Source organism: Glycomyces albidus (genome assembly GCF_009451885.1).
GTDB classification, from domain to species: Bacteria; Actinomycetota; Actinomycetes; order Mycobacteriales; family Micromonosporaceae; genus Glycomyces; species Glycomyces albidus.
Genome location: NZ_WIAO01000012.1, coordinates 1 through 57,070 on the forward strand (window position 1 = coordinate 1; position 57,070 = coordinate 57,070).

At 72.8% G+C, this 57,070-nt stretch carries 49 protein-coding genes and 4 pseudogenes (1 of these 53 cut by a window edge); 31 read left to right on the forward strand and 22 right to left on the reverse strand.

Features of this window, described 5'->3' with window-relative positions:
• The 4 genes and pseudogenes from GFD30_RS11550 to GFD30_RS11565 form a co-directional block, all read right to left on the reverse strand.
• Positions 1-378 (reverse strand): annotated as a pseudogene (locus GFD30_RS11550) (molybdopterin-binding oxidoreductase); the annotation flags it as partial.
• Between the two features lie 266 nt (positions 379-644).
• Positions 645-1,757: a trans-sulfuration enzyme family protein gene (locus tag GFD30_RS11555; protein WP_153025370.1), complete on the reverse strand. Its 1,113-nt coding sequence runs from the start codon at positions 1,755-1,757 to the stop codon at positions 645-647.
• On the reverse strand, positions 1,754-2,527 hold the full coding sequence (locus tag GFD30_RS11560; protein ID WP_153025371.1) for an S-methyl-5'-thioadenosine phosphorylase: 774 nt from the start codon (positions 2,525-2,527) through the stop codon (positions 1,754-1,756). Before GFD30_RS11560 ends, GFD30_RS11555 begins: the two co-directional genes overlap by 4 nt.
• 10 nt (positions 2,528-2,537) lie before the next feature.
• Entirely contained in the window at positions 2,538-3,824 is a 1,287-nt protein-coding gene (locus tag GFD30_RS11565; RefSeq protein ID WP_194201935.1) for a glycosyltransferase family 2 protein, read from the reverse strand.
• Positions 3,825-3,937: 113 nt separating this feature from the next.
• On the opposite strand from GFD30_RS11565, the gene GFD30_RS11570 reads away from it, so the two are divergent.
• From GFD30_RS11570 to GFD30_RS11590, 5 genes are all read left to right on the forward strand, one after another.
• Complete coding sequence (locus tag GFD30_RS11570; RefSeq protein ID WP_153025372.1) at positions 3,938-4,627, forward strand: response regulator transcription factor; 690 nt, start codon at positions 3,938-3,940, stop codon at positions 4,625-4,627.
• A complete protein-coding gene (locus tag GFD30_RS11575) occupies positions 4,627-5,862 on the forward strand; it encodes a sensor histidine kinase (RefSeq protein WP_153025373.1) in 1,236 nt (411 codons plus the stop codon). The genes GFD30_RS11570 and GFD30_RS11575 overlap by 1 nt, the downstream gene beginning before the upstream one ends.
• On the forward strand, positions 5,859-7,136 hold the full coding sequence (locus GFD30_RS11580; RefSeq protein WP_153025374.1) for a hypothetical protein: 1,278 nt from the start codon (positions 5,859-5,861) through the stop codon (positions 7,134-7,136). The genes GFD30_RS11575 and GFD30_RS11580 overlap by 4 nt, the downstream gene beginning before the upstream one ends.
• Positions 7,137-7,156: 20 nt before the next feature.
• Positions 7,157-8,200, forward strand: a complete 1,044-nt coding sequence (locus GFD30_RS11585) for an NAD-dependent epimerase/dehydratase family protein (RefSeq protein ID WP_153025375.1) — start codon at positions 7,157-7,159, stop codon at positions 8,198-8,200.
• Between the two features lie 136 nt (positions 8,201-8,336).
• On the forward strand, positions 8,337-8,564 hold the full coding sequence (locus tag GFD30_RS11590) for a hypothetical protein (protein ID WP_153025376.1): 228 nt from the start codon (positions 8,337-8,339) through the stop codon (positions 8,562-8,564).
• A 111-nt stretch (positions 8,565-8,675) separates the two neighbouring features.
• On the opposite strand, the gene GFD30_RS11595 is transcribed toward GFD30_RS11590, so the two are convergent.
• The gene (locus tag GFD30_RS11595; protein ID WP_322633164.1) at positions 8,676-9,680 is read right to left on the reverse strand and encodes a CobW family GTP-binding protein; all 1,005 of its coding nucleotides are present in this window, start codon (positions 9,678-9,680) and stop codon (positions 8,676-8,678) included.
• A 273-nt stretch (positions 9,681-9,953) separates the two neighbouring features.
• Between GFD30_RS11595 and GFD30_RS11600 the strand changes: the two genes are divergently transcribed.
• The 8 genes from GFD30_RS11600 (at position 9,954) to GFD30_RS11635 (ending at position 18,873) form a co-directional block, all read left to right on the forward strand.
• Positions 9,954-11,783 carry a choice-of-anchor M domain-containing protein gene (locus tag GFD30_RS11600; protein ID WP_153025378.1) on the forward strand — a complete coding sequence of 610 codons (1,830 nt, stop codon included), beginning with the start codon at positions 9,954-9,956 and terminating at the stop codon, positions 11,781-11,783.
• 20 nt (positions 11,784-11,803) lie between these two features.
• Positions 11,804-12,442 carry a choice-of-anchor M domain-containing protein gene (locus GFD30_RS11605; RefSeq protein WP_153025379.1) on the forward strand — a complete coding sequence of 213 codons (639 nt, stop codon included), beginning with the start codon at positions 11,804-11,806 and terminating at the stop codon, positions 12,440-12,442.
• 8 nt (positions 12,443-12,450) lie between these two features.
• A complete protein-coding gene (locus GFD30_RS11610; RefSeq protein WP_153025380.1) occupies positions 12,451-13,071 on the forward strand; it encodes a choice-of-anchor M domain-containing protein in 621 nt (206 codons plus the stop codon).
• Between the two features lie 162 nt (positions 13,072-13,233).
• Positions 13,234-14,319 (forward strand): WxL protein peptidoglycan domain-containing protein, encoded by a 1,086-nt coding sequence (locus GFD30_RS11615; RefSeq protein WP_153025381.1) that lies wholly within the window; start codon positions 13,234-13,236, stop codon positions 14,317-14,319.
• A gap of 46 nt (positions 14,320-14,365) precedes the next feature.
• Positions 14,366-15,898: an anchored repeat ABC transporter, substrate-binding protein gene (locus GFD30_RS11620; protein ID WP_153025382.1), complete on the forward strand. Its 1,533-nt coding sequence runs from the start codon at positions 14,366-14,368 to the stop codon at positions 15,896-15,898.
• The gene (locus GFD30_RS11625) at positions 15,895-17,319 is read left to right on the forward strand and encodes a TIGR03773 family transporter-associated surface protein (protein ID WP_153025383.1); all 1,425 of its coding nucleotides are present in this window, start codon (positions 15,895-15,897) and stop codon (positions 17,317-17,319) included. Before GFD30_RS11620 ends, GFD30_RS11625 begins: the two co-directional genes overlap by 4 nt.
• Positions 17,309-18,040 carry an anchored repeat-type ABC transporter ATP-binding subunit gene (locus tag GFD30_RS11630; protein WP_153025384.1) on the forward strand — a complete coding sequence of 244 codons (732 nt, stop codon included), beginning with the start codon at positions 17,309-17,311 and terminating at the stop codon, positions 18,038-18,040. Before GFD30_RS11625 ends, GFD30_RS11630 begins: the two co-directional genes overlap by 11 nt.
• Positions 18,037-18,873, forward strand: coding sequence for an anchored repeat-type ABC transporter permease subunit (locus GFD30_RS11635; RefSeq protein WP_322633165.1), 837 nt, complete (start codon positions 18,037-18,039; stop codon positions 18,871-18,873). Before GFD30_RS11630 ends, GFD30_RS11635 begins: the two co-directional genes overlap by 4 nt.
• Here GFD30_RS11635 and GFD30_RS11640 read toward each other — a convergent pair.
• The 4 genes from GFD30_RS11640 to GFD30_RS11655 form a co-directional block, all read right to left on the reverse strand.
• The gene (locus tag GFD30_RS11640; RefSeq protein ID WP_153025385.1) at positions 18,868-19,149 is read right to left on the reverse strand and encodes a DUF2277 domain-containing protein; all 282 of its coding nucleotides are present in this window, start codon (positions 19,147-19,149) and stop codon (positions 18,868-18,870) included. The two genes, GFD30_RS11635 and GFD30_RS11640, sit on opposite strands and share 6 nt — an antisense overlap.
• 4 nt (positions 19,150-19,153) lie before the next feature.
• Positions 19,154-19,741, reverse strand: a complete 588-nt coding sequence (locus tag GFD30_RS11645; RefSeq protein ID WP_153025386.1) for a dihydrofolate reductase family protein — start codon at positions 19,739-19,741, stop codon at positions 19,154-19,156.
• A 68-nt stretch (positions 19,742-19,809) separates the two neighbouring features.
• Positions 19,810-20,487, reverse strand: a complete 678-nt coding sequence (locus GFD30_RS11650; RefSeq protein WP_153025387.1) for a response regulator — start codon at positions 20,485-20,487, stop codon at positions 19,810-19,812.
• Positions 20,484-22,247, reverse strand: coding sequence for an ATP-binding protein (locus tag GFD30_RS11655; RefSeq protein WP_153025463.1), 1,764 nt, complete (start codon positions 22,245-22,247; stop codon positions 20,484-20,486). Before GFD30_RS11655 ends, GFD30_RS11650 begins: the two co-directional genes overlap by 4 nt.
• Positions 22,248-22,344: 97 nt before the next feature.
• On the opposite strand from GFD30_RS11655, the gene GFD30_RS11660 reads away from it, so the two are divergent.
• Positions 22,345-23,712 (forward strand): cation:dicarboxylate symporter family transporter, encoded by a 1,368-nt coding sequence (locus GFD30_RS11660; protein WP_227996117.1) that lies wholly within the window; start codon positions 22,345-22,347, stop codon positions 23,710-23,712.
• Positions 23,713-23,757: 45 nt separating this feature from the next.
• On the opposite strand, the gene GFD30_RS11665 is transcribed toward GFD30_RS11660, so the two are convergent.
• On the reverse strand, positions 23,758-24,543 hold the full coding sequence (locus tag GFD30_RS11665) for an SDR family NAD(P)-dependent oxidoreductase (protein WP_153025388.1): 786 nt from the start codon (positions 24,541-24,543) through the stop codon (positions 23,758-23,760).
• Between the two features lie 130 nt (positions 24,544-24,673).
• Here GFD30_RS11665 and GFD30_RS11670 point away from each other — a divergent pair, with 130 nt between their 5' ends.
• Both GFD30_RS11670 and eccCb read left to right on the forward strand, forming a co-directional pair.
• Entirely contained in the window at positions 24,674-25,051 is a 378-nt protein-coding gene (locus GFD30_RS11670; protein WP_153025389.1) for a hypothetical protein, read from the forward strand.
• Positions 25,048-29,448 (forward strand): type VII secretion protein EccCb, encoded by a 4,401-nt coding sequence (eccCb, locus tag GFD30_RS11675; RefSeq protein WP_153025390.1) that lies wholly within the window; start codon positions 25,048-25,050, stop codon positions 29,446-29,448. Before GFD30_RS11670 ends, eccCb begins: the two co-directional genes overlap by 4 nt.
• A gap of 34 nt (positions 29,449-29,482) precedes the next feature.
• On the opposite strand, the gene GFD30_RS11680 is transcribed toward eccCb, so the two are convergent.
• Positions 29,483-30,526, reverse strand: a complete 1,044-nt coding sequence (locus GFD30_RS11680; protein ID WP_153025391.1) for an aldo/keto reductase — start codon at positions 30,524-30,526, stop codon at positions 29,483-29,485.
• 90 nt (positions 30,527-30,616) lie between these two features.
• Here GFD30_RS11680 and GFD30_RS28245 point away from each other — a divergent pair.
• A pseudogene (locus tag GFD30_RS28245) lies at positions 30,617-31,216 on the forward strand (TetR-like C-terminal domain-containing protein); the annotation flags it as partial.
• Between the two features lie 6 nt (positions 31,217-31,222).
• Here GFD30_RS28245 and GFD30_RS11690 read toward each other — a convergent pair.
• A complete protein-coding gene (locus GFD30_RS11690) occupies positions 31,223-32,095 on the reverse strand; it encodes an ATP-dependent DNA ligase (protein WP_153025392.1) in 873 nt (290 codons plus the stop codon).
• A 79-nt stretch (positions 32,096-32,174) separates the two neighbouring features.
• Here GFD30_RS11690 and ku point away from each other — a divergent pair, with 79 nt between their 5' ends.
• Positions 32,175-33,035, forward strand: coding sequence for a non-homologous end joining protein Ku (gene ku, locus GFD30_RS11695; RefSeq protein ID WP_153025393.1), 861 nt, complete (start codon positions 32,175-32,177; stop codon positions 33,033-33,035).
• A 17-nt stretch (positions 33,036-33,052) separates the two neighbouring features.
• Here the strand turns inward: ku and GFD30_RS11700 are convergent, their stop codons facing one another.
• A complete protein-coding gene (locus GFD30_RS11700) occupies positions 33,053-35,236 on the reverse strand; it encodes an MMPL family transporter (RefSeq protein ID WP_153025394.1) in 2,184 nt (727 codons plus the stop codon).
• A 93-nt stretch (positions 35,237-35,329) separates the two neighbouring features.
• Here GFD30_RS11700 and GFD30_RS11705 point away from each other — a divergent pair, with 93 nt between their 5' ends.
• The 4 genes from GFD30_RS11705 to GFD30_RS11720 all read left to right on the forward strand — a co-directional run bounded on the left by GFD30_RS11705 (position 35,330) and on the right by GFD30_RS11720 (position 41,470).
• A complete protein-coding gene (locus GFD30_RS11705) occupies positions 35,330-35,944 on the forward strand; it encodes a TetR/AcrR family transcriptional regulator (protein ID WP_322633167.1) in 615 nt (204 codons plus the stop codon).
• A 511-nt stretch (positions 35,945-36,455) separates the two neighbouring features.
• Positions 36,456-37,871 (forward strand): hypothetical protein, encoded by a 1,416-nt coding sequence (locus GFD30_RS11710; protein ID WP_153025395.1) that lies wholly within the window; start codon positions 36,456-36,458, stop codon positions 37,869-37,871.
• A gap of 312 nt (positions 37,872-38,183) precedes the next feature.
• Complete coding sequence (locus tag GFD30_RS11715; RefSeq protein WP_153025396.1) at positions 38,184-40,622, forward strand: ATP-binding protein; 2,439 nt, start codon at positions 38,184-38,186, stop codon at positions 40,620-40,622.
• 377 nt (positions 40,623-40,999) lie between these two features.
• Entirely contained in the window at positions 41,000-41,470 is a 471-nt protein-coding gene (locus GFD30_RS11720) for an RDD family protein (protein WP_153025397.1), read from the forward strand.
• Between the two features lie 199 nt (positions 41,471-41,669).
• Here the strand turns inward: GFD30_RS11720 and GFD30_RS11725 are convergent, their stop codons facing one another.
• The 5 genes from GFD30_RS11725 to GFD30_RS11745 all read right to left on the reverse strand — a co-directional run bounded on the left by GFD30_RS11725 (position 41,670) and on the right by GFD30_RS11745 (position 46,426).
• Positions 41,670-42,440 (reverse strand): class I SAM-dependent methyltransferase, encoded by a 771-nt coding sequence (locus GFD30_RS11725; RefSeq protein ID WP_322633168.1) that lies wholly within the window; start codon positions 42,438-42,440, stop codon positions 41,670-41,672.
• A 3-nt stretch (positions 42,441-42,443) separates the two neighbouring features.
• Positions 42,444-43,655 carry an MFS transporter gene (locus GFD30_RS11730; protein ID WP_153025398.1) on the reverse strand — a complete coding sequence of 404 codons (1,212 nt, stop codon included), beginning with the start codon at positions 43,653-43,655 and terminating at the stop codon, positions 42,444-42,446.
• A gap of 163 nt (positions 43,656-43,818) precedes the next feature.
• On the reverse strand, positions 43,819-44,352 hold the full coding sequence (locus GFD30_RS11735) for an SUKH-4 family immunity protein (protein WP_194201936.1): 534 nt from the start codon (positions 44,350-44,352) through the stop codon (positions 43,819-43,821).
• A 252-nt stretch (positions 44,353-44,604) separates the two neighbouring features.
• On the reverse strand, positions 44,605-45,699 hold the full coding sequence (locus GFD30_RS11740) for a winged helix DNA-binding domain-containing protein (protein ID WP_322633169.1): 1,095 nt from the start codon (positions 45,697-45,699) through the stop codon (positions 44,605-44,607).
• A 94-nt stretch (positions 45,700-45,793) separates the two neighbouring features.
• A complete protein-coding gene (locus tag GFD30_RS11745) occupies positions 45,794-46,426 on the reverse strand; it encodes a dihydrofolate reductase family protein (RefSeq protein WP_153025400.1) in 633 nt (210 codons plus the stop codon).
• Positions 46,427-46,548: 122 nt separating this feature from the next.
• Here GFD30_RS11745 and GFD30_RS11750 point away from each other — a divergent pair, with 122 nt between their 5' ends.
• Both GFD30_RS11750 and GFD30_RS11755 read left to right on the forward strand, forming a co-directional pair.
• Positions 46,549-47,496, forward strand: coding sequence for a LysR family transcriptional regulator (locus GFD30_RS11750; RefSeq protein WP_153025401.1), 948 nt, complete (start codon positions 46,549-46,551; stop codon positions 47,494-47,496).
• Positions 47,493-48,038: a hypothetical protein gene (locus GFD30_RS11755; protein WP_153025402.1), complete on the forward strand. Its 546-nt coding sequence runs from the start codon at positions 47,493-47,495 to the stop codon at positions 48,036-48,038. The genes GFD30_RS11750 and GFD30_RS11755 overlap by 4 nt, the downstream gene beginning before the upstream one ends.
• Positions 48,039-48,103: 65 nt before the next feature.
• Here GFD30_RS11755 and GFD30_RS11760 read toward each other — a convergent pair whose 3' ends face one another.
• Positions 48,104-48,628 (reverse strand): hypothetical protein, encoded by a 525-nt coding sequence (locus GFD30_RS11760; RefSeq protein ID WP_153025403.1) that lies wholly within the window; start codon positions 48,626-48,628, stop codon positions 48,104-48,106.
• A 201-nt stretch (positions 48,629-48,829) separates the two neighbouring features.
• Positions 48,830-49,522: an NUDIX hydrolase gene (locus GFD30_RS11765; RefSeq protein ID WP_153025404.1), complete on the reverse strand. Its 693-nt coding sequence runs from the start codon at positions 49,520-49,522 to the stop codon at positions 48,830-48,832.
• A 69-nt stretch (positions 49,523-49,591) separates the two neighbouring features.
• Here GFD30_RS11765 and GFD30_RS11770 point away from each other — a divergent pair, with 69 nt between their 5' ends.
• The 5 genes and pseudogenes from GFD30_RS11770 to GFD30_RS28250 form a co-directional block, all read left to right on the forward strand.
• Positions 49,592-50,593: an SPFH domain-containing protein gene (locus tag GFD30_RS11770; protein WP_153025405.1), complete on the forward strand. Its 1,002-nt coding sequence runs from the start codon at positions 49,592-49,594 to the stop codon at positions 50,591-50,593.
• Positions 50,590-51,510, forward strand: coding sequence for a diacylglycerol kinase catalytic domain-containing protein (locus tag GFD30_RS11775; RefSeq protein WP_153025406.1), 921 nt, complete (start codon positions 50,590-50,592; stop codon positions 51,508-51,510). Before GFD30_RS11770 ends, GFD30_RS11775 begins: the two co-directional genes overlap by 4 nt.
• 54 nt (positions 51,511-51,564) lie before the next feature.
• Positions 51,565-52,302, forward strand: coding sequence for an SDR family NAD(P)-dependent oxidoreductase (locus GFD30_RS11780; protein WP_153025407.1), 738 nt, complete (start codon positions 51,565-51,567; stop codon positions 52,300-52,302).
• Between the two features lie 436 nt (positions 52,303-52,738).
• A complete protein-coding gene (locus tag GFD30_RS11785) occupies positions 52,739-53,098 on the forward strand; it encodes an RNHCP domain-containing protein (RefSeq protein WP_322633170.1) in 360 nt (119 codons plus the stop codon).
• Between the two features lie 11 nt (positions 53,099-53,109).
• A pseudogene (locus tag GFD30_RS28250) lies at positions 53,110-53,517 on the forward strand (RNHCP domain-containing protein); the annotation flags it as partial.
• A 117-nt stretch (positions 53,518-53,634) separates the two neighbouring features.
• Here GFD30_RS28250 and GFD30_RS11795 read toward each other — a convergent pair.
• On the reverse strand, positions 53,635-54,783 hold the full coding sequence (locus GFD30_RS11795; protein ID WP_322633171.1) for an RNA-guided endonuclease InsQ/TnpB family protein: 1,149 nt from the start codon (positions 54,781-54,783) through the stop codon (positions 53,635-53,637).
• Positions 54,784-54,788: 5 nt separating this feature from the next.
• Between GFD30_RS11795 and tnpA the strand changes: the two are divergent.
• Positions 54,789-55,067: pseudogene (gene tnpA, locus GFD30_RS11800) on the forward strand (IS200/IS605 family transposase); the annotation flags it as partial.
• A 224-nt stretch (positions 55,068-55,291) separates the two neighbouring features.
• On the opposite strand, the gene GFD30_RS11805 reads toward tnpA, so the two are convergent.
• Positions 55,292-56,134, reverse strand: a complete 843-nt coding sequence (locus GFD30_RS11805) for a serine protease (RefSeq protein WP_194201937.1) — start codon at positions 56,132-56,134, stop codon at positions 55,292-55,294.
• A gap of 151 nt (positions 56,135-56,285) precedes the next feature.
• On the opposite strand from GFD30_RS11805, the gene aac(3) reads away from it, so the two are divergent.
• Positions 56,286-57,070, forward strand: partial view of an aminoglycoside 3-N-acetyltransferase gene (gene aac(3) / locus GFD30_RS11810; RefSeq protein WP_153025409.1) — the 5' portion only. 25 nt of this gene lie beyond the right edge of the window; only the first 785 of its 810 coding nucleotides appear in the window; its start codon is at positions 56,286-56,288; its stop codon lies off the right edge, out of view.

A 57,070-nucleotide genomic window follows, 5' to 3' on the forward strand; every position in this document is an offset into this window, starting at 1 on the left:
GGGCACCGCCGCCGCGGCGCCGAGCCCGGGCCTGGTGACCGCCGCGGCGGCCCCGATGAGCGCGAACCCCACGACCGCGGCCCGCGCGGGCCACGGGCGGGTGCGCCGCAGCCGGCCGATCCCGGCGCCCGCGACCGCGACCCCGACCGCCAGACCCGCGATGAGCAGCGGCTTGTCGAGCGTGCCGACCAGTTCGATGAACCAGTGGGAGACCTCGAGCGGGACGACGGCGATCACGGCGTCGCTCAACGCCGACAGCGGAGCGGCGCGCGGCGCGGCGAACGCGGCGGCGAGATGGCCGACCCCGAGGCCGGCCAGTGTCGCGAGGAGCCCGGCCAGGGTCCAGGCGCGGGACGAATCGGCATGCGCGGTGTTCACCTCCCCATCATCGCGCTCATCCAGGCGAAAGGCCCGCGCCGGAGCTTACGTTCCGATAAACAAGCGCCTGGGACGTCGGCCGCGTCGGAACCGGCCCGACCCACCGGATCCGAGCCGGCGGCGCGCGCCTCGGACGCTGCCTGCCGATGACGTTGCCCGCCCGGCACCGTGACCGGCCGGTCTTCCGTACCCGCCCTTGCCAGCCGCACCGCTGCACACCGAGCGAACAGGGAACCCGGACACCGGCCCGCCGCCGGGGACGGCCGTCAGTCGCCGAGCGCCTGGGCGAAGTCCTCGATCAGGTCTTCGGCCGCCTCGATGCCGGCCGAGAAGCGGACCAGGTCGTCGGGGAGGCCGGCCGTCTCCTCGTTCGCGGACACGCGGGTGACGAGCGATTCGACGCCGCCGAGGCTCGCCGCCGTGTACGGCAGGCGCAGCGACTTCACCAGGGCGTCGGCGGCCGCCGCGCCCCCGGCGGGCCGGAACGACACCACCGATCCGAACCCGTCGAACAGCGCGGCCGCCCGCCGGTGGTCGGGGTGCGTCGCCAGGCCCGGGTACCGCACGTGCGCGATCGCGTCGTGCCCGTCGAGGAACCGCGCGACCGCGAGCGCGTTCGCGTTCTGCTGGCGGACCCGCAGCGCGAGCGTCTTGAGCCCGCGCGAGAGCAGGAACGCCGCGTGCGGATCGAGCGCGCACCCGTAGGCGCACATCACCGACGCGACGCGCGCGATCCGCTCCTTCGACCCGGTCACCACCCCGGCGGCGAGGTCCGAGTGGCCGTTGAGCGCCTTCGTCGCCGAGTGGCACACCAGGTCGAAGCCGACCGTGTGCGGCCGGAACACGACCGGGGTCGCGAAGGTGTTGTCGATGACCGAGGCCAGTCCGCGCTCGCGGGCGAAGCGGGCGGCGCCGGCCAGGTCGCCGACCTGGACGAGCGGGTTGGTGATCGTCTCGGTCAGGAACGCCTTCGTGTTCGGGCGCAACGCCCGCCGCCACGCGTCCCGGTCCGCGGGGTCGACCAGGTCGAAGGCCCAGCCGAGGCGTTCGGCGTGCTCGGCGAGGAACTGCATCGTGCCGCCGTAGAACGCCCCCGCGGCGATGAGGTGGTCGCCGGCGGCGAGGACGCTGTGGAGCGCCACGGTGATCGCGGCCATGCCCGATGCGGTGGCGACCGCGGCCTCCGCGCCTTCGAGGGCGGCGAGCCTGCGGTGGAGGTGGCGCTGCGACGGATTGGTGCCGAGCCGGATGTACCGGACGTCGCCGCCGGGGTCGTCCTCGAAGACCGTGCCCTGGTGGATCGGGAACACCACCGAGCCGTGCGGGGCGGGCCGCGGCTCGCCGCCGTGGACGGCCAGCGTCTCGAACCGCTCGCTCATGCGGCCAGCCTCGGGATCGCCGCGTCGAGGAGTTCGCGGACCTTGTGGAGGTTCGCCTCGAAGACCGCGAAGACCGCCTCCTGGCTCACCGGTTCGACGCCGGGGTCCTCGTCCAGGCCCGCGTCGTAATCGGTGACCAGGGCGATGCCGACGAACGGGATGCCGGCCTCCATCGCGAGGGGCGCCTCAGGGGACTGGGTCATGTTCACCACGTGCCAGCCCGACTCGCGGTGCCACCGCGATTCGGCGCGGGTGGAGAAGCGCGGGCCGTTGACGACCACGACGGTGCCGCCGTCGTGCGCGGCCGCGCCGACCTCGGCGGCCGCATCGAGCACGATGCGGCGCAGCCGCGGATCGTACGGTTCGGCGAACGGAATGTGGACCGGGCCGTCGTCGAACTCGTCGTAGAACGTGGAATCGCGCCCCCAGGTTCGGTCGACGAGCTGGTCGCAGACGACGAACTCGCCCGGCCTGATCTCCGGCCGCAGCGATCCGGCCGCGAACGGCGAGACCAGGGCCCGCACGCCGAGCTGCCGCATGGCGTCCACATTGGCCCGGTAGTTGACCCGGTGGGGCGGGATCCGGTGCCCGGTCCCGTGCCGGGGCAGGAACGCCACCCGCACGGACCCGAACGCCGCGACCGCGACCGGCGCCGACGGCGGCCCCCACGCGGTTTCAATCTTCACTGTCTCCGCTTCGGCCGCAAGGGAGTAGAAGCCTGAGCCGCCGAAGACGCCGATGTCGGCTCGGGGCCGGTCCTGATCGTTCAATGCCTGCTCCTCATCGATTCCCGGCCTTGAACCGCGCGAGCTGCGCGCGCATGTCCTTGACCGCGCGGAGGGTCCCGCCCACGGTGCCGGTGACCTTGCTGCGTCCGACCCGGGGCCGGTAGGGGACCGGCAGCTCGGTGATCCGCCAGCCGTCGCGTCCCGCCCGCAGCACCATCTCGAGCGGCCACCCGGAGCGGCGGTCGGCGATGCCGAGCCCGAGCAGCGCCTCCCGCCGGGCCGCGCGCATCGGCCCCAGGTCGGTGACCTGCGCGCCGCAGCGGCGCCGGATCTGCCCGGCCAGGTACCGGTTCGCGATGCGGCCGTGCAGCGGCTGCGCGCCCTTCTCGGCCCGCCTCGCGCCGAGCGCCAGGTCCGCCTCGCCCGCCAGCACCGGCGCGCACACCGCCGGCAGGTCCGCCGGGTCGAGCGAGGCGTCGCAGTCCATGAAGGCCACCACCGGCGCGGTTGCGGCCGCCAGCCCGGCGAAGCAGGCCGCGCCGAAGCCGCGCCGCGGCTCGGACACGACCACCGCGCCGAGACCGGCCGCCACCTCGGCCGATCCGTCGTCGGAGCCGTTGTCGACCACGATCGCCCGGTACCCGCGCGGCATCCGCTCGAGCACCCACGGGATCGCCTCGCGCTCGTTGAGCACCGGCAGCACCACGTCCACGGCCGACTCGAGCAGCGCCCGGACCCGCTGCGCCGTCCGCGTGCGCGGCGCCAGCGCGGCCACGGCCCGCGCATCCTCGATGTCGTCGAGATCGCGCAGCACCGGCAGGTCCGCGACCGCGAGTCCGAGCGACTCCAACCGCTTGCGCTGCAGCAGCCCCGTGTCGGCCCGGCTCATCGGGACCCCGGCGAACGCCTCCGGGTGCGCCCGCGCCAGCCCCAGCGCCCACCAGCCGCCGTCCTCCGCGAGCCCGAGCGCCGCCTCCCAGTCGCCGCCGGCCACGACGGCCAGCGACTCGTCCAGCAGCGCCGGCGTCACCTGCGGCGTGTCCATCCCGATCTGGAGCCCCGGCCCGCCCGCGTACGCCCAGGCCGCGGCGAGCCGCTCGTTGAACGTCCCGCCCGCTTGCGGCACCACCGTGAACCCCTCCGGCAGCCACTCGCCGGGCTCGCCGTCGAGCACGAGGATCCGCCGGTCGGCGCCGCACCCCGCGACGGCCTCCAACGTGTCGGCGAGCGCGGCCTCGGCGACCGCCGCCGCCTCCACAGTGGTCAACGGCGGCGTGAGCCTGGTCTTGGACCGCCCCGGGACCGGGGCCTTCGCCATGACGAGCAGATGGGTCCGCATGGGCCCGATGCTACTGACGAGACGGCCCCGCAGGGCCCGGACGATTCTTACGGTATGCGAAAGTCTTGGAGCATCGGATGACGGAGGCGATCGGGATCGGTCATCGTATTCACATGAGCTCCGAAGCCGACCCGCGCGTGCTGGTCGTCGACGACGACCCCGCGCTGGCGGAGGTCGTCGCCCGCTACCTGCGCCGCGACGGCTTCGACGTCGACTACGCCGCCGACGGCGCCACCGGCCTCCACAAGGCCCTGTCGACCCTGCCCGACCTCGTCGTCCTCGACCTCATGATGCCCGGCATGGACGGCTTCGAAGTCTGCCGCCGCCTCCGCGAGACCACCGCCATCCCGGTGGTCATGCTGACCGCCCGCGGCGAGGAGAACGACCGCATCGCCGGCCTCGACCTCGGCGCCGACGACTACGTCACCAAGCCGTTCTCCCCGCGCGAACTCGCCGCCCGCGTCCGCGCCGTCCTCCGCCGCGCCTCGGCCGAGCCCGCCCCGCCCGCGGTCCTCTCCGGCGGCGGCGTCGAGATCGACACCCTCGCCCACCGGGTCCGCCGCCGCGGTGAACCGCTCACGCTCACCGCCAAGGAGTACGACCTCCTCGTGTGCTTCCTGACCAACCCCGGGCGCGCCTTCCGCCGCGAGGAGCTCCTCGAGACCGTGTGGGGCTGGAGCATCGGCGACGCCTCCACCGTCACCGTCCACGTCCGCCGCCTGCGCGAGAAGGTCGAGGACGACCCCTCCGCGCCCCGCCACCTGACCACCGTCCGCGGCGTCGGATACCGATGGGAGCCTTGATGGAGCACCACCAGCGCCGCCGCACCGGCTCGCTGCTCATCCTCGCGGTCGCGCTCGCCGCCGCCACTGCCCTCGCGGTCGCCTTCGACTTCCCGCCCCGCGACATCGCCGTCCTCGTCGCCGTCGCCGCGGTCGCCTCCGCCGTCGCCGGCGGCATCGGCGGCGTCGCGCTCCGCCGGCTCCGCAACCGCCCCGCCCGCGTCCAGACCATGACCGTCGCGCTCTCCTCGGTCCTCGTCGCCGCCACCGGCGTCGTCACCGCCGCGCTCGCCATGTTCATCTCCTTCCACGACCTCGTCGTCCTCTTCGTGGTCCTCATCGTCGCCTCCGGCGTGGCCTTCGGCGCCGCCTGGCAGCTCGGCGACGACATCGGCGCCGGCGCCCAGCAGGTCGGCGCCTACGCCCGCACCATGGTCGGCACCGACGGCAACATCAGCGCCGCCGGCGCCCCCGCCGTCACCGGCCCCGGCGAACTCGCCGCGCTCGCACGCGAACTCGCCGACGTCTCCCGCCGCCTCGAGGAGTCCCAGCGCCGCGAGCGCGCTCTCGAATCCTCCAGGCGAGAACTCATCGCCTGGGTCTCCCACGACCTGCGCGCCCCCCTCGCCACCATCCGCGCGATGGCCGAGGCCCTCGACGACGGCGTGGTCGACGACGACGCCGCCGTCAAGCGCTACCACTCCCAGATCCGCACCGACGCCGAACGGCTCACCGCCCTCGTCGACGACCTGTTCGAACTCTCCCGCATCAACAGCGGGACCCTGCGCCTCGGCCGCGAGAAGGTCGACCTGTGCGACGCCGTCGCCGACTCCCTCGCCGGAGCCAGCGCCGCCGCGGACGTCAAGGGCGTCCACGTCGTCGAACGCCTCTCCGCGCTCCCGCCGATCGAGGTCGCCGCCCGCGAGTGCTGCCGCGCCCTCGACAACCTCTTCGACAACGCCATCCGCCACACCCCGGCCGGCGGCACCGTCGTCATCGAAGCCGAGGCCGCCCCGGACGCCGCCGTCCTCCACATCGAGGACCAGTGCGGCGGCATCCCCGAAGCCGACCTGCCCCGCGTCTTCGACATCGCCTTCCGCGGCGACGAGGCCCGCGGCCGCGACGACCGCGGCGGCGGACTCGGCCTCGCCATCAGCCGCGGCCTCATCGAAGCGCACGGCGGCACCGTCACCGCCGCCAACACCGCGGCCGGATGCCGCTTCACCGTCCGCCTGCCCGCCGGGGGCCGCCGGTGACCGGCCGCCGCGCGACCGCCGCCGTCCTCGCCGCCTGGGCCCTGCTCATGGTCCTCGTGTGGCTGCTCGGCCAATGGAAGCGCCAGATCGAGACCCGCGCCCATCAGCTCGGCGCCATGCCCCTGTTCGGCAGCTGGGAATGGCACTTCGACGCCACCCTGCTCGCCCCCGCCGCCGTCGGCGCCCTCGTCATCGCGGCCCTGCCCGCCCTCGCCGCCCGGTGGCGCTGGCGGTACACGCTCCTGGCGTCCGCGGCCGCCGGCGTCGCCTTCAGCCTCGCGCTGGCGGTCGCCCACTCCCACCCGCGGACCTGGACCGACCTCGACCACCACTACGCGAGCAACCGGCATCTCGTCGACGACGCCGGCGGGTTCGCGCCCTTCCTCCAGCACTACACCGAGCTGCAGCTCGCCGGCGCCTACCCGGTCCACCTCCAGTCGCACCCGCCCGGGCTCGTCCTCTTCTTCTGGGGCGCGGCGAAACTCGGCCTCGACGGCCTCGTGTTCCAGAACGCCGTCATCCAGCTCGGGGTCGCCGCGACCGTCGCCGCCGCCCTCGCGATCGGCCGCGACGTCGCCGGCGAGCGCCTCGCCCGCCGCGCCGCGCCGTTCCTCGTCATCGCCCCGGCCTCCTACTGGCACAGCAACGCCGACCTCATCTTCGCGGGCGTCACGCTCGCGGCCGTCGCCTGCCTGATCCTCGCCACCAACCGCACCGGCGCCCGCTGCGCCGTCCTCACCGCCGCCGGCGGCCTGCTCGCGGGCGCCGCCCTCATGCTCTCCTTCTCCGCCGCACTGCTCGCCCTCCCGGTCCTGGTCGTCGCCGTCCGGCGCCGCCGCTGGGGCGTGCTCCTCGCCGGCGGCGCCCTCGCCCTCGCGGTGGTCCTCGCGCCGCTGCTGTGGGGCTACTGGTGGCTCGAAGGGCTCCAGACCACGCGCGTCCGCTACTACGCGGGCGTGGCCGCGGTCCGCGGCTACTGGTACTTCCTGCTCGCGAACCTCGCAGTGTTCGCGCTCGCGCTCGGCCCCGCGACCGCGGTCGCCCTCACCCGGCTGCGCGACCGCCGCATGTGGATCGTCGTCGGCTCGTGCCTCGCGGCCGTCGCCGTCGCCGACCTGTCGGGCATGTCCTCTGCGGAGACCGAGCGGATCTGGCAGCCCTTCATGCCCCTGGTGCTCCTGGCCGGATGCGCCCTGACCCGCCCCCGGGCGTGGCTGACGCTCCAACTGGCCGTCGCCGTCGTCCTCGCCGCCGCACTGCGCGTGCAGTGGTGACCGAGAGAAAGGCATTCCCGATGCGAGTACTGGTGACCGGCGGCGCCGGATTCATCGGCGGTCAGATCACCGAGCGGCTCGCCGCGCGCGGCGACGACGTGGTGGTCTTCGACTCCCTCACCGCCCACAAAGAGCCGCCCGAACTCCCGGACGGGGTCGAACTCATCGTCGGCGACCTCCGCAACGAGCACGCCGTCCGCCGCGCGGTCGAGGGCGTCGACGCCGTCTGCCACCAGGCCGCCCGCGTGGGCCTCGGCGTCGACTTCGACGACGTGGCCGACTACGTCGCCGACAACGACGGCGGCACCGCGAACCTGCTGCGCGCCCTGTGGCGCCGCTCCTTCACCGGTCGGCTCGTCGTCGCCTCCTCGATGGTCGTCTACGGCGAAGGCCGCTACCGCTGCCCCGACCACGGCGACGTCCGCGCCGCACCGCGCGACCGCCGCGACCTCGACGCCGGACGGTTCGAACCGCGCTGCCCCCGCTGCGGCGCCGACCTCGACTGGGCGGCCGTCCCCGAATCCGCCCCGCTCGACCCCCGGAACGTCTACGCCGCCACCAAGGTCCACACCGAACACCTCTCGTTCCTCTACGGCCGCGAGACCGGCGCCCCAGTCTGCGCCCTGCGCTACCACAACGTCTACGGCCCGCGCATGCCCCGCGACACCCCCTACGCCGGCGTCGCCAGCATCTTCCGCAGCGCCCTCGAATCCGGCGCGGCCCCGCGCGTGTTCGAGGACGGCGCCCAGACCCGCGACTTCGTCCACGTCCGCGACGTCGCCCGCGCGAACCTCCTCGCCCTCGACGGCGACTGGACCGGCGCGTGCAACATCGCCAGCGGCGAACCGCACAGCGTCGGCGACATGGCCCGCGCGCTCGCCGCCGCCTTCTCCGAAACGCAGGGCCGCGCCGGGGCCGAACCGGTCGTCACCGGCGAGTACCGGCTCGGCGACGTCCGGCACATCGTCGCCTCGCCCGACCTCGCCGCCGACGTCCTCGGCTTCCGCGCCGAGACCGCCTTCACCGAAGGCATGGCCGCCTTCGCGAGCGAACCCCTCCGCTGACGCCGAGCCGTTCACTCCAGCAGGCTGTACCGTGCCGCAGGACCTGGCCCCACCCTCGTTTCGGCAGGTGACTGCATTGGGTGCGAAGCCCGTTCGCCGTAGCGTCAGTGGTATCCGAACCACTCGAGGAGCCGCTGTGAACGACCAGCACATCACCGCCCCCGCGCCGCCGCACCCGGCCGCCGGGGCCCACTACAAGCTCACCAGCACCGCGCTGTGGATCGGCCTCGGCGCCGGCATGCTGCTGAACTTCGCGTTCCAGGCCGCCGGCCTGTGGCTGCTGGCGGCCCCGTTCGGGCTGATCGCCTTCGCCAGTGCCGTCGCGCTCATCGCGCGGGCGGTCGTGAGCCGCAAAGACAGGTGACTCAATATTTCATGACATTCCGGAAATGTTCTGGACGATGGGCCCCCGGTTCAACGACCCTCCCACCCGGGTGTGACAGACGGGTCGTCTGAGGCGCAACGTGACCGATGTTCACCGCTGGTAGCGGAGGAGCCGTCGCAGCCCTTCGGGGTTGCGCTGCCGCGGCGGCGCGAGCGCCGCTTCGAGGCGGGGCCGTGCCGCGTCCGCGTCGAGGTGCGCCCCGATCGCGACCATCTCGCCGTCGCCGGCGGTGTCGTGCGCGGCGACGTCGATCTGGCCGCCGACCACGTTGACCAGGTAGCCGCGGGTGCGTCCGCCCGATTCGACGGTGACCGTGCCCTTCATCCGGTACGCGCCCGGCGGCGGGTCCTCCAGCAGCTCCAGGAGCGCTCCGGGGTCGACCGGCCCGGTCGCCCGCACCGTGACCGCCTTCGCGTGCGAGTGGTCGGCGTGGCCGCCGTGCGCCTCGCGGGCCAGTGCCGCGAGCGGCAGTTCGTCCTCGGGGTCCGTGCTCGACGCCGTGTCGTACACCAGCACCGGGTCGACGGCGCCCCTCGAGGTCCGGACGATGTGGATCTTCGGGTTGACCGCGCGGATCCGCTCCTCGATCGCGGCGAGCGCTCCCGCCGCCTCCGCCTCGGGGAGGCGGTCGCACTTGTTGATCACCGCCAGGGTCGCGGCCGCGAACCGGACCGGCGGCTGGTCGGTCTTGTCGACCGTGTTGAAGTACTCGACGGCGTCGACCACGTCGACGACCCCGCCCGGCCGCACCCGCTCGGCCCCGCTGAAGTGGATCATCTTCGCGAGGACCCCGGGCTCGGCGATGCCGCTGGCCTCGACGATGACGACGTCGAGGCCGAACTTCGGATCGGTCAGCCGGTCCAGGGCCGCGTCGAGGCCGCTGAGGTCCTCGATGCAGCACAGGCACCCTCCGGCGATCGAGACCGGCTCGTCGATCTGGCCGGTCACCAGCGCGGCGTCGACGTTCACCTCCCCGAAGTCGTTGACGACCACGCCGACCCGCGCGCCGGGCCGGCACAGCAGATGGTTCACGAGCGTCGTCTTGCCGGCGCCGAGATAGCCCGTGAGCACGACCACCGGTACTCGCCTGTTCACACCGTCCCCTTCGTGTTCGACCGTCAGCGACATGGGACCACATGCCGCGGGGCCGCCCGTCCGCGACCCGGCCGCACGACGGCCCGGTCCCATGTCGACATATGCGCATCTGCTTGGTATTCAACGTCACTGAGGACGGTTCGAGGGCCTCTGCCTGCGGTTCGGGAGTCCGGCCGCCCGGCTCGGGAAGAAACCTCCGGCCGTCTATCGAGAATGGTAATGATTTTCGTTAGCATGAGGTGAGTCCCGACCCGAGCTGACGAAGGAACCCCCATGACCCCCGCCCGTACGCGCCCCCTCGCGCTCGCCGCCGCGGCGCTGCTGCTGTCGGCGGCCTGGCCCTCCCCGGCCGCCGCCGCGCCCGGGGACGACCGCGCCGTCCTCTCCGCCGGCCACGTCGACGCCATGCAGGTCTACATGGACGGCGACCGGCTCGACCTGCGCGTCAAGGACGACACCGGCGACTCGACCCGCTACCACGACCCCGAGGACGTGCTCTTCCACGTCCGCCCCGAAGCCGAGACGGCCATCCCCGCCGGCGGCACCTGGAGCTTCATCGGCGAGGCCGGCGAGTCCATGTGGATGCTGCCGCTCACCCAGGACCCCGCGCTGTTGTGGCCCGGCTGGAGCACCGAACCGCTCGCCAAGGGCCGCTTCCAGGACGACGAGGTCTCGCTGAACCTCGTCGACGTGGCCGGACCCGGCGACGCGGTCCTGTGGACGGTGCGGAACTTCGGCGAGCCGGTCCCCTTCGCCTCCTCCCGCGACGGCCTGCCCGACGCGATCCCCGTCGGCGTCCCCGCCCACGTCCACTCGTTCTGGGCGTTCACGGCCCCGGGCGCCTACACCCTCACCTGGCAGGCCGCCGGCACGCTCGCCGACGGCACCGCCGTCGCGACCGACCCGGTCGAATACCACTGGCACGTCGGCGAACTGCCCGACGAACCGGACCCCGACCCCGATCCCGACCTTCCCGACGAGTCCGACCTCGAAGGCCGCCTCGTCCTCGGCGAAGGCCACGTCGACGTCCTCTCCGTGGACGACACCGCCTCCGGCCTCGACCTGCGCACCAAGGACGGCACCCGCCTCCACGACCCCGCGGACGTCTACCGCGACCCCGACGACGTCGTCTTCCACGCCAGCCCCGAATCCGAGACCGTCCTGGGGGAGCAGTTCGCGAACCCCGGTTACGACCGGGTCGGCGCCCCCGGCGACGTCCGCTGGCTCCTCCCGGACACCCAGCAGGACGGCGTCCTCTTCGCCGGCTGGGACACCGGCGGGATCCCCGGCGGCGTGCTCGCCGGCGACGCCCTCGACCTCGAGCTCACCGGCTTCAGCGGCCCCGGCGACCTCGTCATGCTCACCGTGGACGACTTCGGCGACGCCGCGGTCATGATCGACACGGCCGACGCGCTGCCGCAGGCGATCACCACCGCGGCCCGCACCCACGCCCACGCCAACTGGTTCTTCAGCGAACCAGGCGTCTACCGCCTCACCTGGCAGGCGACAGCCGAAGCCGCCGACGGCACCCCGCTGGCCTCCGCGCCGCAGGACTACCTCTTCGTCGTCGGCGAATGGCCCGACGGCGGCGAGCCCGACCCCGACCCGCCGGTCCTCGAGAACACCCAGACCATCACCGCCGAACTCGACGCCGACACCGGCGGTCTGGTCCTCAGCGTCGACCCCGGCGACCGCACCGTCACGCTCCCGGCGATGACCCTGAGCCCCGACGCCACCCGCTGGACCACCGCCGGCGAGCTCCGCCCGGTCACCGTCACCGACACCCGCACCGCCGATCCGGGGTGGAACGCCACCGCCCAGGTCTCGGCATTCACCTCAGGCGGCGACCGCCTCCCCGGCGGCCACCTCGGCTGGGCCCCGAGCCTCACCTCCAAAGGCGCTGACCAGGCCGTGACCCCCGGCCCGGCCGTCGAAGGACTCCTCGACGGCGGACCCGGCCTCGCCGCCTCCCAGCTGCTCGCCTCCGCAGCCTCCGGCGCCGGCAACGGCACCGCCGTCCTCCAGGCCGACCTCTACCTGGACCTGCCCACCGACGTCGAGTCCGGAACCTACTCCGCGCTCGTCACCTTCACCGCCATCTGAACCACGAGAAAGGAACCCCCTTGCGAACCCTCCCCAAGTACGCCGCCGTCGCCGCAGCCGCGGCAGCGGTCGTCGCCACCGCCGCCTCCCCGGCCACCGCCGAGACCTCCTCGCCGACCGTCCTCTCCGAAGGCCACGCCGACGTGCTCGGCGTCGCCTACGAGGACGGCGCCCTCGACCTCCACGTCCACGACGAGGAGAACGACGCCGAGTACGCCCCGTCCGAGGTCGTCCTCGCGGTGAACCGGGCCGCCAAGACCACGGCCCCCGCCGGATACGACTTCCTCGCCGACGGCGACTCGGACGTGTGGATCCTCCCCGACACCGAGGTCGAGGGCCTCCTGTTCGCCGGCTGGGCCACCGAGGAGATCGCCCCCGGCGACTTCGCCGGCGACACCCTCACGCTCACCGTCCACGACGCCTGGGGCGACGTCGACCTCTACACCGTCGACGACCTCGGCGACCCGACCGTCCTGTTCGACTCCGACCAGGGCCCGGGCTCCTTCACGGTCGGCGCGGGCAGCCACGGCCACCTGAACTGGGCCTTCGGCGAAGCCGGGGTCTACAAGCTCACTGTCGAGGCCGAAGGCGTCCTCGCCGCCACCGGCGAGACCGTGTCGACCGGCGAGGTCGACTACTGGTTCTGGGTCAAGAAGTAGGAGCCCCGATGCGCAGCACCGTGATCAAACTCGGCGCCGTCCTCGGCGCGGTCGTGTCCCTGGCCTTCGCCGGCCAGGCCCACGCGGCCACCATCGCCTCCGGCCACGTCGACGTCCTCGCGTTCTCCTACGACGACACCGCGAACGCGCTCGACATCAACGTCCACCAGCACAGCACCGGCGCCACCCTCGAAGCCGCCGACGTCGTCTTCGACGTCCACTCCGGCCACCTCGTCAACCGCACCACGGCCGTCGCCTGCAAGCTCGACGCCGGCCAGAACTGGGTCCTGCCCCGCACCGAGACCAGCGGCCTCATCTGGGCCGGCTGGAGCACCGAGGACCTGAGCCTCGCCGCCTTCGGCGGCAGCCTCCAGGCCGAACTCGTCGACGCGGTCACCCCCGCCGGCGGGAACGTCTCGGTCTACGACGCCACCACCGGCGCCGTCCGCTTCCACACCGACCCGGCGTGTAACGCGCCCGGGACCGCGATCACCGAGACCCACCACCACCCGACCTGGGTGTTCACCGAGCCCGGCACGTACGAGCTCACCTTCCAGGTCAGCGGCACCCACAGCACCGACGGCGCGGTGACCTCGCCCGAGATCACCTACACCTTCGACGTCGGCTAGACCGCACCCTCCAGATAGGGGCGGCCCCCATCCCACTCCCGGGGCCGCCCCGCCCCCTGGAACCGGTCCGCCGCGACCAGTTCCCCGCCGGAACGACCCGAGACCCCCGGGGCCGCCGCCCCGCCCGACCGCCTCCAGCCGCCCCCACCCGAGAGACCCCAAGTGAGCAGAACCATCCCGACCGCCCGCGCTCCGCGAGCGCGGCCTGTGAACAGCGCCCGCGCCGCGCGGACCGCCGCGCTGCTCGCGACCGCCCTCGCATCGCTGCTCGCGGCGAACCCGGCCGCCGCCCAAGAGGAACAGCCCGCGGAGCCCGCCCCCGCCACCTGGGGCGTCAACCCGTCCTCACAGGACGGACCCGACGGCCGGGCCGCCTTCGACTACGCGCTCGACCCGGGCGAGACCGTGATCGACTTCGTCGGCGTCTCCAATTTCTCGACCGAGCCGATCACCCTGCGGCTCTACGCTTCCGACGCCTACACCTCCGAGTCCGGCGCGTTCGACCTCCTGCCCTCCGACCAGGAGCCGGTCGACGTCGGCTCGTGGATCGGCTTCAACGAGGACACGCTGACCATCGCACCCCAGACCCGGCTCGACGTGCCGTTCGCGCTCACCGTCCCCGCCGACGCCACTCCCGGCGACCATGTGGGCGGGATCGTCGCGGCCGTCACCGAGGAGGCCACCGACGCGAGCGACGCCGAGGTGCTCGTGGAGCGCCGCGTCGGCGCCCGAGTCCACCTCCGCGTTTCCGGCGAACTCGACCCGCGGCTTTCGCCCGACACCGAGGACGTGACGTACCACTACGACTGGAATCCGGCCCGGCCCGGCACGGTCGCCTTCGACTTCGCCGTCGAGAACGCCGGGAACGTTCGCCTGCAAGGAGAACTGGTCGCCCGCGTCGCGGGCCCCTGGGACCTCCTCTCCGAAGAGGTCGTCATCGCCGAACTCCCGCAGATCCTCCCCGGCGACCGCTACGAAGGCACCGCCGAGATCACGGGCGTGTGGCCCCTCGCCCGCCTCGACGTGGAGCTGATCGTCCGCCCCGAGGCCGTCGACCCCGCCGACCTCGAATCCCGGCTCGCCTCCACCGCAGCGGAGACGACCCTCTGGGCACCCCCGTGGCCCCAGGCCGCCGTCGCCGCCGCGCTCGCGCTGCTGGTTTGGATTGCCGTGAAGATCCGCAAACGCAAGCGCCGCAAGGAGACTCACGACGCCCCCGCCGCGTCGAAGGAGCGAGCCGAGACATGAGCCGTCCCCCGACCACCGCACCGACCGTCGTGAAGGAGCGCGAAGCATGAGACCCCTGCACCACCGCAGGCCGCCGCACCGCCGGACCGCCGCCCTGCTCGCCGCCGCGGCGGCCGTTCCGCTCGCCGCGGCCGGGTGCTCCGGCGCGGCCGGCGCCGACGGCACCCAGGTCGTCGTCACCACCGAGATCATCAAGGACTGGACCGAGATCGTCGGCGGCGACCGGGTCGACGTCGAGACCATCGTCCCGCCCGGCGGCGACCCGCACTCCTACGAGCCGAGCCCGAACGACGCCGCAAAGGTCGCCCGCGCCGACCTCGCCTTCACCAATCACCTGCTCCTCGAGGACCACCCGCTCATCAAGCTGTTCGACGCGAACGTCCCCGAAGGCGCCCCCAACATCGCGCTCGCCGAGAACGCGGAGCCGTACGGCGCCAAGCTCATCCCGCTCGTGGAAGACGTCGGCCTCGACGTGGTCTGGCTCGGCTTCGGCGTGCGCGGCGAGACCGAGACCCGCTCGGCGGAGATCGACATCCGCCTCACCGGCGCCACCGGCCCGGGCACCGTCGCCATGTTCCTCACCGACGCGTTCGGCATCCCCGAGATCTACTGGAACACCGGCGACGGCATCGACGGCACCGACGTGATCACCCTCCCGCCCGAGGCGCACACCCACGTCAACTGGACCTTCACCGAACCCGGCGTGTACGAGCTGACGGCCGCGGCGAGCGCGACCGACGACGGCGCCACCACCGCTGAGGTCGGCGAGGCGACCTTCACGTTCGCGGTGGGCGTCAACCCCCGCGAGGTCCGCGAGGGTGCCACCGTCCTCGACGACGGCCACACCGACCTGACCGCCGACCTCGACACCGGTGCGTTCGTCGTCCGCGACGACGAGCGCGGCGACCTCGCCCCCGCCGACGTGGTGATCGACGTGCCCACACGCTCCATCGAGCAGATCCCCGACGCCGAGGCGTTCGCGTTCCTCGGCGAGCCCGGCCAGGAGCTGTACCAGCTCCCGCAGGCGGTGCTCGGCAAGCACGTCCACGGCGAGATCGACCCGCACGTGTGGCAGAACGTCGCCAACGCCAAGGCGTACGTCGAGGTCATCGCGAACGCGCTCATCGAGGTCGATCCGGACGGCCGCGACGAGTTCGAGGCCAACCGCGACGCCTACCTCGCCGAGCTCGACGCGCTCGACGCCGAGGTCGCCGCCGCGATCGACACCATCCCCGAGGCGAACCGGCAGCTCATCACCACCCACGACGCCTTCGGCTACCTCGCCGACCGCTACGGGATGCAGGTCGCCGGGTTCGTCGTCCCCAATCCGGCGGCCGAACCGAGCGCGCAGCAGGTCGAGAAGCTGACCGAGACCATCGCCGACCTCGACGTGCCCGCCGTGTTCGTGGAGCCCAACCTCCACGCCCGCGCGAGCGTCCTGCGCCAGGTCGCCGAGGACGAAGGAGTCGAGGTGTGCACGCTCCACGGCGACGCGCTGCCCCAAGACTCGCCCACCTATCTGGACATGATGCGGCAGAACGCCGCCGAGCTGAGCCGCTGCCTGGGAGGAGACTCATGAGAACCCGCAAGCCCCTGACCGTCCTCGCCGCCGCCGCGATCGCGGCGGCCGCCTGGACCGCGCCCGTGCAGGCCCAAGCGCCCGAAGGGATCGCCGAGTTCGCGACCGCCGGCGCCGGCCTCGCGGTCACGGCCCCCGCCGAACTCGAGACGGTGCCCTCGCTCGTCCCCGAACGCGAGGACTTCGCGTTCCTCGGCGCCCCCGGCGACCTCGTCTGGGTCGCCGGCAGCGCCGACGGGACCGCCTACCCGACGCTCGACGCCTCGGCCGTGGACGGCGACCTCACCCTCGGCCTCGACAAGGTCGAAGGCCCCGGCGACGCCTGGCTCTACACCTTCACCGGGCCGGGACTGGCCGAACCGCTCGCCTCCACCGCGGACGACTCCACGTTCACGCTCCCCGGCGGCACCACCGCAATGGTCGTCCTCGCCGTCGACGAACCGGGGGAGTACCGGATCGAACTCGGCGCCCGCGAAGCGGACCGGGGCCACGGCGCCCTCGCGCCCCGCTCGCAGGCCGCCGCCGCGACGGCCACGGCCGTCTACTCGCTGACCGCCGAAGCGGCCACCACCGAAGAGGCCGCGACCATCGACACCGACACCGGCACCGAGGCCGGCGGCGCCCAGACCGCCACCTCCTGCGAGGTCGTCGCCGACGGCCACGTCGACATCGGCCCCCGCTTCGTCGACGGCGAATGGACCGTCCAGCTCCGCGACGACCGCGCCGCCGAATCCCAGTGGCGCGAACTCGAGGACACCGTCCTCCACATCCCCGACACCGCGCTCTTCCCGATCCCCGAAGGCGACTTCGGCTTCCTCGGCGAACCCGGCGACGAGATCCACATGCTCCCGCAGGTCCAGGCCTCGGGCATCGTCTGGCCCGGCTGGAACACCCAGGACCCCAGCGTGATCGAGGGCGTCCCCGGCGCCGTCGACTGGAGCCTCGAAGCCGTCGACGGCCCCGGCGCGTTCACCCTCTTCCTGACCGGCACGTTCGGCGGCGCCGACGTGCTGTTCAACTCCGCCGAGCCGCTGCCGCAGACCATCGCGGTCCCGCAGAACACCCACGCCCACGGCAACTGGACCTTCTCCGAGCCCGGCGTCTACCGCCTCACCATCGCCTTCACCGGCACCACCGGCGACGGCACCACGGTCACCGACACCGCCGACCTCCAAGTGGCCGTGGGCGACGCGACCGACCCGAACGCTGCCTGCTCCGGCGACGGCAGCGGTGGCGGCTCCGGCGGGAACGACGACGAGGACGACAACGGCTTCCTCCCCACCACCGGCACCGGCTGGCTCCTGTGGGGCCTCGGCGCCGCCGCCCTCGCCGTCGTCGCCGGCGCGGTCATCATGTTCGCGACCCGCAAGCGCCGCAACGCCACCGCGGCCGGCACCCCCGGGGACGCCGATGGCAACTGAGGCCATGCGGGTCAGCGGCCTCACCGTCAGCCTCGGCGGCCGCCCCGTCCTCGACCGCGTCGACCTCGCCGTCGCCCCCGGCGAGACCGTCGGCCTCATCGGACCCAACGGCGCCGGGAAGACCACGCTCCTGCGGGCCGTGCTCGGCCTCCTCAAACCCGAGTCCGGGACGGTGCGGACCGGCGCCGGCCGGCCCGGCTACGTCCCGCAGAAGCACGAGTTCACCTGGGACTTCCCCATCACCGTCCAGGGCGCGGTCCTCAATGCCCGCGCCAGGTGGCTTCGGGGCCCGAACCGCGACGACCGCGCCGCCGCGGCCGAGGCCCTCGACCGGGTCGGCCTCGCCGACCTCGCGAAACGGCCCGTCGGGGAGCTCTCCGGCGGCCAGCGCCAGCGCGTCCTCGTCGCCCGCGCGCTCGCCCGCCGCCCGTCCCTCCTGCTCCTCGACGAGCCGTTCACCGGCGTCGACGTCCCCACCCAGGAGCTCCTCACCGACCTCCTCGCCCGGCTCGCCGGGGAGGGCGCCGCGATCCTCATGACCACTCACGACCTCGCCCAGGCCCGCGCCACCTGCACGCGGCTGTGCCTGCTCAACCGCACGGTCGTCGCCGACGGCCCGCCTGCCGAGCTCACCGACCCCGGCCTGTGGCTGCGCGCCTTCGGCGTGGCCGCCTCGGGCGAGCTCAAAGCCCTCCTCACCGGAACGGAGCGCCCCCAGTGATCGAATGGCTGGCCGAACCGTGGTCCCACGTGTTCATGCAGCGCGCCTTCGCGGTCGCCGTCATGTCAGCGGTCGTGTGCGTCGCCGTGGGGGCGTTCGTGGTCCTGCGCGGCATGGCCTTCATCGGCGACGCGGTCGCGCACGCCGTCTTCCCGGGCGTCGCGATCGGATTCGTCCTGCACGTCAACCTGACGCTGTCCGGCGCGGCGGCCGGAGTCGCGACGGCGCTGGCGATCGTCCTCATCAGCCAGACCCGCCGGCTCAAGGAGGACACGGTGATCGGGATCTTCTGGGCGGGCTCGTTCGGCCTGGGCATCGTGGTGGTCTCGTCCCAGGACTCCTACACCGGCGACCTGACGTCGTTCCTGTTCGGACAGATCCTGGCCCTCGGCGACGGCGACGTGCTCCTGGTCGGCTTCGCGGGCCTGGCGCTGGTGCTGGCGACGTTCCTGCTGCGCCGCCAGCTCATCGCCGTGAGCCTCGACCGGGAGACCGCGCGGGCCTCGGGCCTGCCGGTGCTCGCACTCGACATCGCCCTGTACGTCATGGTCACGGTCGCGATCGTGATCTCGCTCCAGGCGGTCGGGAACATCCTCGTCCTCGCCCTCCTGGTGACCCCGGCGGCGACGGCGCGGCTGCTCACCGACCGGCTCGGGCCGATGGTCCTGGCCGGGTGCGCGCTGGCCGCGTTCGGGGCGCTCGCGGGGCTCTACCTGTCGTTCTACTACAACCTGGCGGCCGGCGGCCTCGTCGTCCTGGTGATCACCGGGATGTTCGTGCTCGCGTGGCTGTTCGCCCCGCGGCACGGCCTGCTCGCCAGGCGCCGGTCATGACGGGGCCGGCGTGCCGAACCGCTCGGCCGCGCGGGCCCTCGCCTTGGCCTCCTCTTCCTCCCGGTCGCGCGGCGGCGCCTTGGTGACCAGGGAGTCCAGGAGCTCCTGGGTGGCAGCGGCGACCGCGGCCACCGCCTTGTCGAAGGCCTCCTGGTTCGCCTGCGACGGGTGCGTCGACCCGCTGAGCTTGCGGACGTACTGGAGCGCGGCCGCGTGCACCTCCTCGGCGGTGGCGGGCGGCTCGAAGTTGAACAGGGTCTTGATGCTGCGGCACATGCGGTCATCCTTCCGTTCCGGTCGAGGGGCGGTGGCGGCGGTAGCGGAGCTCGACGATCCCGTTCGCGGACGAGGCGCTGGAGACCAGGTCGAGCCGGTACGACTCGGGAACGCCGTCGAACAGGCGGGTGCCCTTGCCCGCGATGTAGGGGAACATGCTGACCTGGAGCTCGTCGAGCAGGTCGAGCGCCATGAGCGAGCGCCAGAGCCCGACGCCGCCCATGACCACGATGTACCCGTCGCCGCCCCGCCGCAACCGGTCGACCTCTTCGGCGGTGTCGCCGGAGGCGATCGCGGTGTTCGCCCATTCGGCGGTCTCCAGGGTCCGCGAGAACACGACCTTCCGCGCGGCCGTCAGGATCTCGGCGAAGGGGTGGTCGGCGTCGGTCTGCGTCATCGCCTTGGAGATGCCCTCGTACGAGGTGCGGCCCATGGCGATGGCGTCGGCGTTGCGCAGGAAATCGAGCTGCCCGGCGTCGTCGGGGTGCTCGTTCTCCGGCAGGGAGAAGCAGAACTCCCAGAAGTCGGTGCCCTCGTCGGCCAGCAGGCCGTCGAGGGAGTAGTTGAAGACCGTCGCTATCAGTTTCCGCATGGCCGGGGCTCCGTTACCGCTCGTGTGATGCCGCCAGTGTCGCAGACGGCACCGACATCCGGTCCCGATCAGCGCTTGACGAGCGTGTACCGCACTTCGGGGCGGCCGACGCCGCCGTAGTGGGGCCGGCGCTCGGCCACGCCGTTGTCGGCGAGGTATTCGAGGTAGCGGCGGGCGGTGACGCGCGCGATGCCGACGGCCGTCGCGATCCCGGCGGCCGAGAGGCCCTCGGTCGCCTCGTCCAGCGCGGCGGTGATCGACGCCAGCGTCGAGGCGCTCAGGCCCTTCGGGAGCGGGCCGGTGCCGGGCGTCCGCAGCTCGGACAGCATCCGGTCGACGTCGGTCTGGCCGCCGACCTCGCCGGGCTGCGCGACCTGCGCCCGCCAGGCCGCATACGTCTCGAGCTTCCCCCGCAGCGCCGCGAACGTGAACGGCTTGAGCAGGTACTGCATGACGCCGGAGGACACGGCCGCGCGGACCTCGGACAGGTCGCGCGCCGAGGTCACGGCGATGACGTCGACCGGGGCGCGGGCGGCGCGCAGGGCCGCGCACACCGCCAGACCGTGCGTGTCGGGCAGGTAGAAGTCCAGGAGCACGAGGTCGACCGGGTTGCGGGAGCAGAACCGGACGGCCTCGTTGCCCGAGTGGACGACGCCGGCGACCGTGAACCCGGCGACGCGCTCGACGTACGCCCGGTGCGCTTCGGCGGCCACCGGGTCGTCTTCGACCACCAGTACGCGGATCATCGGTCCGACGATATCGGCAGCCGGACCGTGAACACCGCGCCACCGGTCGAGGAGGCGCGACCGCCGGCGGGACGGCCGCCAGGAGCAGGGGCGCCGGAAACGCTGTCAGGGGCGCGGTTCTCGGAGGCGTCGGCTCGGGCGGCGCGGTCGTCGACGGCACGGCCTTCGGAGGCGTCGCCCTCAGTGTCACCGTTGCTCGCCTCGCCGCCGCCACCGCCGCCCGCGACCTCGATGCTGCCGCCGTTGCGGCGGACGGCCTGCCCGACGAGCGCCAGGCCCAGTCCCCGGCCGGACTCGCCGTCCGGTTTCGTCGACCAGCCCCGCCGGAAGATGTCGGCGCCCTCGGCGACGCCCGGACCGGAGTCGGCGACGCGCACGAGCAGTTCGCCCGGCTCGCTCTTCACGGTCACCGCGACCTTCGGCGCCCGCTCGGCCGCGTGCTCCACGGCCGCGTCCAAGGCGTTGTCGATCAGGTTGCCCAGGATGGTGATCAGGTCGCGGGCGTCGATGCCCTCGGTGTCCTGCATGGCCGTGTCCGCGGTCAGCTCCAGCTCGACGCCGCGCTCGCCGGCCTCGCTGAGCTTGCCGAGCAGCAGCGCGGCGAGCACCGGCTCGGTCACCGAGCCGACGACCCGGTCCGTGAGCTGCTGCGCGGTCGCCAGCTCCGCGGTCGCGAGCTCGACGGCCCGGTCGACGCGGCCCAGCTCGATCAGCGAGATCACCGCGTGGAGGCGGTTCGCCGACTCGTGCGCCTGCGAGCGCAGCGACTCGGCGAATCCGCGGGCCGTGTCGAGCTCTCCCGTCAGGTGCTGGAGGTCGGTGTGGTCGCGCAGGGTGACGACGGTGCCCATGCTCCGGTCCCGCGACCGCACGGGCATCGTGTTCACCAGCAGGAGCCGGGTGTCGGTCAGGTGCAGCTCGTCGGCGACCGGCGCCGGCGACGTGAGCGCCGCGGCCAGGTCCTCGGCGAGTCCGAGTTCGGCGACCGGGACGCCCTTGGGGTCCTCGGGCAGCCGGAGCAGGTCCCGTGCCGCGTCGTTGCACAGCGCGACGCGCCCGTCCCGGTCGACCAGCACCAGCCCTTCCCGGACCGAGTGCAGGATCGCCTCGTAGTACTCGAACATGTCGCGCAGCTCGGCCGGTGCGACCCCGCGGGTCTGGCGGCCCAGCCGGGCGCTCACCAGGTAGCTCCCGGCGACGCCGACGACGAGCACGCCGCCCGCGACGGCGGCCAGCGGCACCAGGCGCTCGTTGAGCTCTGCCGAGATCGCCTCGATCGTGATCCCCACGGCCACCAGCGCCACCACTGCGTCGACGTCGTCGAATACGGGCACGACCGCGCGCATCGACGGCCCCAGCGTCCCGGTGTAGGTCTCGGTGAACGGCCGCCCGGCGAGGGCCGTCTCGGTGTTCCCGATGAACCGCTTGCCGATCTGCGACGGGTCCGGGTGCGTGTACCGGATGCCCTCCGGGCTCATGATCGTGATGAAGTCGACCCCGGTGTCGGCCCGGACCCGCTCGGCGAACGGCTGCAGCTCCAGGCTCGGATCCGGGGTCGCGAGCGCGGCGATCACGCTCGGCGAGTCCGCGACGGTCGAGGCGACCGCGAGCACCTCTTCGCGCGCGTTGTCGTCGGTCGCCCGCCCGGCGTCGACGTACGCCAGCGCCGTCCCGGCGCCGACGATCAGGCCGACCAGGACGAGCTGCAGCACCAGGAGCTGCCTGGCGAGCGGCCACGGTTTCGTCACGCCCCATTTCATCACGTGCCGATCATGCGACCGAAATGAACTAAATAGTGACTGGCCTCACAAGCGAATGAATACTTCGGTCAAACGCCCGATGAACGAGGAGACGACGATGTCCATGCCGCCACCCCCGAAGCGCCGCGACCGCACCCACTACCTCTACCTGGCCGTGATCGTCGCCGTGGTCCTCGGCGTCGCCGTCGGGTTCGCGCTCCCCGAGTTCGCGAAGCAGCTCAAGCCACTCGGCACCGGATTCGTGGCCCTCATCAAGATGATGATCGTCCCGATCATCTTCTGCACCATCGTGCTCGGGATCGGCTCGGTGGCGAAGGCCGCGAAGGTCGGCAAGGTCGGGCTCATCGCCCTCGGCTACTTCCTGCTCATGTCCACCTTCGCGCTGGCCATCGGCCTGGTCGTCGGGAACCTCCTCCACCCGGGCTCGGGCATGGACCTCGACCCGACCGCGGCCACCGCCGCGCAGGAGCAGGCGTCCGAGGCCGGCGGCCACGGCACCGTCGACTTCCTCCTCGGCGTCATCCCCGAGAGCATGGTCTCCGCGTTCACCTCCGGCTCGGTCCTCCAGGCCCTGCTGGTGGCGCTGCTCGCCGGGTTCGCCCTCCAGAAGATGGGCCCCGCGGGGGAGCCGATCCTGCGCGGCATCGGACACCTCCAGCGACTCGTCTTCCGGGTCCTGGCCATGATCATGTGGGTCGCGCCGATCGGCGCGTTCGGCGCGATCGCGGCCGTCGTCGGCGAGACCGGCTGGGACGCGCTGAAGAGCCTCGCGGTCATCATGATCGGCTTCTACGCGACCTGCCTGCTGTTCGTCTTCTGCGTCCTCGGCGCCGTCCTGTGGCTCGCCGCCCGCGTCAACATCTTCCAGCTCCTGCGCTACCTCGGCCGGGAGTTCCTGCTGATCGTCTCGACCTCGTCCTCGGAGTCGGCCCTGCCGCGGCTCATCGCCAAGATGGAGCACCTCGGCGTCAGCAAGCCCGTCGTCGGCATCACCGTGCCGACCGGATACTCGTTCAACCTCGACGGCACCGCGATCTACCTGACGATGGCGACCCTGTTCATCGCCACCGCGCAGGGCGAACCGCTCGGCCTCGCCGAGCAGATCTCGCTCTTGGTGTTCATGGTCATCGCCTCCAAGGGCGCGGCCGGCGTCAGCGGCGCCGGCATCGCGACCCTCGCCGGCGGCCTCCAGTCCCACCGCCCCGACCTGGTCGACGGCGTCGGCTTCATCCTCGGCATCGACCGCTTCATGTCCGAGGCCCGCGCCCTCACCAACTTCGCCGGCAACGCCGTCGCCACCGTCCTCATCGGCACCTGGACGAAGGAGTTCGACCGCGGCCAGGCCCGGCGGGTCTTCGCCGGCGACCGGCCCTTCAACGAGGCCACCCTCGTCGACGATCACCGGCCGGCACCCGAGCCCGAGCAGCCGGCCGCACCCGCTCCCCGGGAACCGGTCGGCGTCTGACCGCAGCCCCCGCCCGCGCCCCCGGCCCCCCTGCCGGGGGCGCGTTCACCTCTGCGGCTGCCGCACCGGGTTGCGCGAACCCGAGCCGGTGAGCATCCGCCCGATGAGCCCCGCCGGAAGCAGCCGTCCAATCGCGACGATGACCTTGTTCTGCCACCCGGGAACGCTGAGGGCCTTCCCCTTCCGCGAGTCCCGCAGCGCCGCCGCCGCGACGGCGTCGGCCTCCAGCCACAGGAAGCCGGGCACCCCCGCCATGTTCATGCCCGCGGTCGCATGGAACTCGGTGCGCGTGAACCCCGGGCACAGCGCCGTCACCGCGACCCCGTGCGGCAGCGTCGTCCTGGCCGTGGACTGGCTGAAGTTGACGACCCACGCCTTGGTCGCCGAGTACGTCGAGCTGGGGAAGAAGCCGAGCACCGACGCGGTGTTGACGACGCGGCCGCTCCCGCGGGCGATCATCGGCGGCAGGGCCGCGAGCGTCAGCCGGAGCACGGCCTCGATGTGCAGCCGCGCCATCGCGACCTCGGCCGCCACCGGCGTCTCCAGCAGCTCGGTGGGATGCCCGAACCCGGCGTTGTTCACCAGCAGGTCGACGCCCTCGCGGCAGCGCGCCTCGATCCGGGCGACCTCGGCCTCCACCGCGAGATCCGCGGTCACCGTCTCGCAGGGGACGGGGAGCGCGTTCGCGAGCCCGCGCAGGCGCTCCCCGTCGCGGTCCACGAGCACCAGCCGGTACCCGTCCCGCGCGAGGGCTCTGGCGAACGCCGCCCCGATCCCCGCCGCCGCGCCGGTGACGAGCGCCGTCGGCTGCGGCGGGGACCCCTCTGACATCCGCCGAGTCTATCGAGGACGCGAACGCGCCTCGCCGTCGTCCGCGACGCCTTGCGGGAGCGGCGGTCACGCACCCGTAGACGCCGTGCGGGATAATGAGCGCAGCTTCCACTGGCGAAGGCAGGTGTCAATGCCCGACGAACTGGTCATCGAACTCTCCCCCGGCGAAGGCGTCTCAGCGGCGCGGTTCGACCGGCTCTGCAGTGAGGTGGCGGACGAGGTGCGGAGCGTGCGCGGCCTGGCAGTGGCGTCGCCGCAAGTGGAGCCCGCACCCGGTTCGAAGGCCGGCCTCGGGCAGGAGATCGGCGTCCTCATCGTCTCGGGCCTGGTGTCCGCCGCGGGACTCAAGGCCATCGCGGACGTCGTCATCGCCTGCGTGCAGCGCACCACGATCGGGTCGGTGACCGTGCGGCGCGGCGAGACCGAGGTGACCATGACCGGGCTCCACCCCAAGGACGTCCCGGGCGAGACGGCGAAACTGGTCAAGGCGCTCGAAGAGGCGCAATGACCAGGAGAGCCCTGCTGGTCGCCAACGACAGCTACCACGACTCCTCCCTCAACGGACTCATCTCCCCGGAGACCGACGCCGTGGAACTCGGCGAGCTCCTCAAGGACCGGCGCGTCGGCGGGTTCGAGGTCGAGATCCTCGTCAACGAGTCGAAACTGACCGTCGAGCAGGCCATCGAGCGGCTCTTCGCCGAGGCCCGGCCCGACGACGTGGTGCTCCTCTACTTCTCCGGCCACGGCGTGCGCGACCGGCGCCGCCGCCTCCACTTCGCGGTGCCGAGGACCGACGTCCTCTCGGGCTTGGCCTCGACTTCGGTGTCGGCGTCCTTCGTCAAGGAGCGCATGGCCGACAGCGACGCCGAGGCCGTCGTGGTCCTCCTCGACTGCTGCTACTCGGGACTGTTCACCGAGGACGGGCTCAAGTCGGGCCCGCAACCGGACATGGAGCAGGAGCTGCAGGACTTCGCCTCCGGCCGCGGCGTCTTCGTCCTCACCGCGACCGACGCGGTCCAGGAGGCGGCGGACGGCGTGCTCGACGCCGAGGGCGCCCCGGGCCAGTCGGCCTTCACCGCGGCGGTCGTGCACGGGCTGCGCAGCGGCGACGCCGACGTCCGCGGCGTGGGCTCGGTGACCCCCGACGACCTCTGGCAGTACGTGAGCACCGAGGTCCCCAGTCGCACCGACGGCCGCCAGACCCCCACCCAGTTCGGCCGCCTCGAATCGCCCATCGAACTCGCGCGCGTCGGATCGGGCGGGCCGAAGCTGTTCCTGGAGACCGGATCGCGGCTGAGCCTCGGACGGCTCACCGGGGAGTTGACCGCGACGCCGCTGCACGGCTTCCGCGCCACCGCCTGGGAGGGCAGCGGACGCCTCATCGTCCCCATCGGACAGGTCGTGGCCCACGGCGAGCGCAGCGAGACCATGTCGGTGAGCTTCGGACAGCGCGGCGGGCACATCCTGACCGTCGGCAAGATGGGCGCCGGCAAGAGCTCCCTGCTGCGGACCCTCGCCTGCTCACTCGCGATGACCCACAGCCCCAGCGAGATCGCGCTCGAATTCCTCGAATCCGGCGCGAACAAGCTCGGCTCCCTGCAAGCCCTCCCGCACGTCCGCAGCGTCGTCGGCGACGACGAGTCCGACGCCGTCACGGCACTCCTCGACCGGACCGAAGAACTCATCAAGCAGCGCAAGGCGCTGTTCCGCAAGCACGGCCTGGTCTCGACCGAGCACTTCCGCAACAGCCGCGGCACCCTTCCCGAAGGGCCGCACCCGGACCTGGTGATCTTCATCGACCAGTGGTCGGACTTCGCCGGCGCGATCCCGAAGTTCGCGGCTCGTATCGAGCGCCTCATCAACGTCGGCAGGGAGTTCGGCGTCCACCTCGCGGTCGCGACCCGGCGGCCCCTCGACCTGCCCCGGCCCCTCTTCGAACTCTTCGGCTCCTACATCGAACTCCGGCTCCCCGACCCCGACGACTCGCTGATCGACCCGGCGCTGTCCCGGCGCCTCCCCGAATCCGAGCCCGGCTGGGCGCTGATGAAGGGCCTCCGGTTCCGCGTCGCACAGCCGTTCCTCAGCGACGACTCGCCGCTCGAAGAGCCTTACATCGACGGCGCCGCCGAGATCATCGACAGGATCGACCGGGCGTGGACGCCGGCGGGACCGGCCGCGCCGGCCGGCCGATGGCCGACGGCCACGTTCGCCGAGCCGGCCGGCCCGGAGGAGACCTCGCCCGACACCAAGGGCATCCGCCTCGCCGAGGTCCTCGGGTTCGAAGCGACCGAGTTCCGGCCTGGGACCCACTGGAAGGCCAAGCCCGCCGACGACTACCTGCGGGTGCCGATCGGCATCGGCGCCTTCGGCCGCGAACCGCTCGCGCTGGACCTGAAAGAGGCGTCGCAAGGCGGCATGGGCCCGCACGGACTGCTGGTCGGCGCCACCGGTTCGGGGAAGTCGGAGGTGCTCCGCACCATCGTCGGCTCGCTGATCGCCACCCACTCGCCCGACGAGCTGAACCTCGTCCTCGTCGACTTCAAGGGCGGCGCGACCTTCGCGGCCCTCGACGAGCTGCCGCACGTGTCCGCGGTCATCACCAACCTCGCCGACGAGATGGAACTGGTCGACCGCATGGCCGACGCGCTCGAAGGCGAACTGGTGCGCCGCCAGGAGGCCCTCCGGGCCGCCGGGAACTTCGCCAACCGCTGGGTGTACGAGCAGGCGCGCCTGACCGGGCAGCGTCTCGAGCCGATGCCGTCGCTCCTGGTCGTCGTCGACGAGTTCTCCGAGATGCTCGTGGCCAAACCGGAGTTCATCAACCAGTTCCTTTACATCGGGCGCATCGGCCGCTCGCTGGGCGTCCACATGCTGCTCGCCACCCAGCGGCTCGGCGACGGCAAGCTGCGGGGCCTGGAGGGGTTCCTGTCGTACCGGTTGGCGCTGCGGACCTTCACCCAGCAGGAATCGCGCGCCGCCATCGGCTCGAACGCCGCCTCCGAGCTGCCGCCGGCCCCCGGCCACGGCTACCTCCAGGTCGGGACGCAAGAGCTGGTGCGATTCCGGGCCGCCTACAGCGGCACGGCGGTGCCCGCGACCGAACCGGGCTCGGGCGAGCCGGTGCGCAGCGAGATCGAAACCCTGGTCGAGCTGTCGAAAGGCAGAGGGCGCCCGGCTCGGCAGGTCTGGCTGCCACCGCTCGCGGAGCCCCCGAGCCTCGACCTCCTGCTCCCGCGGCTGACGGCCGACCCGGCACGGGGGCTTTCCCCCGGCGGCGGGGAGAGCTGGAAGTGGCGGCTGCGAGCCGTACTCGGCGAAGAGGACCGGCCCTTCGAGCAGCGCCGCGCTCCGCTCGTCGCGGACCTCGGCGGGGCCCAGGGGAACGTGGCGGTCGCCGGCGCCGCCCAGACGGGCAAGTCGACGCTGCTGCGGTCGATGATCGGCTCGCTCGCCCTCACCCACACCCCACGCGAAGTGCAGTTCTACTGCCTCGACTTCGGTGGGGGCACCCTCCGCGCGCTCGCGGGCCTGCCCCATGTGGCAGGGGTCTTCGGCCGTCAGGACGATGAGGGCGTCCGGCGGACCCTCCAGGAGCTCACCGCCATCCTTGACGACCGCGAGACGCACTTCACCGCCAACGGCATCGACTCGATGGCGTCGTACCGGCGCTTGAAAGCCCAGGGCCGGTTCGCTGACGACCCCTTCGGCGACCTGTTCCTGGTCGTCGACAACTGGATGACGCTGCGCGAGGACTTCGAGCCGTTCGTGGACCAGGTTCGCGCCATCGGCAACCGCGGCTTGGCCTTCGGCGTGCATGTCGTCGTCACCTGCACCCGCTGGGGTGACATCCGCATGAACATGCGCGACATGTTCGGCCTCAAGATCGAGCTGAAGCTCTCGGACAGCATGGAGTCCGAGATCGACCGCAAGGCGGCGGCGAACGTGCCTCCGAATCGGCCGGGGCGCGGACTGTCGCCGAACAAGCTGCACTTCCTGGCTGCGGTGCCGCGCATCGACTCGATCCGCGACGGCGATGACCTCCAAGCCGGCGTCGAGGACCTCGTGTCGCGGGTCCGCGAAGCGTGGCCCGGGAGGCCATGCCCGCCGGTGCGGCTCCTCCCCAAGCGGCTGCCGGTCGCCGATTTCCTCAAGGCGGTCGACCGGACCCGGCCGGGCATACCGATCGGTCTCGACGAGGCCGGGCTCAAGCCGGTGCACTTGGACTTCGACAAGGACCCGCACCTGCTCGTCTTCGGCGACTCCGGAAGCGGCAAGACCAACCTGCTGCGGCATCTCGCCCGCGAGATCCGCGACGCCCGCGGCGAGCGGGACGCCAAGATCATCATGGTCGACTACCGGCGGGGCATGCTCGAGGAGATCGGCGAGCCGACCCTGCTCGACTACGCCATGTCCTCGAGCCAGCTGTTGGGGACCGTCAAGAACTTGAAAGGCCCGATGGAGAAGCGCCTGCCGAGCCACGGTGTCACCGCCGTGCAACTGCGCGACAGGTCCTGGTGGACCGGTCCCGACCTGTACCTGCTCGTCGACGACTACGACATCGTGGCGACCAGGCTCAACCCGCTCGCGGACCTGTCCGATCTCATCGCGCACGGCCGCGACATCGGCTTTCACATCGTCGTCGCCCGACGCGCCTCAGGTGCCGCCCGATCGACGTTCGATCCGGTCGTGAGCCGGGTGAGCGAACTCGAATCTCCCCTTCTGGTCATGTCCGGCAGCCGGGGGCAAGGGGCCCTGTTCAACAAGGTGCGCCCCAGCCCGCAACCACCCGGGCGGGGGATCCTGCTGCGGCGCATCGAGGGCGAACAGGTGGTGCAGACGGCGCTGCTGCCGCCCAACGGCTTCGCCGAGAAATCGCCGGTGCCCGAGGAGTCGGGCGGCTCGTAGCCGCCCGGCCGGGCCGCCACACGCCGCCCGCCGGCTACGCCGGCGCGACCGCGGGCGGGTTGAGCCGTGCGAACCCCGGCTGGCGCTCGTACGGGTAGTACGGGTACGGCGCGGTCTTCGCGCTGGCCTTGTCGAGCCGGGCGATCTGGTCGGCGTCGAGCTCCCAGCCGACGGCCCCGAGGTTCTGCCTGAGCTGGTCCTCGTCGCGGGCGCCGACGATGACCGAGGCGACGGTGGGGCGGCGCAGCAGCCAGTTGATCGCGATCTGCGGCACCGACTTCCCGGTCTCGGCGCTGATCTCGTCGAGCGCGTCGACGACGCGGTAGAGCGCCTCGTCCTCGACCGGCGGGCCGTACTGCGCGGTCTCGTGGAGCCGGCTTCCTTCGGGGACGGGCTGCCCGCGCCGGATCCTCCCGGTGAGCCGGCCCCAGCCGAGCGGGCTCCACGTCAGGGCCCCGACCCCCTGGTCGATCCCGAGGGGCATGAGCTCCCATTCGTAGTCGCGTCCGACGAGCGAGTAGTACACCTGGTGCGCGGCGAAGCGCGGCAGGCCGAGGCGGTCGGCGGCGTCGAGGCTCTTCTGGAGCTGCCAGCCGGCGTAGTTCGAGGCGCCGACGTACCGGATCTTCCCGGCCCGCACCAGGTCGTCGAGGACGGCCAGGGTCTCCTCGACCGGGGTGCCGGCGTCGAAGGCGTGGAGCTGGAACAGGTCGATGTAGTCGGTGCCCAGGCGGCGCAGCGCGGTCTCGACGGCGCGCACGAGGTGGATCCGCGACGCGCCCGCGTCGTTGGCGCCCTCGCCGATCGGGAGTCCGGCCTTGGTCGAGATCAGCGCCCGGTCCCGGCGCCCTTTGAGGGCCGCGCCGAGCACTTCCTCGGAGGCGCCGTCGGAGTAGACGTCGGCGGTGTCGAACATGGACATGCCGGCGTCGAGGGCGAGGTCGACCATGCGGCGGGCCTGTGCGACCCCGGTGTCGCCCCAGGCGCCGAAGAGCGGCCCGGAGCCGCCGAAGGTGCCGGCGCCGAAGGACAGGGCGGGGACGTGGAGGCCGGAGCGGCCGAGGCGGCGGTGTTCCATTGGAGGATCCCTTCTAAAGGAACTACGGTTCCGTTAACGTGAGGTCTAAGCTATCTCAGAACCGACGCTTAACGCAACTGGAGTCCCGTTATGAATCAGGTCGCAGGCGCTCCCGGCACCTCCCGCCCCGGCGGGCGCACCGCCCGGGTCCGCGAGGCGGTGCTGCGCGCCGCTGGAGACGCCTTGGTGGAGAAGGGGACCGACCTCGACCTCGCCGAGGTCGCCCGCCGCGCCGGCGTCGGCAAGACCACCGTCTACCGCCGCTGGGGCACCGTCCCCGGTCTGGTCGCCGACATGCTCGCCGAGATGGCCGAGTCCTCGCTGCCGCGCGCCCGCACCGGAACCCTCGAGGGCGACCTGGCCGCGCAGGCGGCGCTCATCTGCAGAACTCTCACCGACGCGCGGCAAGGACCCCTGTTCAAGGCCCTGATCGCGGCCGCCGCCGCCGACGCGCACACCGCCGCGGCACTGCACCGGTTCTACCGCGTCCGCATCGACGAGTGGTCCCCGTGCGTGGCCGAGGCCGCCGAGCGCGGCGACGTGCCCGAAGGGACCGACGCCGACGAGGTGATCCGCGCACTCTCGGCCCCGCTCTACTACCGGTTCCTCGTGAGCGGCGACCCGCTCGACGAGCGGGCCGCGCGGCGGGCCGCCGCCGCGGCCGCGGCGGCCGCGCGCGCCGGCGTGTTCGCGCGGTTATCCGAGCTGGTCGGTCCTGGCCCGCACGAACTTCGCGTGCCGCAGCCGCCCGTCCGGGGTGCGCGATGCGGCGGTCACCTCGACCTGCATCTCGGGCCGCACCCAGTGGACGTCCTTCGGCGGGTCGGGGACGGCGACCGCCGGCGCCCCGGTCTCGAGCGGTTCGAGTGCCGGCAGGACGTCCTCCGGTACGGTGCAGCGCCCGAGGTAGGCGAGCCCGTCCTCGGTGGCCTCGGCCAGCAGCAGCGAAGCGCCGCCGCCGGCCGTGCGCACCCATCCGATCGCGGCGGCGTCGACGACCGACTTGTGCCGGTACTTGATCCAGTGCCGCGAGCGCCCGCTGACGTACGGGCTGTTCAGCCGTTTGGCGACCACGCCTTCGAGGCCGTGCGCGAGGCTCGTCGCGATGATCGCGAGCCGGTCGTCGGACCACGGCGGCACCGTCCACCGCTCGCCGCTCAGACCGAGCCCGTCGAGGGTCACCCGGCGCTGCACGTACGGCTGCTTGCGCAGGTCGGTGCCGTTGTATCGCAGGACGTCGAAGACGAGCACGGTCGCCGGCCGGGTCGCCGCGAGCTCGTCGACCCTCCGCTGCGGGGTGCGCAGCCGGCTGACGGCGGCGGCGAAGTCGGGGCGGCGGCCGTCGAACACGGTGAGCTCGCCGTCGAGGAGCACGTCCCCGAGGCCGCCGATCGCGGCGAGCTCGGGGAACTTGTCGGTCGCGTCGGTGCCGCGGCGCGTCACCAGGCGCCAGCGCCCGTCTCGGACGTCGCAGAGGACGCGGATCCCGTCCCATTTGAACTCGTATGCCCACCCGGCGCGGGCCGGCAGCGGCCCGGCCGACGCCAGCATCGGTGCAGGTAGGTCCACCGCCAGAGCCTACGGTCCGCAAGCGTGCAATGGTCACGTATCGCGCACATTCGATCACCGCGGGTGTCATGCTGTGGTGATGGCGGGCATCTGGGACGGAGTGATCGCGTTCGGGCTGGTGAGCATCCCGGTCAAGCTCCACTCGGCCACGCGCAGCCACGACCGCGGCCTGCACCAGTACCACGCCTCCGACGAGGGCCGGATCCGCTACCAGAAGGTCTGCGAGCTCGACGCCGAAGTCGTCCCGGAGGAGGAGATCGTCAAAGGCGTCGAGGCTGACGGCGAGGTGGTCCTCCTCGACGACGAGGACTTCGACGCCCTTCCGGTGAGCACCTCCAAGACCATCGAGGTCCTCGAGTTCGTGCCCGGCGAGCAGATCGACCCGATCCATTACGAGCGCTCCTACTACGCCGAACCGGGCAAGGCCGCCGCCCGGCCGTACGTCCTGCTGCGCGAGGCGCTGAGCGAGTCCGGGAAGATCGCCGTCGTCAAGATCACCCTGCGGCGCAGGGAGAGCCTCGCCGTGCTCCGGCCCCGCGACGACCTGCTGCTCGTCCACACGATGATGTGGCCCGACGAGATCCGCGAGCCCGCCTTCACCGGCCTCGACGCCCAGGCCCGCGCCCAGGAGCTCGAGATGGCCGACGCGCTCATCGAGTCCCTGGCCGACGACTTCCGCCCCGACGAGTACAGCGACGACTACCAGGAGGCCCTCGCCGAGCTCATCGAGGCCAAGCAGTCCGGCCGCAAGGTCCGCAAGCGCGTCGAGGCCGAACCCGAGGCCAAGGTCATCAACCTGATGGACGCCCTCAAGAAGAGCGTCGAGCACCAAGGGGGCGGGCGCCCCGCCAAGAAGACCGCGAAGAAGGCGGCCAAGAAGGCCGCGGGACGCAAGTCGACCGCCAAGAAGGCGACCGCGCGCAAACGCAAGAGCGCCTGACGCCGCGGCCGCCGCACTCACCCCTCGCGCAGCCCGATCCGCCCGTGCAGGCGCCGCAGCGGCGCCGGCGCCCACCAGTTCGCCCGGCCCGTCAGCCGCATCGCGGCCGGCAGCAGGATCCCGCGGATCACCGTGGCGTCCACGACCACCGCCAGCGCCATGCCCACGCCCAGCATCTGCAGGAACACCACGTCCCCGGTCGCGTATACCGCGAACGTGAACGCCAGCACCAGCGCCGCGGCGGTGACCAGCGGCGCCGAGCGCTGGAGGCCGACCGCGATCGAACCGGTCCGGTCGCCGGTGCGGTCGTACTCCTCCTTGATCCGCGCCAGCATGAACACCTCGTAGTCCATGGAGAGCCCGTACGCGATGCAGAACATGAGGATCGGGATGCTCGGCTCGAAGGAGCCCTGCGGGGTGAACCCGATGAGCCCGGACAGGTGCCCGTCCTGGAACACCCACACCACGGCCCCGAACATGGCCGCCATGGACAGTCCGTTGAGCACGGTCGCCTTGAGCGGCGCGACCACGCTCCCGGTCATCAGGAACAGCACCGCGAACGTGACGAGCACGATCAGGCCGAGCAGCAGCGGCAGCCGTTCGAGCAGCGCGTCCCGGAAGTCCGCGAGGTCGGCCGGGTAGCCGGCCACCGAGGTCGCGAACGGGGCCTCGACCGCCCGCACGTCCCCGACGATCCCGTACGGGTCCGCCCGCATGGCCTCCACTGTCGGCACCGCCGAGAGCCACGTGTCCGCCCCCTGCCACGTGAACCGCCCCGCGTCGGCGTCCGCCGTCAAGCGGCCGTCGACGAACCGGCCCGCGGCCGAATCCACCTGCGCGATGCCGTCCACTTCGGAGAGCTCGGCGGCGTAGGCCGCGAGCGACGCCTCATCGGCGCCGCCGGCCCGGACCAGCAGCGCGTCCGTCTCCTCCGCCGCGAAGTTCGCCGTGACCTGGTCGGTCGCGACCCGGCTCGGCGCGTCCTCCGGCAGCGCCCGCTCGTCGGGGACGCCGAAGCGGACCCCCAGCAGCGGCGACGCGAGCACCAGCACCAGGACCAGCGCCGCCGCGCCCCACAGGACCGGCCGGCGCATGACCGCCGACGCGAGCCGGTACCACCGGCCCTCCGCCACCGGGCGCGGCGCGGCGCGCCGCTGCACCCGGTGGCCCCAGACCGCAAGGGCTGCAGGCAGGACCACGACCGCGCCGAGCACCGACGCGAGCGGCACCACGATCCCCGCGTACGCGAAGGAACGCAGGAACGGGAACGGCATGAACAGCAGCACCGAGAGGCTGGCGGCCACCGTCACCGCGGAGAACACCACCGTCCGCCCCGCGCTGGCGACGGTGCGCGCGACCGCTTCGGCGCGGTCGTGCAGCGCCGACTCCTCCCGGAACCGGCTGACGATGAACAGGCAGTAGTCCACCGCCAGGCCCATGGCCATCACCAGAATGAGGTTGGCCGCGAATGTGGACATCTCGACCTGGGCTGCGATGAACCGGACGGCCGCCAGCGACACCGCCAGCGCGAACAGCCCCGTCCCGACGGTGAGGAGCGCGGCGACCGGGCGGCGGTAGATCGCGATGAGCAGCACCAGGAGCCCGGGGATGACGATCGCCTCGGCGAGCAGGAAGTCCTCGCGGGCGATCTGCGCGGCCTCGCGGAACAGCTCGTCGGAGCCGCCGATCGCGACCGTGAGCGGACCGCCGGTGCGCTCGAACGCGTCCTTGAGCCGCGGCAGGACTGCTTCCCGGATGTGCGTGACGTCGCCCGGGACGTACGCGGTGACGAGCGCCTGCGAGCCGTCTTCGCTGCGGAGGGTCGGCGATCCGCCGTCCCAGTACGAGTGGACCCGCAGGACCTCGTCGAACCGGGCGAACTCCTCGGTCAGCGCGGCGCCGGCGGCGGCGCTGGCGGGGGAGTCGACGTTCCCGTCCGCGGCGGTGACGACGAGCAGGACGTTCGCGGAGCCGGTGCCGAAGTCCCGGTGGAGCTCCTGCCCGGTGGTGATCGATTCGGAGCCGGGGACCTGGTAGCGGGAGAGGACGAGCGCGTTCATCGTCCCGGAGGCGGCGAACGCGGCGGCGATGAGGACGAGCAGCGAGGCGACGAGCACGAATCGCCTGCGGCGGTAGGTGAAGCGGCCGATCCGGTGCAGGAGCGGGCCGGGTGGCGCGATTGGAGGTGCGGTGGAGGTCATGGGGTCTCCCGACCGGCGTAGAGTGAAATACGAGTGAGCGCTCGCAATAAAAATACGAGCAACTACTCGCATTTACAAGACCGGGGGGCTTCCGTGACCGACGACACGACCAAGCGCAAGCGCCAGGCCCGCGGCGAGAAGCGCATGGAGGAACTGCTGGACGCCGCGGCCGAGGTCTTCGCCGCGCAGGGATACGCGAAGGCGAGCACCAACGCCGTCGCCGCCGCGGCAGGGGCGTCTCCCGGCACCCTCTACCAGTTCTTCAGGAACAAGGAGGCCATCGCCGAGGCGCTCATGGCGCGGTACGTCCAGCGCCTCCGGGCCGCCCACGGCGAGGCGTTCGACCTGTCGGTGGCCGACCTGCCGCTCGCGGACATGCTCGACCGCGTCATCGACCCGATCGTGGCCTTCGACCGCGCGAACCCGGGATTCTATGCGCTGCTGTCGGATCCGCACCTGTCGTCGGGGCTGGCCAACGCGAAGCGGCCCGCCCAGGCGCTCATGTTCGAGCAGCTCGACCGCATCCTGGCGAAGCGCGCCCCGGACTTCCCGCCCGAGGCGCGGGCCCGCACCGCGGAGGTCGCCGTGCACCTCTTCCGGGGCCTGCTCCCGCTCATCATGAGCGCCGACGAGGCGGCCCTCCCCGGCCTCGTCGCCGAGACCAAGGAAGTCCTCTCCGCCTACCTCGCACCGCGCCTCAGTCCGTAGAACCGAGCGGAGACTCTTCAGAATGGACGGACGAAGCCCGCAGCGCCTTGTGACAAGCGACCGCGGTGAACGCACGAAGCCCGGCGCAGCACCTCGCGCCCTGCACCGGGTCCGGCCCGGGCGGGTCGGCGCCGGTCGCCCGTTCCGCCTAGCGAGCGCGGCGCACTTCGCGACGCCGCTCCGCTTTGCGCAATCGCCGGTCGCCCGTTCCGCCTAGTGAGCGCGGCGCACTTCGCGACGCCGCGCTCGCCGCTCGGCCTCGCGCACGGCGCCGGTTCGCCCGTTCGCTCCGTGCGCAGATGACCGTAACGACGCCGTGTTCGCAGCACCGCCTCGCACGTACACGCGCGGGCCCGCTCCGGTTCGCCCGGCATGCGGCACGGTTCTCCCTGCGGACCAGGGCAACCCGGCGGGGCGGTCGCGGCCGTACATAGGGTGTCGGGTTCCGCCGCATCGGCGGGCCGGACGACCCGTGCCCCCGTCCCGATCCCGCCGAAGGAAGCCGAACCGCATGCACCCTCACGACGCCCCAGACCTGCTCCGCCGTGCCCGACCCGACACGCCCCCGGACCGGGCGGCCCTCGACCTCGACCGGATCGTTCGCGACGGCTACCGCGCCCGCCGCCGCAGCCTCGCCGTCCTCGGCGCGGCGACCAGTGCGGGCATCGCATCCGTCGCCGCCGTCCTGGCGCTGGCGGTGTCCGGGCCCCCGCCAGCCGACGCCGACCCGATGCGCGACGGGGCCGTTGCGGGTGGCGCCGGCGATTCCGCGATGTCCGGCTACCCGTTCGAGCCGGACGAGGAGTTCGGCACCGCCGCGGAGCGGTCGCGGATCGGCGAGGCGGCGGCCGCCGCGTTCGGCGACCTCATCGCCGAATCGGGCCTCCTCGGCGGCAGCGAGCCGGAGCTCGACTTCGGCGCCGTCCAGACGCCCGGGAACTACGGGCAGACTTGGCTGCGGTCCTTCGCGGTCCAGCTCCAGTCCGAAGGCGGGGACGAGGAGGTCGTCCTGCGCATCGAGTCGCTGCTGCCCGGCGGCTGGACCCCCGAGCCGGGCCCGGCAACCGACCAGGTCTTCCCGCAGCACCTCATCAGCGCCGCCGGCGCCCCCTGGTACGAGGACGCCGACTGGACCGACGAGTTGACGACCACCGAGCTCGACGACGGCCGCGTCATGCACGTGGTCGACCACGAGTGCGCGTTCGAAGCCGCGGTCGCGTACCCGAACGGGACCGGCCTGCGCGCCTCCTGGGACATGGGCTGCGGCCGACCCGCTCCGGAGCACCCCGTCGCCTTGGAGGACTTCACCGCCGCGGTGGAGGCCATGCCGGAGTTCGACTTCGACACGACGGGCCTCGCCCCGGTCGGCGACCTGGTCGACGTGCCCGTCGGCTGGACCTACGACCCTGACTGGGACGCCGGGGCGCAGGCCGGCGTCGACGCCACCGCGGACGCGGCGCGCGCCGCCCTCGAAGCGGCCCGGCCGGGCGCCTACCTCGGCGAGGGCGTCCCGGTCCAGATCGGCGATTCCATTTACGGTGCGGCGGTCACCCGCACCTATGTCGCCTCGGGCGAATACCCCGCCGAGCACGGCGACGTCGGCTTCGACCTCCGGTACCTCCTGCCCGGCGGGTGGCTCCCCGGGATCGCCGACCCGCCCGGGAGCGGCCCGTACCCGGTCGCGTGCCAGGACGGCTTCACCTGCACGCAGACCACCGACGACGACGGCACCACGTGGGCCGTCGCCGAATCCGAAGAAGACCCCGGCGAAATGGAGGTCGTCCGCTTCGACCCCGACGGCTGGGCGGTCGGACTCCGGGCCGCGTCCGAGATCGCACTGGACGCCGGCGCCCTCGCCGACCTCCTGCGGGCCATGCCCGCACCGGTCTACGACACCGGCGAGGTCCCGACCGTGCCCGCAGAATAGCGGCCGTGTGCGGCGGTCCCGGTTCGACCGGGACCGCCGCAGCGCAACACGCCCGCGCCCCCGCGAAGCACACGCTATGGGCGGCATGGTGAACGCGGCTCGCCCTGTCGGTTGGTCCCCGGCGAGCTCGGCCGCGGCGCGGGCATCCGCTCGCCCCACCGCGCGCCGCCGAGATGGTCGGGTGGTCGCCGCCGTACCTCCGAGAGCCGGGCCCCGATCCGAATCGCTTCGGCGACCCGGCGTGAGCCGCCGCGGACGCACCGCTGCGGGCGCAGGCGCGGCCGATGCGCCCTACCGGCCTATCATGGGCCCATGCCTGACCGAGCGCCCGACGCCCGCAGCACCCTCCGCTCGCTCCGCGTACAGGCGATGTTGACGCAGGAAGAGCTCGCCCTGAAGGCGGGGATCGGGACGCGCACGATCAGAGACATCGAGTCCGGACGTGTGCGGCCCCAGCCGAAGACCGTGCGGCTGCTCGCCCAGGCGCTGGGCCTGGAGGCCGACGGGCGCAACCTGCTGACCGGCGTGCCCGAACCGGTGCTCCTGGTGCCCCGCGAGCTGCCTCGGTCGCTCGCGGCCTTCGCCGGCCGCGAAGACCAGGTCGACGCGGTCGTCACCGCCGTCGACGAAGGCGCCGCGGTCGTCGCCGTCCACGGCATGGCCGGCGTCGGCAAGACCTCGCTGACCGTGCGGATCGCGCACCTCCTCGCCCCGCGGTACCCCGACGGCCAGCTCTTCGTCGACCTCCACGGCTTCGCCCCCGGCACCGGCCCCCGGCCGGACCTCAGATCGGTGCTCGCCCGCGTGCTGCGCGTCCTCGACCCGGTCGGCCGCCCCCTGCCCGCCGACCTCGACGAGATCCTCGCCCGCTACCGCAGCGTCCTGGCCGACCGCCGCGTCCTCCTCATCCTCGACAACGCCGCCGGCGCCGACCAGGTCGAGGCCCTGCTCCCGGGGACGCCCGGCAGCCTCATCCTCGCGACCAGCCGCCGCGACCTCTCGCCCCTCGCCGGCGCGTTCGCGCTGGCGCTCGAACCACCCCCGATGCACGAGGCCGTGGCGATGATCAGCGCCGCCATGACCGACCCGATCGGCGTCCCGGAAGCCGTCGCGATCGCCGAGCGGTGCGGCCGCCTGCCGCTGGCCATGGGCCTCGCCGCCGCCCGCCTCCGCAGTCGTCCACTGTGGCGGGTCGACGACCTCCTCGACCGCCTCGCCGACGAGGACCGGCTCCTCGACGAGCTCGACGTCGGCCACCGCGGCGTCGCCGCCGCCCTGCGCGCCTCCTATCTCGAACTCGACCCCGCCCTCCAGCGGCTGCTGCGCCGCCTGTCCCTCGTCCCCGGGCCCGACGTCGACCTCCACGCCGCCGCGGCCCTCGTCGACGCCGGCGCCGAGCAGGCGTCGACGATGCTCGAAGCGCTCGTCGACGTCCACCTGGTCGAGACCCGCGTCCCCGGCCGCTACCGGATGCACGACCTGGTGCGGTTGTTCGCGTCGCGGCTCGCCGGCATCGACGAGCCCGCGGACGAGCGCGACGCGTCCTTCGGCCGGCTCCTGGGCGTCTACCTCCACTTCGCGTACCAGGCGGCGGCGCGGCTGCACCCCAACAAGCGCCGCTTCATCGAAGGCGCGGCCGCGCACGCGGTCGGGCTGCCCGGTTTCACCGGCCAGACCGACGCCCTGGCGTGGTTCCACACCGAGCGCGGCAACCTCGAGGCGGCCGTGGTCGCGGCCGAAGCGAACGGGCGGCTCGAGGAGGCGTGGCACCTGGCCACGGCCTTCAACGCGTTCTTCGTGCACGACCCCGACATCGGCCCCCAGGCCGCGGTCAACGGGATCGCGCTCGACATCGCCCGCCGCACCGGCGACCGCCGCAAAGAGGCGTTCACCCTCGGCGACGCGGGCCGGCAGCTCGTCGCCGCCGGCCGCCACCGGGAGGCGATCGACTACCTCAACCGGTCCGTGGTCCTCAAACGCGGCCTCGGCGAGTTCGGCGACGCCGCACTGACGCTCGCCAACGTCGGCATCCTCCTGCGGCGCTCGGGCCGCTTCGCCGAATCGGTGGCGGTGCACGAGGCCGCGCTCGCCCAGGCCGAGGCCGCCGCGGACGCGTCGGCGGCGGCGCTCATCAGGACCAACATGGTCGTCCCGCTCCTGCGGCTCGGACGCTTCGCGGAGGTCGAGTCCTGCCTCGCCGCGGCGGACGAGCGCCTCGACCCCGGCGACGAGCACAACCGCATCCGCATCGAGGTGTTCCGCGCCGTGCTGACCCGCGAACGCGGCGGCCCGGCCGACGCGGCCGCCGTACACGCCGCCTGCCTGGAGGCGTACCAGGGCGGCGGCGTCACCGCCGACGCGACCGCGACCCTGATCGAACTCGGCGAGGACCTGCTGCGCCTGGGGGAGGACGCCGACGCGGCGGAGCACTTCGACCGGGCCGCCGTCTACGCGGTCCGACTCGTCGACCCCTCCCTGGAACGCGCCGCCCGAAACGGCCTCGGCCGCGCCCTCGCCGGCTCGGGCCGACTCCCCGAGGCGATCGCCGAGCACGAGCGCGCGGCGGTCCTCGCCCAGTCCCATGAGGACGCCTACGAACTGGCCCGCGCCCACCACGGCCTCGCCGACGCCTACCGCATGAGCGGCGACGCGGCCGAGGCACGGCACCACCTGCTCCTGGCCGCCTCCGGCTACGCGACGTGCGGCGTCCCTGAGGCCGACGTCCTCGCAGCAGAACTCGACCACGCCTGACCGCGCGCGGCCCGGACGGGCCGGATGTCGTCCTCAGGCGGTGGGACTCCGGCGTGGACGAGTCGGTTGGATGCCGCCTCCAGCGACAGACTCCGAGGTGGACCGCTGGATATCACCTCTAGGTGCCGGGACACCGGCGCGGACCGGCTGGATACCGTGTCCAGGCAGGCGACCTGACGCCGGCAAGGACCGCCGGGCACTGCCTCTAGGCGCCGCGGGCCGGCCGGATGCCGCCTCTGAGCGGCGGGACACCGGCGGGATACCGGCGGGAATCCGCCCCGTGCCGGGCTCCGGTCCGATCGCACCGCAGGCAGCGACGGTCGCGGCCGCCGATCGCGGCACCGCGGCCGGACCGGTCGTGCCGTTAGGGTGCGCCCATGGCGAAAACGAGGATCGAGCGGTTCGGCAACGGCGTGCCGTACGTCCCGGCCCGGTGGACCGGCTTCTTCGCGTGGCTCATCGACTTCATCGTGTTCGTGGTCGGCCTCGCCGCCGGAACCGCGGCCCTCGCCGTGCTCGCCGAATCGCAGAGGCTCGGCGGCGGCGTGGTCGCACTCGGCCTGCTCGCGCTCCTGTTCGCCGTGCCGATGCTGTACGGCCTGTGCTACTGGAACGGCCGCGCGCTCGGCGCGCTGCTGACCGGCACCCGCCTGGTGCGGACCAGCGACGGCGGCCGCATCGGCGGGAAGGCGCCCTGGGCCATGTTCATCCGCACCGTGCTGCTGCCCCTCGCCGTCGTCGCCACCCTGACGGGCGGCGGCTCCCCTCCCGGGACGCTGCGGCGCGTCAGCATCGACATCGCCGCCACCCGCCGACTGCACGCCCAGCGGCAGGCCGCGCCGTACTAGGGACCGTTCACGGCCCCGGGCGGCCGTCGTCCGGCCTCCCGCTCGCTGCGTCCGGCTCCCGGACACCAGATCGGCGCCCATCAGCGGCCCTCGGCGACGATTGCGAGCCGCAGACCTGCGAAGCGAGTGAACCGAAGGACTCGGACAGCGGGCACGCTCGGATTCCTAGGCCGCCGCGGTGACGGGAATGCTCGAACCCCTAGACCGCCGCGGCGACGGTGATGATCGAACCGGAGGCCGCCGGGTCGAACGCGCGCCCGTCGAAGGCGCCGAAGCGGTCCTCGACCGCGAATCCGGCCGCGTGCAGGAGCCGGTCGAGGTGCGCGGCGTCGACGAAGCGCAGGCCGCAGCTCGCCTTGAGCGGCTCGTCCCAGTACGAGGCGGTGAAGTACGCGTCGACGGTGACCACGCCCTGCTCGTCGGGCTCGCTCGCCCGCTGGCTCACCTCCATCGGCTCCCCGAGCGGATCGGTGAACGCGAAGGGGCGCTCCGAGGTCCAGGAGCGCCACGCCGCGGCGGCCGGATTGCGGGTGTCGAAGACGAACCTGCCGCCGTCGGCGAGCGCCCGGCGAACCGCGGCGAGCGAGTCGGCCGTGGTCCGGTCGTCCAGAAGGCACTGGAACGCGTTGCCGCTCATGATCGCCAGATCGAACTCGCCGCGCCACGCCGCGTCCGCGGCCGGGGCGAGCACCCACTCGGCTGCGTCCGAGACCGCCGCCTGGCCGAGCATCGCCGGATCGGGATCGAGCCCGCACAGCCGGCCGCCGTGGCCCTCGGCGCGGGCCCGGCGCAGGATCGCGCCCGTCCCGCAGCCGACGTCGAGCACACGCTTCGCGGCCATGACCTCCGCGAGGTAGAAGTCGTCGCCGGCACCCCACGAGTTGAGGTGGTCGTACAGCAGCGCATCGAGGGTCTCCCCGTCCAGCGAAGGCGGGTCGTAGGCGATCGTCACCGCGTCGGTCTCCGCCACGGTTCACCGGTCGGCAAGCGAATTCGCCGGCTCCCGGCGCGGCCCTGGATCGGTGGTGAGCACGCTCGTCACGACGGCCGCCGCCGCGAAGACCGCGCCCGTCAGCGCGATGTGCTGCGCGCCGGCGTGCGCGAGCGTGAGGCCGCCGAGCGAGGAGCCCAGCGCGATGCCGACGTTGAACGCCACCGAGTTCGCCGCCGAGGCGGTGTCGGTGCTCCCCGGCGCGAACTCCATGACGCGGTTCTGGAGCGCGGGACTGAACGCCCCCATCGAGAGCCCGGTGAGGACCACCACGCCGCCCGCGACCCACGGGTCGGACCCGAACGCCCACAGCGCCGCGAAGATCGCGGCGAGCAGGATCAGCGGCAGCGTCACGGCCAGGCGCTGGCTGCGGTCGGAGAGGATGCCGCCCGCCGCGATGCCGCCGAAGTCGGCGAGCCCCCGGATCAGGAGCAGCGGCCCGAGCGCCGCCGCCGACATCCCGGCGACCGCGGTGATCACGGTCGACGTGTACGTGTACACCGCGAAGAACCCCGCGACCGAGAGGACCGTCGTCACGAGCACCAGCGCGAACCGCCGCGCGTCCGGCGTCGTCCCGCGCCCGGCGTGCTCGTTGCGGGTCGGCTTCGACGGCAGCGCCGCGAGGAGGGTCCCGAACGCGACCAGGCCCATGGCCGCGATCGCGAGGAACGCGACGGGCCATCCGGCGCGCTGGCCGAGCCAGGTGGCGGCGGGCATGCCGAGCATGGGGCCGATCGATCCGCCGGTGTAGACGACGGCCATGACCCGGCCGCGGACCTCGACGGGGAACATCCCGGCCGCGATCGGTCCGACGATGCCCCAGAACACCGCCTGGCTCAGGGCGGTCGCGATGCGGGCGGCGACGAGCATGCCGTACTCGGTCGCGGCGGCGGAGCCCGCGGTCGCGACGACCATGACGGCCATGAGCGCGAGGAGGAGCGGGCGCCGCGGGACGCGGGCGACGAGTTTCACCAGCGGCAGGGTGACCACGGCGACGGTGACGCTGTACGCGGTGACCAGGAGTCCTACTTGGGACTGGGAGACGTCGAGGTCGCGGGCGATCTCGCCGAGGAGCCCGACCGGGACGGTCTCGACGGTGACGTAGCAGAACGCCGCCACGGCGAGCGCCAGGAGCGCGGCCACGGACCGGCGGTCGAGAGCGGACGGTTTCGTCGTCGTGGACGGTCCGGGCATGGGGCGACACCTCGTTCGCGTCGGCCGCGCGGCGCGCAGCACAAGCGTGCATGGGGGAGGCCCGGCCGTGAGGCGCCGGCGACGGGCCGACGGAAGCGTACAGCGGACCGGGCGCCGGCGGCGACCCGGTTTCGGCGCCGGGCTGTGCGTGCCGGACCGGGCCTCAGGCGGTCCGGTATTCGAGCTGCATGAACGTGACCGACCACCAGGACTCGGGATCGGCGAACGCGGCCGGGTCGATACCGGCGAGGGTGGCCCGCAGGACGGCGGCGCGCCGCGCGCGGCCGGCCCGGCCGGTGTCCTGGTCGACGAACAGCGCGAAGTGGTACAGGAATTCGCTGAGCGCCTTGAAGCTCGAGTTGACCAGTTCGAGGGTCCGGTCCTTGACGCCGAGCATGAGGATCCGGCCCGAGGCGATGTCGAGGCAGAACAGGGTCGCCTCGGGGTCGGCGGGCACCGCCCCGACGACGACCACCTGGAGCGGCCCGGCCGGTCCGCGCGCGACGTCGATGCGGGCGAACAGCTCATACCGCCCGGTGAGATGGGAGGTGAACACCGTCGGCATGTCGACCGGGAGGAAGTCGACGCCGGGATAGGCCGCGGCCGGTGCCGGGAATTCGCGCATCCACCGGCTCCGCGGGTAGCGGACCATGTTGTCCGTTCCCCACGCCTTGACGTACTCCTGTAGGACGCGCATGTCCGCTCCCGCTGCTCTCCTCGTGCCACGCCGGGAGGCGCTCCGGCTCCCTGGGGGGCGGGGCGGCTCCTGATTGGACCATAAGGGAGTCCGGCCCGGTCTGGTGCATCCGTTCCGGGACCGAGCGTGACGGGAGGGGCGCGAGTCCTTCCGAGGGGCGGCTGCACCGCGCTCCGCCGCCGAAATCATCCGTCCGGCCGAGTCGCACTCACCCTGACGGACGAACCGGCTTGCGCAGGTGCGCAGCGGCGTTCACTGGTCGAGGACGATCCGGCGGTCGGGGTCGCCGGGGGCGATGAACTCGAGGAGGCGCGCGCCCTCGTCGAGGACGGCCGCGGCGTCGGCGTCGCCGAGCGGCCGGGTCGGCGTCACGGTGACGACCGGGCCGGCGACGGACCAGGTTCCGGCCGCGAAGCCGTCGAGGAGGAACATCGGGATGCCGCCGGAGGCGCCGGCCGAGTACCGCCTGCGGTCGGCTTCGCTGATGACGCGGGTGCGGTCGCGGTGCCCGAGGAGGGCGTTGTCGAAGGCGGGCAGGAACCGCACCGGCGCGGGCGCTTCGGGGTCGGCGAGGTCGGCGTCCGGGAGGTCGAACAGCTCGGTGCCGTCCTCGGCCTTGAAGACGCGCAGGGTGGCGCGCATCGCGTCGAACGGCTCGCGCAGCCGGGTCAGGCCCGACCACGCCTGCGCGTCCATGACGCTGGCGGGTCCGAACGCGGCGAGGTAGCGCCGGATCAGCGTCTCCGGGTCCCGCGTCCCGCGCATCGGCACGCCGGTCTGCTCCTCGGCGAGGGCGACCGCGACGTTGCTGGGGTGGCGCCACCCGCCCCAGGCGCCGTTCTGCGGCGCATGCGTCAGCGCTGCCGTGACCTCGACCGTGTCGGCGAGCCTGCCGCCGTGCCGGCCCGGGTACCGCTCGGCGAGGAGCTTCCCGAACTCCTTGCGCGTCAACGTCTTCCCGGCCAGCAGGGCACGGCCGGCACGGGTGAGGTCCTCGAGGTCGAGCCCGTCGATCTCGTCGGCGTAGTACGCCGATTTCAGGGCGTTCTGGACGACCGGCTGGACGGTCGGCCGCAGCCAGGCGTAATCACCGGCCGTGGAGAGGTGCACGGTGCGGCGCAGGGTTATCGAGCGCACGACCTTCCCGTCCCGCAGCAGCGCCGCGAGGTCGCCGTGCGCGAACGACGACAGCCGCGTCCAGAGCCCCACGTACGGGCTGTTCGGGTGCTGGCCCTGCATCGCCACGAGGTGCCCGATCGTCTCCAAGGGAGCGAGCGGGACGCGCCTGGCGAGGTGCTGGCGGGCGAGCAGGGTGCGGTTCAGTGCGCGGACGCTGATGACGGACACGCAGGCAATCTAACCGCCGCCGTCAACCCGCCGGCGGGCCCGGCGCCGGCGAGCGCCGCAGCGGACGCTCGGGCGCGCACCGGGCCCGGCCGCCTCACTTGCCGGCGCGGTTGAACGTCAGGTGCGTGACGCCGCTGGGGGCGGAGGTGGCCTCGATCGTGAAGTCCCGCTCGATGCCTTCGAGCCCGTCCCAGAGGCGCACGCCCCGGCCGAGCAGGATCGGGACCACCGCGACGTGCATGTAGTCGATGAGCCCGGCCTGCAGGAACTCGCGGATCACGGTCGCGCCGCCGCCGATGCGGACGTCCTTCCCGCCGGCGGCCTCGCGGGCCTGCTCGAGCGCCTCGGCGGGGGAGGCGTCGAGGAAGTGGAACGTGGTGCCGCCCTCCATCTCGATCGGCGGCCGCGTGTGGTGGGTGAGGACGAAGACGGGGCTGTGGAACGGCGGGTTGGGGCCCCACGCGCCCTTCCAGTCCGGGTCCTCGTGCCAGCCGGGGAACCCGAACTTGCCGGCCCCCATGATCTCGGCGCCGATGCCCGGGTCGTGCTGCCGGACGAAGGCGTCGTCGACCCCGGCGCTGCCGCCCTCCTCCCACCACCGGGTGGCGAACATCCATTCGTGCAGGCGCTCGCCCGCGTGCCCGAAGTAGGCCTCCCGGCTCGTACCCTCCCCGGTACCGAAGCCGTCCAAGGAGATCGAGAAGTTGTGGACGCGGGCGAGTGACATGGTCGGTGCTCCTTCTGCTCCCCGGGGCCGCCGTCGGGCCCCGGTCCTGAAGCGATCTTCGCCGTACGATGCCATGATGTCCAATGCCAAGTCCGATGGTGATTCATTAAGGAACTTGATGCATGCTGAACCCCGTCCATCTGCGCGTGCTCGAGGCGGTCGCCCGCCACGGCTCCGTGACCGGCGCCGCGAAGGAGCTGCACTACTCGCAGCCCTCCGTCAGCCACCACCTTCGGCGGCTCGAAGCCGCCACCGGCGCCGTGCTCATCCAGCGGGCCGGCCGCGGCATCCGGCTCACCCCTGAAGGCGAGCTGCTGGCGGGCCGGGCCACGGAGATCCTCGGCCGCATGGACGCCGCGGCAGTCGAACTGGCCGCCCGTGTCGGACTGCGGGCGGGACGGGTGCGGATCGCCGGGTTCGCGACGGTCCTCAGCACCCTCGTCCCGCGCGCGGCCGCCGAGCTGGCCCGCACCCACCCGGGCATCGAGCTGCACCTGGTCGACGCCGACCCGGTGCAGAGCCTGGCGCTGCTGCGCTCGGGCCGCGCCGACATCGCCCTGATCTTCCGCGACGCCGGCGCGCCCCTCGAGGCCGAGGACTTCCGCCTCGTCCACCTCCTGGACGACCGCCTGTACCTCCTCAGCGACAGGCCCGGCCAGCGCATCGAGGACCACCGCGACTCGGCCTGGATCGGCGGCTGCGAGCGCTGCCGGCAGGCCACGGTCGCCGTGTGCGAACGCGCCGGCTTCACTCCGCGCATCGTGTACTCCAGCGACGACATGGTGGTCACCCACGCCCTCGTCGCCGCCGGCATGGGCGTGGCGATCCACAACGGGCTCGCTCTCCGCGCGCACCGCGAGCCCGGCCTCCACGCCGTCCCGCTCGACTGCGGCCCCCGCCGCGTCTACGCCGCCGTCTACGGCGACCCGCCCGACCCGCCCGCCACGTCGGCGATGATCGACATCCTCGCCTCCCTCGCGGCCCGACCCGACGGTCCGCGTCCGGTCGCCCTCGGCACGTCGGACGCGGCGGCTCGACCCACCGGCCACTCCAATATCCTTGGCGCATGAGCAAACTCGACCAACTCAGCCCCAAGTCCGCACGCCGCAGGCGCTCGCTGATCGCCGCCCTGCTGACCGTTCCGGTCGCGGTCGGACTCCTCGCGCTCGCACCGACGGCCGCACAGGCCGCGGCCCCAGCCGACCACTGCGTCGTCAACCTCGTCACGGAAGAGGTGAGCTGCGCCACGACCCAGGCGGCGGCGTTCGCCGAGGACCGGGCCGCCTCTGCGGAGGTCGGCGTCCTCGCCTCCACGACGCTGATCACCCTGTACGACCGCACGAACTACGACCCGGCCGGCGGCACCCGCTCCTTCGTGGCCACCGACTACACCTGCACGGCCGCATACTCGCCGATCGAGTTCAGCGTCGACTACCTCGACGCCGCCGGCTGGAACAACCGCGCCAGCTCGGTTCGCACGTACCGCTCGTGCGACATCAAGCTCTGGGACACCGTGACGCTGTCCGGCGCCTCCTCGACCTGGATCGACGCGCTCGCCGACCTCGGGACCATCGGCTGGAGCAACCGCGCCGGCTCCTACCAGATCAGCTAAGGCCCATCGGTTCCCGAACGGCGTCCGCCCCGGTCGGGGCGGACGCCGTCTCGACGTCGGCCGGCTCAGCCCATCGTGAGACGGATGATCGCGGTGCCGTCGGCGACATGGAGGAGTTCGAGCGCGAGCACACCGGGCTCCGGCTCGGGCGCCTCCGGCACGGCGCCGTCCTCGACCGTGCCGTAGCAGCTCGTGGACGTGCCGTCGACGGTCACGTACGAGAGGCAGTACCCGCCCGACATCGAACCGGTGCCGGTGCCGCCGTCCCCTTCCTTGCGGGTCTCGATCCCGTCCTCAGTGGCGTTGACGGTGAGCGTGAACTCGTCGAACGCGAACGAGACGGGCTCGCTGGAGACCGCGACCTCGCAGGAGCCGTCGTCGCAGGCGGCGTAGTCGGTCCCGTCGGCGGCGGTCGGCGCCTCCGGCTCGGCGGACGAGGGCTCGGGGGACGAGCTCTCGGCGGCGGCGGAGCCGGACGCGTCGCCGCCCGGGTCGGCATCGGATCCCGTACCGCACCCGGCGGTGCCGAACGCGGCGAGCAGCGTGAGCGCGACCAGGCGGTGCCGGTGCGGAGCAGGCGAGATGGTCATGCACCGATGCTAGGGCGGACCGGCCGGGACCGGTCCCCCGAAGCCGCCCGCCGGCTCCGCGCCGCATGCTTCCGGACCGCTCGACCCGGCGACGCCGGATCGTCACGCGTTGAGCGGTCCTCCCCGACCCGCACCCGCCCACCGGGTCCGCGCCGCGCACCCACGGCGGCGAGACCGCTCGACCCCGCCTCCGCCGGATCTTCACTCGGAGCGGTCATCCAAGGCCTTGCGGCGCAGGAGCGGGGGATTGAGGAGCGTCGCGTCGCCGCGCCGGTAGAGGCGGGCCGGCCGGCCGGGCTCGCCTTCGGTCGTGCCGCCCGTCGGCGACACGAAGCCGGGCGTGGACGTGACCTTGCGGTGGAAGTTCCGCGGGTCCAGCGACTCGCCCCAGACCGCCTCGTACACCTGGCGCAGCGCGGCGATCGTGAACGCGGGCGGGCAGAACGCCGCCGCGAGCGGCGTGTACTCCAGTTTGGACCGGGCCCGCTCGAGGCCGTCGGCGAGGATCCGGTCGTGGTCGAAGGCGAGGTCGAGCCGGCCCACCGGCCGCCACTCGGCCTCCGCCGCGTCGGTGCCGGCGGTCGGCACCGGCAGGTCCGGCAAGAGCGCCAGATACGCCACCGTGACCACGCGCCCGCGCGGATCCCGTTCGGGCGCACCGTAACTCGCGAGCTGCTCGAGGTGCCCTCCCGGCCCGTCGAGACCGGTCTCCTCCGCGAGCTCGCGCCGCGCCGCGGCGGCCAGATCCTCGTCGGCGCGGACGAAGCCTCCCGGCAGCGCCCATCGGCCGAGGAACGGCTCGCACCCGCGCCGCACCAGCAGCACGTGCAACCGGCCCTCCCGCACCGTCAGGACCACCAGGTCGACCGTGACAGCGAACACTGGATAACTCATTATCACCACCTTGACGATAACCTAGCACATTCGTTATCGTCATGATGACGAGAAAAGGAGGCCCTCCCGATGGCCGATGTCACGAAGCTCCTGTTCCTGCGCCACCTGCGCGGCACCCCCACCGTCTGGGTCCGCTACCAGCAAGGCGGCCGCACCCGCAACGAAGGCACCGGCCAGTCGTTCTGGTACCGGCCCCTCGTCGCGGTCCTCTCCGAAGTCCCCGTCGACGACCGCGAACTCCCGCTCATGTTCCACGCCCGCACCGCCGACTTCGCGGACGTCACCGTCCAGGCCACCGTCACCTACCGGATCGCCGACCCCGCGCTCGCCGCCACCCGGCTCGACTTCTCCGTCGACCCCTACCGCGGCCAGGCCCGCGCCCGCCCCCTCGACCAGGTCGCCACCCTCCTCACCGAACTCGCCCAGCAGCCCGCCCTCGACCTCCTCGCCCGCGTGCCCCTCGCCGACGCGCTCACCGTCGCCATCACCGAGGTCCGCGAATCCGTCGCCGCCGCCCTCGCGAACGAGCCCCGCCTCAGCGACGTCGGCGTCGACGTCGTCAGCGCCCGCGTCGTCGCGATCCGACCCGAACCCGAACTCGAGCGGTCCCTCCAGACCCCGACCCGTGAAGCCGTCCAGCAGGACGCCGACAAGGCCACCTACACCCGCCGCGCCCAGGCCGTCGAGCAGGAGCGCGCCATCGCCGAGAACGAACTCCAGAACCAGATCGAACTCGCCCGCCGCGAACAGCAGCTCGTGGAGCAGAAGGGCGCCAACGACCGGCGCCGCGCCGAGCTCACCGCCGCCGCCGACCTCGCCGCCGCCCAAGGCCAGGCGGAGAAGGCCCGCACCCTCGCCGCCGCCCAGGCCGACCGGCTCCGCGCCGTCGGCTCGGCCGAGGCCGACGCCGAGGCCGCCCGCATGGCCGCATACAGCGACCTGCCGACCGAACTCCTCCACGCGCTGGCGCTCCGGGAGCTCGCCGGCCGGCTGCCCGAGATCGGCCAGCTCACGATCACTCCGGACCTCCTCAGCGGCGCCCTCGCCCGGCTCACCGACGGCAGCCGATGAGCGCGACCCTCGCCCCGAGGGCGGTGGTGGTCAGCCGCCGCAGCGAACTCGATGAACTGCTCGCCCGGCACGGCACCCGCGCGGCGGCCGACCACTTCCTGCGGCAGCGCGGCCGCGACCTCGACGAGGTCACCGCCCGCCACGACGCGCTCCAGCACGCGCTCACCACAGTGGACGCGGCCATCCCCGCGGACTGGCGCCGCGGCCGCGTCGACCGCGCGGACCTGCCGAGGTTCCTGTTCGCCCCGGAGGACGTCGTCATCGCCGTCGGCCAGGACGGCCTCGTCGCCAACCTCGCCAAGTACCTCGACGGCCAGCCGGTCGTCGGCGTCGACCCCGAGCGCGGCCGCAACGCCGGCGTCCTGGTCCGCTTCAGCGCCGCCGCGGTCGGGCCGGTCCTGCGGGCCGCGGCCGCACGCACGGCGGCGCTCAAGCGCCTCACGATGGTCACCGCCCGGCTCGACGACGGCCAGGAGCTCCACGGCCTCAACGAGGTCTACGCCGGGCACGCCTCGCACCAGTCGGCGCGGTACCGGATCGTCACCGCCGGCGGGCGCGAGGAGCGCCAGTCCTCCTCGGGCGTGGTCGTCGGCACGGGGACCGGCGCCACCGGCTGGATCCGCTCCATCGAGGCCGACCGCTCCTCGGGCGCGGGCAGGTCCCGCGAGGGCATGCCACTGCCGGACGAGCCGCACCTGTCCTGGTTCGTCCGCGAGGCGTGGGAGTCGCCGGCGACCGGGAACTCCCTGACCGCGGGAGCGCTCGGGCCGAGGGAGGCGCTGCGGCTCGTCTGCGAGAGCGAGCGGCTCGTGGTCTTCGCCGACGGGCTCGAGGCCGACCACCTCACGGTCACCTGGGGCCAGCAGGTCGTCATCGGCGTGTCCGACCGCCGCCTGCTCCTCGTCGCCCCCGGGTGACCGATCGGACGCATCCCGTTACATCCCAGCGGATCGGGGCGATACCGTGGGCCGATGAACCGATTCGAAGGCAAAGTCGCCGTCATCACCGGGGGAGCCAAGGGCATCGGCGCGGCGTGCGCCGCCCGCCTCGCGAGCGAGGGTGCGATCGTGTACGTCGCCGACATCGACGAGGAGGCGGGCGAGCGCATCGTCCGAGAGACCGACGGCACCGTCTACTTCAGGCGGTGCGACGCCTCCAGCGCCGCCGACTGGGCGGTGCTCGCCGGCGGTGTCATGGACGCCTACGAGCGCGTCGACGTGCTCGTGTCCAACGCGTTCGCGAGCGTTCCCGGTGCGCCCCACGAGATCACCGAAGCCGACTGGGGCCTGACCCTGGACGTCACGCTCAAAGCCACCTACCTCGGCGTCAAGACCCTCATCGACCCGCTGCGGGCCGCGCACGGCTCGGTCGTGGCGGTCTCGTCGGTCCACGCGCACTGCTCCCGCCCGGGCTACTCCGCCTACGCCGCGGCCAAGGGCGGGCTCAGCGCGCTCATCCGGCAGCTCGCCTCCGAGTACGCCCCCGACGTCCGGTTCAACTCGGTCGCCCCCGGCCCGATCCTCACCACCGGCTGGGCCGCCTCGCCCGAGGAGGACGTCAAGCGCGTCGGCGAAGCCACCCTCATCGGCCGCATCGGCCGCCCCGAGGAGGTCGCCTCCGCCGTCGCCTACCTCGCCTCCGACGAGGCCAGCTACGTGACCGGCGCGGAACTCGCCGTCGACGGCGGAACCCTCGCCTTCAGGCCCTGAACACCTGCGGCTCGAGCGTTTCGTCGCGGGACCGCCGCTCCGGCGGTCCCGCACCTCGCCCGCTCTCCGCGCCTGACACCAGAGAGTTATATCGATATCAAGGTATGCGCCGACTCGGCGGCCGACCCTCCGTCGCAAACCGCCCCGACCGCGCACCGGCCGCAAAGGCACCCGAGATAAATTCGTTGACAGGACCCGGCCGCGTTTCCTACCGTGGTCGGGTCCGCAGCGTGCGGGCATTCGATCGGGCGCCATGCCGCCCTAGAAGGAAGTGTTGATGTCCTCCCATGCGCCGAGCGCGCTTCGCAGCATCGCTTAGGCGACCCGACATCCCGCCGCACCCGAGGTGCGGCAGGCGGACGCCTGCGCCCGTTTGACCGAGCCGCTCGGCCTGCTCTTGCTGTCATCGCAGTTCTTCTCCAGCAAGGAGCTCCGGGTGTCCAACACCAGCAACACGCTCAAGATCAACACCTTCACCTGCGCTTGGTGCGGCCTGACCGCCACCAAGTTCACCGCCGACGGCGCCATGCGCAACCACTGCCCGTCCTGCCTGCACTCGCAGCACGTCACCGACCACGTCGAGGGCGGGCCGAGCGAGTGCGAGGGGCGGATGAGCCCGATCGCCATCGCGGTGCTCCGCACCGGCGACTGGATGCTCGTCCACCGCTGCGTGCGCTGCGACGAGCTCACCTCGAACCCGGTGTGCGCGGACGACAACCAGCTCATCCTCATGCGCATGGCGGTCCGGCCGCTCGCGCAGCCGCCGTTCCCGCTCGAAGCGCTCGGCAGTCTGTAGGGGGTGCCGAGATGCCTCGACGAACCCGACCGCGCGGGCAGGATCACCGCCGGCAGCGGCACAAGGACGTCCTGCACGAGGCCGGCGGCCACCGTGCGAACGACTTCCGCTGCGTCAACTGCCGTCTCGACGTGTCCCTGGACGCGCCGGGAACCGCGCACCGCAACCACTGTCCGCAGTGCCTCGCCAGCCTCCACGTCGACCACCGCATCCCCGGCGACCGCGCCTCGGAATGCCGCGGCCGCATGGAGGCGGTGGCGGTCTTCACCAAGCCCGACGGCGAGTGGATGATCGTTCACCAGTGCCTGTCCTGCGGCGAGCTCAGCTCCAACCGCATCGCGGGCGACGACAACGCGCTCGCGTTGGTGCGCTTGGCGCTCAGACCGCTCCAGGACACGGAGCGGGCGAGCCGGACGCTGATCAACCTGTCAACTACTCGGCCCTTAAGGACCGAGCTTGACACTCGTTCCTGTCGGGCGTTGTTTATGCTCTCCGCTCACGACCGGCTGCCGTACCGGAGGCACATCCACCGGCCCCTACGCGGGGACCGGGTCGGGCATGTCGACGAATACCCACGCCGTGGCCGCTCGCTTGGCGATGTTGACCGCGGCGACGACGTCGGCTGGCCCAGCGAGGCCGCACCGACGACATTGGAAACGGTCCCGGTCGGGCCGGTTGGCCCGCTCGGTGTGGCCGCAGCGGGGACACCGCTGCGAGGTATAGGCCGGGTCCACTTCCAGGTACGGCACACCGGCCCGTCTCGCCTTGTAGGCGATGAACGAGCCGAGTTGGTGGAACGGCCAGGACGACTGTCGTGCTCGCTGGTCGCGTCGAACCGTGACCCGTTCGCGGATGCCGTCGAGTTGTTCGAGGGCGAGGCCGCGACCGGTGCGTTGGGCGACAGCAACGACGTTCTTGGAGATCTTGTGGTTGATATGAGTGGCGTGCCGCGCCTCGTGGCGCGCGCGTTTCTTCAGCAGCTGCTTGGCGCTGCGGGTGCGCTTGGCTTGGAGTTCGGCTTTCTTGCGGGCCCGCCAGCGCCGGTAGCGTTCGAGGCGGCGGCCGGAGTGGTTGTCGGCATCGGAGGTGGTGGCGAGGTTGGTGATGCCACGGTCGACGCCGATCCAGCCGACCGGCTCGAACGGTTCGGGCTCGTCGATGTCGATCGTGGCGACCAGGTACAGCTTTCCGTCGCGTTCGACCAGGTCGGACTCGCCCTGCCGGTGCTCGGTCAACTGCTTGAGCGCGTCCGGCGAGCAGGCGAAGGGCACGTTCTTGATGCGGCCGTCGAGGGTCCAGATCGAGACGGTCTGCGCATCGTAGTTCCACGACAGGCACCGGTCGTCGAAGGTGTGGGCGGCGTCGGGGCGGAACCGGACCGGTTTCGATTCGGCTTTGCGGCGGCGTTTCGACTTCGGTGCGCCGAGGTTCCCGGCCTTGATGTTGGCCCGCAACGTGGTGTAGGCGTCGGCGACGCGTTTGATGACGTGCTGCGCGGCCTGAGCGCCGAACCCGGCGTCCTTCAACTCGCCGTAGCAGCGGGACCGCAGTTCCTTGACCGAGGCTTTCAGCCCGCAGTGGGCGAACGTATCCGCAGAGACGCGGTTCGCCGCCTCATTCGCCGCGTGCAGGGTGCGCTCGATAGCCGACGCCTGTGCGGCATCGGGCACGAGCTTGACCTGCACGGTGAGTTTGTGCCGACTTCGGGGCCGAGCTCAAGGAGTTCAACGGCGAGACCGACCACGTCCACCTGCTCGTCCACTACCCACCGAAGGTGGCGCTGTCGAAGCTGGTCGGCTCGCTCAAAGGCGTTTCGGCCCGCAGGCTCCGCGCCGAGTATCCCCAGCACGTGCAGCGGTACCTGTGGGGCGAGCACTTCTGGTCGCCGTCGTACTTCGCGGCCAGCTGCGGGGGCGCGCCCCTGTCGATCGTGGCCGAGTACATCAAAGGGCAGCGACGCCCCGACTAGCTCGCAGTCCCGCGCCAGCGGGACTGCGAGCAGGCAATCGCCCCGCATCCCTCCCGGTCCCGAAGGACCGGGATTCCTGCGGGAAACAAGCTGAACCGGGTCGTGGCGCCGCTCGGCGCCCCGACCCGTCCGAGCCCGACCCGTCCGTTTCCGACTACGCACGAACGAAGGGCCGGGAGGGGGATGTGGGCCCCTCCCGGCCGGCTCACTGCGGCAGGGGACCGCTAGGCGACGCCCCAATCGTCGAGGACGTCGTCGATGGCGCCGTTGAAGTCGGCGACCTCGGCGTACACGCCCGGGTTGCCGGGCTCGGCGCAGCCGTAGCCCCAGCTCACGATGCCGGCGAGGATCAGTTCACCGTCCTCTTCGGCCATGATCGGACCGCCGGAGTCGCCCTGGCAGGTGTCGACCCCGCCGTTCTCCAGGTCGCCCGCGCACAGCATGGTCGCCGGGTCGACCTCACCGGGGTAGGCGGCCTGGCACTGGGCGTCGGTCACGAACGGGACCTCGACCCACTCGGCGACCGTGGGGGACTGGCCGTTGCCGAGGTCGCCCCAGCCGGCGGTCTCGAGCACGCCGTACACGGCCGGGTCGGTGGCGAGCTCGATCGGCTGGACGTCGACCTCCTCCTCGAGCAGGAGCAGCGCCCAGTCGTTGGCGAACTCGACCGGCTCGTTCCAGTCGTGGGCGATGTGGATCTCCGCCACGTCGGCCTCGTCGAGCTCGTCCGACTCCAGGTCGACCGAGCCGGCGAGGACGGTGATGTCCACCGGGTTCTCGCCCTCGACGCAGTGCGCCGCGGTGAGCACCACGGACGGGGCGATGACCGATCCGCCGCAGAAGTGCTCCGCGGCGGGCTCGCCGGGCAGCTCGTAGCCGACGCTGACGAGCCAGGGGTACTGGCCTTCGGCGGCGGGCTGCCCGCCGACGATCTGGGCCTCGAAGTCGCCGCCGGTCGACGGCTCCTCCGCGTACGAGGGGACGCCGCCGAGGCCGAATACGGCGGCGCCGAGACCCGCGGCGACGCCGGCGCCGAGGCGGATCAGATGCTTCCTCTTGATCTCCAACTGTGATCCTTTCGGGGTGGATGCGAGGGTCAGGGCGTTTGCCCTTCCCCGTCGGAAAGTAGCCGGTACCTCCCGGGACCCCTCCCGGACCGCAGGTCGCGCCTGGCGAGCCGATCGCGAGGGGCGCAAGGCGATCGGTGAGAATCGGGTCATGAACGATCCACTCGCAGCGGTCCTGACCCGGGTCGGCCTCGCCGCCGATCTGCGCCGCCTCGGCCTCGACGACGGCGACGCGGTCATGGTCCACGCCGCGTTCAGCCGCGTAGGGCCGGTGCTCGGCGGCCCCGACGCGCTGGTCGACGCGGTCTTCGACGTGATCGGCCCGGGCGGGACGATCCTGAGCTACCAGGACTGGGAGCTGGGCGTCGACGTGTGGGACGAGGACGGCCGCGTGCCCGACCGGTTCCGCGAGCACGTGCCGCCCTACGATCCGGCGACGGCCCGCCCGGCCCGCGACCACGGGATCCTCGCGGCCGCGATCGGCACCCGACCCGGCGTGCGCCGCAGCGGCAACCCGGGCGCCTCGGTCGCGGCCGTCGGCGCCCGGGCCGAGGCGTTCACCGCCGACCACCCGCTCGACTTCGGCTACGGCGAGAACTCGCCGTTCGCGCGCCTGGTCGCCGCGGGCGGGCGCGTGCTCATGGTGGGCGCGCCCCTGGACACGATGACGATCCTGCACCACGCCGAGCACCTCGCCGATCTGCCCGGCAAGCGCCGCATCACCATCGAGTACCCGTTCGCGACCCCGGACGGCGCCGAGTGGCGGACCGTCGAGGAGTACGACACGAGCGAACCGGTCGTCGCCGGCCCGCCCGAGGACTACTTCAGGCTCATCGTCGAGGACTTCCTCGCGACCGGTCGCGGGCGCCGGGGCGAGGTCGGGAACGCCGACAGCGTCCTGGTCGGCGCGGCCGACATCGTCGCGTTCGCCGTCGC

Coding starts and splice junctions, on each gene's coding strand:
- GFD30_RS11555 (WP_153025370.1), bottom strand. CDS start 1,757: ATGAGCGAGCGGTTCGAGACGCTGGCCGTCCACGGCGGCGAGCCGCGG.
- GFD30_RS11565 (WP_194201935.1), bottom strand. CDS start 3,824: ATGCGGACCCATCTGCTCGTCATGGCGAAGGCCCCGGTCCCGGGGCGG.
- GFD30_RS11570 (WP_153025372.1), top strand. CDS start 3,938: ATGAGCTCCGAAGCCGACCCGCGCGTGCTGGTCGTCGACGACGACCCC.
- GFD30_RS11575 (WP_153025373.1), top strand. CDS start 4,627: ATGGAGCACCACCAGCGCCGCCGCACCGGCTCGCTGCTCATCCTCGCG.
- GFD30_RS11585 (WP_153025375.1), top strand. CDS start 7,157: ATGCGAGTACTGGTGACCGGCGGCGCCGGATTCATCGGCGGTCAGATC.
- GFD30_RS11600 (WP_153025378.1), top strand. CDS start 9,954: ATGACCCCCGCCCGTACGCGCCCCCTCGCGCTCGCCGCCGCGGCGCTG.
- GFD30_RS11610 (WP_153025380.1), top strand. CDS start 12,451: ATGCGCAGCACCGTGATCAAACTCGGCGCCGTCCTCGGCGCGGTCGTG.
- GFD30_RS11620 (WP_153025382.1), top strand. CDS start 14,366: ATGAGACCCCTGCACCACCGCAGGCCGCCGCACCGCCGGACCGCCGCC.
- GFD30_RS11625 (WP_153025383.1), top strand. CDS start 15,895: ATGAGAACCCGCAAGCCCCTGACCGTCCTCGCCGCCGCCGCGATCGCG.
- GFD30_RS11630 (WP_153025384.1), top strand. CDS start 17,309: ATGGCAACTGAGGCCATGCGGGTCAGCGGCCTCACCGTCAGCCTCGGC.
- GFD30_RS11640 (WP_153025385.1), bottom strand. CDS start 19,149: ATGTGCCGCAGCATCAAGACCCTGTTCAACTTCGAGCCGCCCGCCACC.
- GFD30_RS11645 (WP_153025386.1), bottom strand. CDS start 19,741: ATGCGGAAACTGATAGCGACGGTCTTCAACTACTCCCTCGACGGCCTG.
- GFD30_RS11650 (WP_153025387.1), bottom strand. CDS start 20,487: ATGATCCGCGTACTGGTGGTCGAAGACGACCCGGTGGCCGCCGAAGCG.
- GFD30_RS11655 (WP_153025463.1), bottom strand. CDS start 22,247: ATGAAATGGGGCGTGACGAAACCGTGGCCGCTCGCCAGGCAGCTCCTG.
- GFD30_RS11660 (WP_227996117.1), top strand. CDS start 22,345: ATGTCCATGCCGCCACCCCCGAAGCGCCGCGACCGCACCCACTACCTC.
- GFD30_RS11665 (WP_153025388.1), bottom strand. CDS start 24,543: ATGTCAGAGGGGTCCCCGCCGCAGCCGACGGCGCTCGTCACCGGCGCG.
- GFD30_RS11670 (WP_153025389.1), top strand. CDS start 24,674: ATGCCCGACGAACTGGTCATCGAACTCTCCCCCGGCGAAGGCGTCTCA.
- eccCb (WP_153025390.1), top strand. CDS start 25,048: ATGACCAGGAGAGCCCTGCTGGTCGCCAACGACAGCTACCACGACTCC.
- GFD30_RS11680 (WP_153025391.1), bottom strand. CDS start 30,526: ATGGAACACCGCCGCCTCGGCCGCTCCGGCCTCCACGTCCCCGCCCTG.
- ku (WP_153025393.1), top strand. CDS start 32,175: ATGGCGGGCATCTGGGACGGAGTGATCGCGTTCGGGCTGGTGAGCATC.
- GFD30_RS11700 (WP_153025394.1), bottom strand. CDS start 35,236: ATGACCTCCACCGCACCTCCAATCGCGCCACCCGGCCCGCTCCTGCAC.
- GFD30_RS11710 (WP_153025395.1), top strand. CDS start 36,456: ATGCACCCTCACGACGCCCCAGACCTGCTCCGCCGTGCCCGACCCGAC.
- GFD30_RS11715 (WP_153025396.1), top strand. CDS start 38,184: ATGCCTGACCGAGCGCCCGACGCCCGCAGCACCCTCCGCTCGCTCCGC.
- GFD30_RS11720 (WP_153025397.1), top strand. CDS start 41,000: ATGGCGAAAACGAGGATCGAGCGGTTCGGCAACGGCGTGCCGTACGTC.
- GFD30_RS11730 (WP_153025398.1), bottom strand. CDS start 43,655: ATGCCCGGACCGTCCACGACGACGAAACCGTCCGCTCTCGACCGCCGG.
- GFD30_RS11735 (WP_194201936.1), bottom strand. CDS start 44,352: ATGCGCGTCCTACAGGAGTACGTCAAGGCGTGGGGAACGGACAACATG.
- GFD30_RS11745 (WP_153025400.1), bottom strand. CDS start 46,426: ATGTCACTCGCCCGCGTCCACAACTTCTCGATCTCCTTGGACGGCTTC.
- GFD30_RS11750 (WP_153025401.1), top strand. CDS start 46,549: ATGCTGAACCCCGTCCATCTGCGCGTGCTCGAGGCGGTCGCCCGCCAC.
- GFD30_RS11755 (WP_153025402.1), top strand. CDS start 47,493: ATGAGCAAACTCGACCAACTCAGCCCCAAGTCCGCACGCCGCAGGCGC.
- GFD30_RS11760 (WP_153025403.1), bottom strand. CDS start 48,628: ATGACCATCTCGCCTGCTCCGCACCGGCACCGCCTGGTCGCGCTCACG.
- GFD30_RS11765 (WP_153025404.1), bottom strand. CDS start 49,522: ATGAGTTATCCAGTGTTCGCTGTCACGGTCGACCTGGTGGTCCTGACG.
- GFD30_RS11770 (WP_153025405.1), top strand. CDS start 49,592: ATGGCCGATGTCACGAAGCTCCTGTTCCTGCGCCACCTGCGCGGCACC.
- GFD30_RS11775 (WP_153025406.1), top strand. CDS start 50,590: ATGAGCGCGACCCTCGCCCCGAGGGCGGTGGTGGTCAGCCGCCGCAGC.
- GFD30_RS11780 (WP_153025407.1), top strand. CDS start 51,565: ATGAACCGATTCGAAGGCAAAGTCGCCGTCATCACCGGGGGAGCCAAG.